This is a genomic window from Desulfotomaculum copahuensis (assembly GCF_001655685.1).
GTDB lineage: Bacteria > Bacillota > Desulfotomaculia > Desulfotomaculales > Desulfovirgulaceae > Desulfotomaculum_G > Desulfotomaculum_G copahuensis.
This window is the reverse complement of sequence record NZ_LYVF01000171.1, coordinates 1-47,852: the sequence shown is the minus strand read 5'-3', so window position 1 is coordinate 47,852 and position 47,852 is coordinate 1. Positions and strand designations below refer to the sequence as shown.

Annotated in this window: 48 protein-coding genes and 3 tRNA genes; 37 read left to right on the top strand and 14 right to left on the bottom strand. The window is 57.6% G+C overall.

Going from position 1 to position 47,852, the window contains the following annotated elements:
- From A6M21_RS19150 to dnaB, 12 genes are all read left to right on the top strand, one after another.
- Positions 1 to 249, top strand: a 249-nt coding sequence (locus A6M21_RS19150; RefSeq protein ID WP_242868840.1) for an IS200/IS605 family accessory protein TnpB-related protein, incomplete at its 5' end; no start/stop codon positions are given.
- Positions 250 to 255: 6 nt separating this feature from the next.
- Positions 256 to 558, top strand: coding sequence for a hypothetical protein (locus A6M21_RS19145; RefSeq protein ID WP_066669320.1), 303 nt, complete (start codon positions 256 to 258; stop codon positions 556 to 558).
- 339 nt (positions 559 to 897) lie between these two features.
- Positions 898 to 2,043, top strand: a complete 1,146-nt coding sequence (locus A6M21_RS12550) for a YncE family protein (RefSeq protein ID WP_161486060.1) — start codon at positions 898 to 900, stop codon at positions 2,041 to 2,043.
- A complete protein-coding gene (locus A6M21_RS12545; protein ID WP_066669318.1) occupies positions 2,040 to 3,587 on the top strand; it encodes an alkaline phosphatase family protein in 1,548 nt (515 codons plus the stop codon). Before A6M21_RS12550 ends, A6M21_RS12545 begins: the two co-directional genes overlap by 4 nt.
- A 332-nt stretch (positions 3,588 to 3,919) precedes the next feature.
- Complete coding sequence (gene rpsF, locus A6M21_RS12540; RefSeq protein ID WP_066669317.1) at positions 3,920 to 4,207, top strand: 30S ribosomal protein S6; 288 nt, start codon at positions 3,920 to 3,922, stop codon at positions 4,205 to 4,207.
- Between the two features lie 73 nt (positions 4,208 to 4,280).
- Complete coding sequence (locus A6M21_RS12535) at positions 4,281 to 4,721, top strand: single-stranded DNA-binding protein (RefSeq protein WP_066669312.1); 441 nt, start codon at positions 4,281 to 4,283, stop codon at positions 4,719 to 4,721.
- 27 nt (positions 4,722 to 4,748) lie between these two features.
- Positions 4,749 to 4,982 carry a 30S ribosomal protein S18 gene (gene rpsR, locus A6M21_RS12530; protein WP_078060625.1) on the top strand — a complete coding sequence of 78 codons (234 nt, stop codon included), beginning with the start codon at positions 4,749 to 4,751 and terminating at the stop codon, positions 4,980 to 4,982.
- Positions 4,983 to 5,132: 150 nt separating this feature from the next.
- Positions 5,133 to 5,450: a MazG-like family protein gene (locus A6M21_RS12525; RefSeq protein WP_066669311.1), complete on the top strand. Its 318-nt coding sequence runs from the start codon at positions 5,133 to 5,135 to the stop codon at positions 5,448 to 5,450.
- Between the two features lie 4 nt (positions 5,451 to 5,454).
- Positions 5,455 to 6,435, top strand: a complete 981-nt coding sequence (locus tag A6M21_RS12520; protein ID WP_066669310.1) for a YybS family protein — start codon at positions 5,455 to 5,457, stop codon at positions 6,433 to 6,435.
- A complete protein-coding gene (gene rplI / locus A6M21_RS12515; RefSeq protein WP_066669308.1) occupies positions 6,432 to 6,878 on the top strand; it encodes a 50S ribosomal protein L9 in 447 nt (148 codons plus the stop codon). Before A6M21_RS12520 ends, rplI begins: the two co-directional genes overlap by 4 nt.
- A gap of 16 nt (positions 6,879 to 6,894) precedes the next feature.
- The gene (lonC, locus tag A6M21_RS12510; protein WP_066669306.1) at positions 6,895 to 8,832 is read left to right on the top strand and encodes a Lon family ATP-dependent protease; all 1,938 of its coding nucleotides are present in this window, start codon (positions 6,895 to 6,897) and stop codon (positions 8,830 to 8,832) included.
- Positions 8,833 to 9,098: 266 nt separating this feature from the next.
- Positions 9,099 to 10,454, top strand: coding sequence for a replicative DNA helicase (gene dnaB, locus A6M21_RS12505; RefSeq protein ID WP_066669304.1), 1,356 nt, complete (start codon positions 9,099 to 9,101; stop codon positions 10,452 to 10,454).
- A 113-nt stretch (positions 10,455 to 10,567) separates the two neighbouring features.
- Here dnaB and A6M21_RS12500 read toward each other — a convergent pair whose 3' ends face one another.
- The 4 genes from A6M21_RS12500 to A6M21_RS12485 form a co-directional block, all read right to left on the bottom strand.
- Positions 10,568 to 11,860: a methyl-accepting chemotaxis protein gene (locus tag A6M21_RS12500; protein WP_066669298.1), complete on the bottom strand. Its 1,293-nt coding sequence runs from the start codon at positions 11,858 to 11,860 to the stop codon at positions 10,568 to 10,570.
- 312 nt (positions 11,861 to 12,172) lie between these two features.
- A complete protein-coding gene (locus tag A6M21_RS12495; protein ID WP_066669292.1) occupies positions 12,173 to 12,397 on the bottom strand; it encodes a hypothetical protein in 225 nt (74 codons plus the stop codon).
- A gap of 22 nt (positions 12,398 to 12,419) precedes the next feature.
- Positions 12,420 to 12,644, bottom strand: a complete 225-nt coding sequence (locus tag A6M21_RS12490) for a hypothetical protein (RefSeq protein ID WP_078060623.1) — start codon at positions 12,642 to 12,644, stop codon at positions 12,420 to 12,422.
- Between the two features lie 152 nt (positions 12,645 to 12,796).
- Entirely contained in the window at positions 12,797 to 13,903 is a 1,107-nt protein-coding gene (locus tag A6M21_RS12485) for a GerAB/ArcD/ProY family transporter (RefSeq protein WP_066669286.1), read from the bottom strand.
- A gap of 351 nt (positions 13,904 to 14,254) precedes the next feature.
- Here A6M21_RS12485 and A6M21_RS12480 point away from each other — a divergent pair, with 351 nt between their 5' ends.
- The 8 genes from A6M21_RS12480 to A6M21_RS12445 all read left to right on the top strand — a co-directional run bounded on the left by A6M21_RS12480 (position 14,255) and on the right by A6M21_RS12445 (position 20,063).
- Positions 14,255 to 15,652, top strand: a complete 1,398-nt coding sequence (locus A6M21_RS12480) for an NAD(P)/FAD-dependent oxidoreductase (protein WP_066669285.1) — start codon at positions 14,255 to 14,257, stop codon at positions 15,650 to 15,652.
- Positions 15,652 to 16,935 carry an adenylosuccinate synthase gene (locus A6M21_RS12475; protein ID WP_066669284.1) on the top strand — a complete coding sequence of 428 codons (1,284 nt, stop codon included), beginning with the start codon at positions 15,652 to 15,654 and terminating at the stop codon, positions 16,933 to 16,935. The genes A6M21_RS12480 and A6M21_RS12475 overlap by 1 nt, the downstream gene beginning before the upstream one ends.
- 219 nt (positions 16,936 to 17,154) lie before the next feature.
- Positions 17,155 to 17,230, top strand: a tRNA-Lys gene (locus A6M21_RS12470).
- A gap of 8 nt (positions 17,231 to 17,238) precedes the next feature.
- Positions 17,239 to 17,314, top strand: a tRNA-Glu gene (locus tag A6M21_RS12465).
- Between the two features lie 114 nt (positions 17,315 to 17,428).
- Entirely contained in the window at positions 17,429 to 17,824 is a 396-nt protein-coding gene (locus tag A6M21_RS12460; RefSeq protein ID WP_066669277.1) for a DUF350 domain-containing protein, read from the top strand.
- 241 nt (positions 17,825 to 18,065) lie between these two features.
- Positions 18,066 to 18,743: a PspA/IM30 family protein gene (locus A6M21_RS12455; protein WP_066669272.1), complete on the top strand. Its 678-nt coding sequence runs from the start codon at positions 18,066 to 18,068 to the stop codon at positions 18,741 to 18,743.
- Positions 18,744 to 19,122: 379 nt separating this feature from the next.
- Complete coding sequence (locus tag A6M21_RS12450; RefSeq protein WP_066669271.1) at positions 19,123 to 19,830, top strand: hypothetical protein; 708 nt, start codon at positions 19,123 to 19,125, stop codon at positions 19,828 to 19,830.
- A 47-nt stretch (positions 19,831 to 19,877) separates the two neighbouring features.
- Entirely contained in the window at positions 19,878 to 20,063 is a 186-nt protein-coding gene (locus tag A6M21_RS12445) for a hypothetical protein (RefSeq protein ID WP_066669270.1), read from the top strand.
- A 132-nt stretch (positions 20,064 to 20,195) separates the two neighbouring features.
- Here A6M21_RS12445 and A6M21_RS12440 read toward each other — a convergent pair whose 3' ends face one another.
- Genes A6M21_RS12440 through A6M21_RS12425 form a run of 4 tightly spaced genes read right to left on the bottom strand, consistent with a single transcriptional unit; the run spans position 20,196 to position 26,896 of the window.
- Positions 20,196 to 21,707 carry a glycosyltransferase family 2 protein gene (locus tag A6M21_RS12440; RefSeq protein WP_066669269.1) on the bottom strand — a complete coding sequence of 504 codons (1,512 nt, stop codon included), beginning with the start codon at positions 21,705 to 21,707 and terminating at the stop codon, positions 20,196 to 20,198.
- Positions 21,708 to 21,717: 10 nt separating this feature from the next.
- Entirely contained in the window at positions 21,718 to 23,187 is a 1,470-nt protein-coding gene (locus A6M21_RS12435) for a tetratricopeptide repeat-containing glycosyltransferase family 2 protein (RefSeq protein WP_066669268.1), read from the bottom strand.
- Positions 23,166 to 24,929: a glycosyltransferase gene (locus A6M21_RS12430; protein WP_066669266.1), complete on the bottom strand. Its 1,764-nt coding sequence runs from the start codon at positions 24,927 to 24,929 to the stop codon at positions 23,166 to 23,168. The genes A6M21_RS12435 and A6M21_RS12430 overlap by 22 nt, the downstream gene beginning before the upstream one ends.
- Complete coding sequence (locus A6M21_RS12425) at positions 24,926 to 26,896, bottom strand: tetratricopeptide repeat-containing glycosyltransferase family 2 protein (RefSeq protein ID WP_066669324.1); 1,971 nt, start codon at positions 26,894 to 26,896, stop codon at positions 24,926 to 24,928. Before A6M21_RS12425 ends, A6M21_RS12430 begins: the two co-directional genes overlap by 4 nt.
- Before the next feature lie 125 nt (positions 26,897 to 27,021).
- Here A6M21_RS12425 and A6M21_RS12420 point away from each other — a divergent pair, with 125 nt between their 5' ends.
- The 12 genes from A6M21_RS12420 to rlmH all read left to right on the top strand — a co-directional run bounded on the left by A6M21_RS12420 (position 27,022) and on the right by rlmH (position 38,542).
- On the top strand, positions 27,022 to 27,834 hold the full coding sequence (locus A6M21_RS12420; RefSeq protein ID WP_066669263.1) for a DUF6385 domain-containing protein: 813 nt from the start codon (positions 27,022 to 27,024) through the stop codon (positions 27,832 to 27,834).
- A 171-nt stretch (positions 27,835 to 28,005) separates the two neighbouring features.
- On the top strand, positions 28,006 to 28,557 hold the full coding sequence (locus tag A6M21_RS12415) for a DUF6385 domain-containing protein (protein WP_242868842.1): 552 nt from the start codon (positions 28,006 to 28,008) through the stop codon (positions 28,555 to 28,557).
- 246 nt (positions 28,558 to 28,803) lie between these two features.
- Positions 28,804 to 29,892 (top strand): GerAB/ArcD/ProY family transporter, encoded by a 1,089-nt coding sequence (locus A6M21_RS12410; RefSeq protein ID WP_161486059.1) that lies wholly within the window; start codon positions 28,804 to 28,806, stop codon positions 29,890 to 29,892.
- An 83-nt stretch (positions 29,893 to 29,975) separates the two neighbouring features.
- Positions 29,976 to 30,896: a glycosyltransferase family 2 protein gene (locus A6M21_RS12405; protein ID WP_161486058.1), complete on the top strand. Its 921-nt coding sequence runs from the start codon at positions 29,976 to 29,978 to the stop codon at positions 30,894 to 30,896.
- Positions 30,897 to 30,942: 46 nt separating this feature from the next.
- Positions 30,943 to 31,017 (top strand) — tRNA-Gly (locus A6M21_RS12400).
- A gap of 264 nt (positions 31,018 to 31,281) precedes the next feature.
- The gene (gene scfA, locus A6M21_RS12395; protein ID WP_066669258.1) at positions 31,282 to 31,434 is read left to right on the top strand and encodes a six-cysteine ranthipeptide SCIFF; all 153 of its coding nucleotides are present in this window, start codon (positions 31,282 to 31,284) and stop codon (positions 31,432 to 31,434) included.
- Between the two features lie 170 nt (positions 31,435 to 31,604).
- Positions 31,605 to 32,960 carry a thioether cross-link-forming SCIFF peptide maturase gene (gene scfB / locus A6M21_RS12390; protein ID WP_066669257.1) on the top strand — a complete coding sequence of 452 codons (1,356 nt, stop codon included), beginning with the start codon at positions 31,605 to 31,607 and terminating at the stop codon, positions 32,958 to 32,960.
- A 211-nt stretch (positions 32,961 to 33,171) separates the two neighbouring features.
- On the top strand, positions 33,172 to 34,554 hold the full coding sequence (locus A6M21_RS19300; RefSeq protein WP_066669256.1) for a M23 family metallopeptidase: 1,383 nt from the start codon (positions 33,172 to 33,174) through the stop codon (positions 34,552 to 34,554).
- Between the two features lie 162 nt (positions 34,555 to 34,716).
- Positions 34,717 to 35,325, top strand: coding sequence for a tetratricopeptide repeat protein (locus tag A6M21_RS12380; protein WP_066669255.1), 609 nt, complete (start codon positions 34,717 to 34,719; stop codon positions 35,323 to 35,325).
- A gap of 167 nt (positions 35,326 to 35,492) precedes the next feature.
- Positions 35,493 to 36,377 (top strand): peptidase MA family metallohydrolase, encoded by an 885-nt coding sequence (locus A6M21_RS12375; protein ID WP_066669254.1) that lies wholly within the window; start codon positions 35,493 to 35,495, stop codon positions 36,375 to 36,377.
- Between the two features lie 130 nt (positions 36,378 to 36,507).
- The gene (gene murA / locus A6M21_RS12370) at positions 36,508 to 37,797 is read left to right on the top strand and encodes a UDP-N-acetylglucosamine 1-carboxyvinyltransferase (protein WP_066669253.1); all 1,290 of its coding nucleotides are present in this window, start codon (positions 36,508 to 36,510) and stop codon (positions 37,795 to 37,797) included.
- A 265-nt stretch (positions 37,798 to 38,062) separates the two neighbouring features.
- Positions 38,063 to 38,542 (top strand): 23S rRNA (pseudouridine(1915)-N(3))-methyltransferase RlmH, encoded by a 480-nt coding sequence (rlmH, locus tag A6M21_RS12365; protein ID WP_066669322.1) that lies wholly within the window; start codon positions 38,063 to 38,065, stop codon positions 38,540 to 38,542.
- Positions 38,543 to 38,721: 179 nt separating this feature from the next.
- Here the strand turns inward: rlmH and A6M21_RS12360 are convergent, their stop codons facing one another.
- Positions 38,722 to 39,372, bottom strand: a complete 651-nt coding sequence (locus A6M21_RS12360) for a DVU0298 family protein (RefSeq protein ID WP_066669252.1) — start codon at positions 39,370 to 39,372, stop codon at positions 38,722 to 38,724.
- 381 nt (positions 39,373 to 39,753) lie between these two features.
- Between A6M21_RS12360 and A6M21_RS12350 the strand changes: the two genes are divergently transcribed.
- From A6M21_RS12350 to A6M21_RS12335, 4 genes are read left to right on the top strand one after another with little or no spacing between them, the layout of a single operon-like run.
- Complete coding sequence (locus A6M21_RS12350) at positions 39,754 to 39,999, top strand: FmdB family zinc ribbon protein (RefSeq protein ID WP_066669249.1); 246 nt, start codon at positions 39,754 to 39,756, stop codon at positions 39,997 to 39,999.
- A 6-nt stretch (positions 40,000 to 40,005) separates the two neighbouring features.
- Positions 40,006 to 40,230, top strand: coding sequence for a hypothetical protein (locus A6M21_RS12345; protein ID WP_066669248.1), 225 nt, complete (start codon positions 40,006 to 40,008; stop codon positions 40,228 to 40,230).
- A 21-nt stretch (positions 40,231 to 40,251) separates the two neighbouring features.
- A complete protein-coding gene (locus A6M21_RS12340; RefSeq protein ID WP_066669247.1) occupies positions 40,252 to 41,358 on the top strand; it encodes a DVU0298 family protein in 1,107 nt (368 codons plus the stop codon).
- Positions 41,355 to 42,530 (top strand): hypothetical protein, encoded by a 1,176-nt coding sequence (locus A6M21_RS12335; RefSeq protein ID WP_066669246.1) that lies wholly within the window; start codon positions 41,355 to 41,357, stop codon positions 42,528 to 42,530. The genes A6M21_RS12340 and A6M21_RS12335 overlap by 4 nt, the downstream gene beginning before the upstream one ends.
- Before the next feature lie 155 nt (positions 42,531 to 42,685).
- Here A6M21_RS12335 and A6M21_RS12330 read toward each other — a convergent pair whose 3' ends face one another.
- From A6M21_RS12330 to A6M21_RS18810, 5 genes are all read right to left on the bottom strand, one after another.
- Positions 42,686 to 43,309, bottom strand: a complete 624-nt coding sequence (locus tag A6M21_RS12330) for a tetratricopeptide repeat protein (RefSeq protein WP_066669321.1) — start codon at positions 43,307 to 43,309, stop codon at positions 42,686 to 42,688.
- Between the two features lie 98 nt (positions 43,310 to 43,407).
- Entirely contained in the window at positions 43,408 to 43,635 is a 228-nt protein-coding gene (locus tag A6M21_RS12325) for a dissimilatory sulfite reductase D family protein (RefSeq protein ID WP_066669245.1), read from the bottom strand.
- Positions 43,636 to 43,667: 32 nt separating this feature from the next.
- The gene (gene dsrB / locus A6M21_RS12320) at positions 43,668 to 44,855 is read right to left on the bottom strand and encodes a dissimilatory-type sulfite reductase subunit beta (protein ID WP_066669244.1); all 1,188 of its coding nucleotides are present in this window, start codon (positions 44,853 to 44,855) and stop codon (positions 43,668 to 43,670) included.
- 12 nt (positions 44,856 to 44,867) lie between these two features.
- Positions 44,868 to 46,286, bottom strand: a complete 1,419-nt coding sequence (gene dsrA, locus A6M21_RS12315) for a dissimilatory-type sulfite reductase subunit alpha (protein WP_066669243.1) — start codon at positions 46,284 to 46,286, stop codon at positions 44,868 to 44,870.
- Between the two features lie 148 nt (positions 46,287 to 46,434).
- The gene (locus A6M21_RS18810; protein WP_161486057.1) at positions 46,435 to 46,605 is read right to left on the bottom strand and encodes a hypothetical protein; all 171 of its coding nucleotides are present in this window, start codon (positions 46,603 to 46,605) and stop codon (positions 46,435 to 46,437) included.
- 874 nt (positions 46,606 to 47,479) lie between these two features.
- Between A6M21_RS18810 and A6M21_RS12305 the strand changes: the two genes are divergently transcribed.
- Positions 47,480 to 47,665 carry an ATP-binding protein gene (locus tag A6M21_RS12305; protein ID WP_066669241.1) on the top strand — a complete coding sequence of 62 codons (186 nt, stop codon included), beginning with the start codon at positions 47,480 to 47,482 and terminating at the stop codon, positions 47,663 to 47,665.
- Positions 47,666 to 47,852 lie beyond the last annotated feature (187 nt).

Below are 47,852 nucleotides of genomic sequence, written 5' to 3'. Positions count from 1 at the left end.
CGGCGCACCTACCTGATTGGCGTACTGGCCAGAGTGGTGGTAGACATCGCCAAAACCCTGGGTAAACCCCTGGCGGTAGAAAAACTGGACTTCGGCAAAGACCGGCTGGACACGAATAAAAGATTCAACCGCATGGCGGCCAACTTTCCGTATAAGAAAATGATCGAAACTGTTATGCGTAAAGCGTTCAAAGAAGGCGTAGGTGTGAAGCAAGTCTGGCCGGCGCACACATCCACCATCGGTTACTGAAAATACATGCGGCGGTACGGAATAATCATCCACCACGCCGCCGCACTGGTCATCGCCCGGCGGGCGATTGGATGCAAAGAACGCATCACCAAAGAATTGAAGCAAAAGATCCAAACCGTAAGAGAAAAGCTGAACCAGAAGGCAAATTCCTTACCCGGGGAAGGAAAAGGGATGACCCGAAAGGTAAAGCGTCTCTTCAAGCAACTAGATGGAAAGGTTCCCGTTTACAACGGTTTAACCCGTTTCCAACAGGAATCGTTTTATTCCGCCTGGCACGACTTGAAGAAACTCGTTTTATTGAGTAGGTGACCCCGTTTAGCCGGAGTCGGACAAACCGGTAGGCCGCATCTAACAGATCGCGGGAGGCAAAGCCAATGGCTTTCGCTTGACGGTCAACGCAGGACGGAAACCCTCGTGGTTTCCCAAAAGGCCGCGTCCTGTGCCCGACAAGCGCAGCTCGATCGTCCGGGTGGGACTCCCGGGGCCGAGGCCCCCCTGTCGCAATGTTCGTCCCCCGGGGCGGACAAATCAAATCCGAAAGGAGCGAAAGCCTGGTCATGGGGGTGGCCGGCTGCACAAAAACCAACGCTTGTTAGGTATTGTGGGCTTTTTTGAACCAGGTATAGCATGAAAGGCAGTGTCAACGGCGTGTACTGTTTGAGGCGGCGGGCCGGACGGGCACTGGCCCGCACGCTGGCGGCCGGGTTGCTGGCGGCAAATATGTTTGCCGCCCTGCCGGCCGCGGCGTCTGCGGACGGTTATGATCTGTCCGCCCCGGCTGCAGTGGGGAAGGTTTTACCCAACGACTGGCACATCAGCCCGGCGGGGTCACAGGTAACTTTGGGCAACCTGCCGACCAACGGGGTCCTCTCTCCGGACGGGCGCTACCTGGCGGTGACGAACAACGGCTGCACCACCAAAACCGAGGAAGTATCCATCGTCGATCTAAAAACAGGCGCAAAAGTGAGCAGCGCGCAGGTAAACTCAAGCTTTATCGGCCTGGCCTTCAACAAGACGGGGGACAGGCTCTACGTCAGCGGCGGCAATGACGGCAAGATCTATATTTTCTCCTTTCAAGGCGGTACGCTGACCACTGCGGGGGCAGTGCCCGTGCCAAACTATCCGGCCGGTCTGGCGCTGCTGCCGGACGGCAAATTGGCCGTGGCGGAAAACATGGGCGACAAAATCGCCCTTGTGGACCCCGGCGCGGGGAAAATAACCGCGGAAATACCTGTCGGACGCTACCCTTACCAGGTAACTGTGTCCAGGGACGGCAAAGTCATCTACGTCAGCAACTGGGGTTCCGGCAGCGTGTCGGTGGTCGACCCGGCCAAAAAAACGGAAAGCAGGCAGATTGCCACCGGCAAGCTGCCTGAGGCGCTGGTGCTGTCCGCGGACGGCGGCCGGCTTTATGTGGCCAATACGAACAGCGACAACGTGTCGGTGATTGATCCGGCCGCCGGCAAGGTGGTGCGGTCCATCGATTTGCACTTCAAAGGCCTGCCCGCCGGTGCGGCGCCGACCGGTCTGGCCCTTTCACCGGACGGCGGACGCCTGTACGTCTCCCTGGCCGGGGCCAATGCCGATGCGGTGGTGGATCCGGCCAGCGGCAAGGTGGCGGGATATATTCCCGCCGGCTGGTATCCCACCGGAGTACTATATAATGCCGTATTAAACCAGGTGATTACATTAAACGGCAAAGGGCTGGGCACCGGCCCCAATCCGGACGGCCCCAAGCCGGGTACCAACGCCCCCAACCAGAGCCAGTATGATTACAATATGATTACAATATGATTACAGGTACCGCCTCCATCCTGCCCGCACCGGACAAAAGCCGGCTGGCCGCCTTGACCGCGCAGGTGTTGCAGAACGCGCTGGACGGTCCGTCCGGGAGTGCCGGCGCCGGAACGGCGTCAGACAACCCGGTGCCTCGCTATGTGGGTGGTTCCAGTCCAATCAAGCACATCTTTTTTATCGTCCGTGAGAACCGCACTTACGATCAAATTTTGGGTGACCTGTCGCGGGCCAACGGCGATCCTTCACTGGTGCTCTTCGGCCGGGACGTCACTCCGAACGCCCACAAGCTGTCCGAACAGTTTGTGACCATGGATAACTACTATGCCGACGCCGAGGTTTCCGTACAGGGACACGCCTGGACCGCCGGCGCCTACTCCAACGACTATGTGGAAAAGAACACCCCGCTGCTCTATTCCAACCGCTACCCCCATTACGACGGCGGCGTGGTGCCGATTACCTACCCGCCCAACGGTTATATCTGGAAGACACTTTCTGAAAAGCAGGTTCCCTTCAAAGTATTCGGGGAAAACTACTACCTGCACAGCGGATTGTACTATGTGCTGGCCGGCACGCTCGGTGCGGACGACCCGCTGACCAGCAGCTACTACCAGTTCCTGCGGCAGGCCGACGGCCGTGACGGTACAGGCATCATGGGCAAGTTTTTCGACCGTTTCAAATCCTACGCCGGCAAACAAGACCCGGCGGAATTGAAAAAATTGCTGTCTGACGACAGTTCGTTCCGGAACGACCTTTCCACCATCCTCACCGGCGGCACCGCCCTGGCCGGCCGGATGATGCAGAACCGCCAGTTATTGCAGGCGGTGGCCGGTTATTTGAGCCACTATCAGTTCAATTACCGCGGCTGGGATTTACAGTATTCCGATCTGAACCGGGCCTGGGTATTCAACCGGGAACTGGAGCGAGAAATTAAAAACGGCAGCGTGCCCGCCTTCAGCTACATCTGGCTGCCCAACGACCATACGGCCGGAGTGAAAACCGGTTACCTGTCGCCGCAGCAACTGGTGGCCCAAAACGACCGCGCGCTGGGTGAAATTGTGGAAAAGATCAGCCACAGTCCAATTTGGAAAGACAGCGCCATTTTCGTTACCGAGGATGACGCCCAGAACGGCAGCGATCATGTGGACGCTCACCGCACCGTCGGACTGGTGATCAGCCCTTATGTCAAGCATGGTACGGTAAATCATACCCACTACGACCAGGTGAGCATGCTGCGCACCATGGAGTTGATTCTCGGCCTGCCGCCCATGAGCATGTATGACGCTGCGGCGCTGCCCATGTACGATGTTTTTACCGCCAAACCGGATAAAAAACCGTATCAGGCGGAACAGACGGATGTTACCCGTGCCGTGGCGGCCGCCGGTGACAATCAAAGGCTGGTTGCCCTGTCGGCCGGTCTGGATTTCAGCCATCCGGACATTGAATCACAGGACAATGTGCTGAACAAAATACTTTGGGAAAGTATCAAGGGAACACCCTATCACCGGGTGAACGGCGGGGATGATGAGGACGACCGGGGTTGAAAATAAAAAACCCCGGCACGACCGGTTAATTCATTCAAGTTGTCAGTAAAACATAGCGGCAGCCGGTTTATTAAAAAAGCGGCTGCCGCTTTTGATTGGAATCAACCGGATGAAGAGGACACCTGCGAACTACGGCCGGGGAAAGATGCCGGGGAATGACGCCGGCGTCCTTGCCATATGCCGGTAAATATGCTATAATCGTTTAGCCAAAAAAATGGCTTGATCCACCCTGCTCCACCGGGTTGCTGCTCCGGCCGGTCCGTTTTTCCGGGGGATCGGCGGGCGGCGGCCGTACTGGCGGGGCCATTAGTCCGTGGGGAGGAGGTGCAGGCATGATTAGTTACGAAACCGTCTTTATTTTGCGTCCGGAATTGGACGAGGAGAAGGCCGGCGAGGTGGTGGAAAAATTCAAGTCGCTGATTGAAAACCACGGCGGCGAGATCACCAAGCTGGAAAGATGGGGTAAGCGCCGGCTCGCTTATGATATTGATCATCAGCATGAAGGCGTGTACATGATCATCCAGTTCAAGGCGGAGTCGGCCGTGGCCCGGGAACTGGACCGCGTCTTTAAAATTACAGACGGTATTTTGCGGCATATCATCGTGCAAACCGCCGCCTGAGCGGCAGGCGTAATCAGGCGGGTGGGCCGGCCTTTCCGGTCAGCGAAAAAATAAGAGCAAGGCGGTGTAAGGGATGGTCAATAAAGTCATCTTAATCGGGCGTCTCACACAGGATCCCGAGTTGCGCTACACCCCCAACGGTGTGGCGGTGGCCCGGTTTACCCTGGCCGTCGACCGCCCGTTTGCCAATCAACAGGGGGAAAGGGAAGCGGATTTTATTGACATTGAGGTCTGGCGCAAGCTGGCGGAAACCTGCGCCCATTATCTGGGCAAGGGAAGGCTGGTCTTTGTAGAAGGATATTTGCAGATTCGCTCCTACGATGATAAACAGGGCATCCGGCGCAAGGGCGTCAGAGTGGTGGCGGACACCGTGCGTTTCCTGGATCGGGCCAAAGAAGGCCAACCGGCGGCCGGCGCTCAGACTGCCGGACAGACGGCCGCACAGACCGCCGCCACCGGTGAGGACAACTTTGCCCACGAAATCAATTATAATGAGGATGACATTCCTTTTTAGCGAGCAATTTTTTAAGGAGGAAAAAGTTTGGCCAGAAAAGAACGCGGCCGCAGGGGCAAAAAACGCGTCTGCAGCTTTTGTGTGGATAAAATGGAGGCCATTGATTACAAGGACGTACCCCGGTTAAAAAAGTATATCACCGAGCGGGGGAAAATTCTGCCGCGGCGCATTTCCGGCAACTGCGCCCGTCACCAGCGCATGATGACCCTGGCCATCAAGCGGGCGCGGAATATCGCCCTGTTACCATTTACATCCGAGTAACACAGCAAGGGGAACTGACGGTTCCCCTTCCTCTATTTTGCCGGCATGCCAGGCGGACCAACAAATAACAGCCGCTATGACGGCGATAGGGCAGGAAAAATGTGCGCCGGTGCAGAAGATCTCCCTGTTTGTCATGAAGGGGGTGGCGCTATGTTTCCGGCCAACCAGGAGCCGGGCATTACGAAAAACATCCGCGTGATCGAATGGCTCAAGGCGGATCTCTTGACTTCCCTGTCCGCTTTGTTCAAGGGAATGCTCCGGGGAAGCGAAGAGCGGCTGCTTGACGCCCTGGGCAGTATTATTATCACCAGTTATGTGCTGGGCAAGCGCCTGGGCATCAGTTACACCAGAATCGACCTCAAGGTGGAGAACAAGCTGCGTCAGGGAATTGACGAGGATCATGAAATGGAAAGGTGGTACGGCGACCTGTCGGCACTGCTGGCCCACCTGGGGGATAAAAAGAGGTGATTCCGTGCCCCCGGAATTGAAAAACCAGTCCCTGGTGGAGGGTGCTTTTTTTGCCGCCCTGACCACCCTGGTTGCCCTGCTCGGCCTTTACGTGCCGCCCCTGTACCCGGTTGCCGGTTTGGCCGGACCGTTGCCCCTGGCGGTGCTGGTATGCCGCCGTGATTTGCGTACCGGGGTGCTGGCCCTGCTGGTGGCGGCGGTATTGCTGTTCTTTCTTTTCGGCCGCCCGCTGACAGTGCTGGTGCTGGTGATTGATTTCGGACCACTGGGCCTGCTGCTGGGCCTGCTTTACAAAAGACGGACTTCCGCCGGATTGAGTGTGGCGGCCGCAGGGGTGGCCGCGGCGTTGCTGACTCTGGTTACAGCGCTGATTACATTCCGGGTTACCGGTATCAACCCCTTTGTGACCGGCCCGGAAATGCGCCGCAGTATGGAGCAGGTGCTGGCCTGGTATCAGCAGCACGGCATGCTGAATGCGGCCGCCGGACAGCAATTGAAGCAGGCCATGGACCAGGCGCTGCATTTGATGAGCACATTGCTGCCGGCCAACCTGATCGTCTGGTCGCTGGTTTCAGCCGGAATCACCTATATGCTGGGCCGGTTGGTCCTGAAAAGGCTCGGTTTTAAAGTGGTCCCGCTGCCGCCGCTGCACCGCTGGCAACTGCCCTGGTATATGATCTGGACGCTGATCCCGGGACTGAGCTTGTTGCTGGCCGGCGAAAGCCCCGGACAAAGAATTTTGATGGTTCTCGCGGAGAACTTGCTTTTTGTGGCCGGCTTTGTTTATTTGATTGCCGGCGTTTCGGTAACCGCTTTTTACATCCGCCGGTGGGCGCGGACCAGATTGTTCAAATATCTGCTCCTCTTCCTGATCGTGCTGTACTTGCCTTATGCGCTGGTTGCGCTTTGTACGCTGGGCTTGAGCGATTCCCTGTTGAACATCCGGCGTCTATCCGGTCCGGCAAAGGGGGAAGACAAGAAGTGAAAGTAATATTGCTGGAAGACGTAAAAAGTTTGGGTCAAAAAGGGGACGTGGTCAATGTCAGTGACGGCTACGCCCGCAACTTTCTATTGCCCCGCCAAAAGGCGGTGGAAGCTTCGGCCGGCAAGATGAAGGAACTGTCCCAACAGAAGGCGGTCCAGGTCAAAAAGAAACAGGCGGAGGAAACGGCCGCCCGGGAATTGGGCGCCCGCCTGGAGGGATTGACGGTGCAGATCAAAAGCCGGGTGGGCGAGGGCGGCAAGCTGTTTGGCGCGGTGAGCAGTAAGGATGTGGCCGACGCCTTGTTCCGGGAGCATAAATTGACAGTGGACAAGAAAAAAATTGTATTGAAAGAACCGATTAAACAACTGGGTGTGCATCCGCTGGTGGTCAAATTGCACCCGGCGGTGCAGGCGACCATAAATGTAAATGTAGTCGGCGGGTAGAAAGGAGCAGGCGGGAATGAAAGTCTTCCTGGAGAAATTAAAGGGAGTGAAAGGCGAACCGGGGGCCAAGTTCAAAGGGGTGGAGCAGTTGCGCCGGCAGGTCGCCGCTCTTTACGGGCTGGTGGCCAATCTTTATGGTTCCGACAAGCTGGTATTGCGGGCGGGTAAATTAAACGCCCTGCAGCTGATGCGTTCCGAAAGACTGGAAGAACGGGTGCTGGCGCTGCAAAAACTGGTTTTCGAAGATCCCACTTGCGATGTGGTGCCGGCCATGGAGGAAATTCCCGCGCTGCTGGAACAAATTGAAGAGGAAATCGCCGATATACTGGCCCGGCGCACAGTGGAGGACGAGCTGGAGAAAAAAATCAACGACAAGCTGCAGCAGCGGCATGAAGAATACGTCAAAGAAATCAAGATGCAGGTAATGAAGGAAAACGCCGGCCCGGAAAACGCCCAGACGTTGAAAAAATTGGCCATTTTAGAAAAACTGGAGCGCAAAAAGCTTTCCTCCTCGGCCATGCAGGTGCTCCGGCCGTCCAGTTTCAGTGAGGTCGTGGGCCAGGAAAGGGCCGTCAAGTCCCTGCTGGCCAAATTGGCCTCACCATTTCCGCAGCACATCATTCTTTACGGTCCGCCCGGGGTGGGCAAAACAACCGCCGCCCGGCTGGCCCTGGAGGCCGCCCGGGGGATTCCCGGTTCGCCCTTTGCCAAAGATGCCCCCTTTGTGGAGGTGAACGGCACCACGCTGCGCTGGGATCCCCGGGAGGTGACCAACCCTTTGCTCGGATCGGTGCACGACCCGATTTATCAGGGGGCGCGACGCGATCTGGCCGAAAGCGGCATACCGGAACCCAAACTGGGACTGGTTACCGAGGCGCACGGCGGTATCCTGTTTATTGACGAAATCGGCGAGATGGATCCGATCCTGCAAAACAAGCTTTTAAAAGTGCTCGAGGACAAACGGGTCTACTTTGAATCGGCCTATTATGACCCGCATGATACCGGAGTACCCCAGTATGTGCGCAAAATTTTTGAGGAAGGCGCTCCGGCGGATTTTATTCTAATCGGCGCCACCACCCGTGAACCGGAGGAAATCAGCCCGGCCATCCGCTCGCGCTGTGCCGAAGTTTATTTTGAACCGCTGACGCCGGCGGACGTGCGGGATATTGTGGACCAGGCGGCGGTCAAACTGGGGGTTGAGCTGGAACCGGGGGCCTCCGAACTGATCAGCCAGTACACGGTGGAAGGACGGAAGGCCATCAACATCCTCTCCGATGCGTACGGCCTGGCCTGTTACCGGCAGGGCGGCGCAGCCGGACCGGAGGGGATCACCCTGGTTGACATCCGGGAGGTCATCCAGGTCAGCCGGCTCAGCCCGTACATCCTGCGCAAGGCCGGCCCGCAGGGAGAAGTGGGGAAAGTCTTCGGTTTAGGCGTACTCGGCTTTTTGGGTTCCGTACTGGAAATCGAAGCGGTCACCTTTCCGGCACGTAATCAGGGGCAGGGAGCTATCCGCTTTAATGACACCGCCGGCAGCATGGCCAAGGATTCGGTGTTCAACGCCGCTTCGGTAATCCGCAAGGTTACCGGTGAAGATCTGGCCAACTATGACCTGCACATCAATGTGGTCGGCGGCGGACGCATCGACGGTCCTTCGGCCGGAGCAGCCATTTTTGTGGCCCTGCTCAGCGCCATCCAGGAGCGGGAGGTGCCTCAGGATGTGGCCATCACCGGCGAGTTGTCCATCCAGGGGCGGATCCGCGCCGTGGGCGGGGTGCCGGAAAAAATTTACGGCGCCCGTCAGGCCGGGGTGAAAAGAGTGATTATCCCGGCTGAAAATGCATCCGATGTACCGGCGGGCCTGCCCGGCATTACCGTTGTACCGGTCAAAACAGTGGAAGAACTGCTTGCGCTGGTGTTTTCCACCGGTGAGGCCGGCATGCTGGTCAGCTGATTTATTAATATGAAAAACATCATTCCGGCGTACAGTTTGCGCTGCCGGCTTTGTTTACCCCGGTTATACCGTGTTCGTTTCCGGATCTACGCAAGTCGCTCCTCAAGTGCAATCACAACCTTTCTAATTTGTGGGTTGTGGGCAAAAAACACGGTCGATGCTGTGTAAATATCTGGAGCAATTATTTGGAGCAATTGTTTCACGTGAAACTCAGAAGCCGGAGCGGCCGTTCCGGCTTTAACCAACCCGGGCGCAGGTGAGAAATAGTGGCTTTAACCAATAAGACGCCGCCGCAAAACATTGACGCCGAACAATCGGTGCTTGGCGCGCTGCTGCTTGAACCGGACGCCGTGCCGCGGGTGGCCCGCTTTTTGCGCCCCGATGATTTTTACCTTGAGGCGCACCGGCAAATCTACGAAGCCATCCTGGCTCTGGACGAGGCCGGCCAGCCGGTGGATTTGATCACCGTGACCACCTGGCTGCAGGACGCGGGCGTGCTGGAACGCACCGGCGGAGTGACTTATGTGGCTTCCCTGGCCGGTCTGGAACCCTCCGCGGCCAACGTGGAATACCATGCCCGTATTGTTGAGGAAAAGGCCCTTTTGCGCCATGTCATTCAAGTGGCCACACGCATTGCCAGCCGCGGCTACGAAGGCGGCGAGGATGCCGAAAAGCTGATGGATGAAGCCGAGCGCATGCTCTTTGAGCTGGCCGCCCGGCGCTCCGCCAGCGTATTTGTGACGATCAGGGATATCCTGCAGGAGATCTTTGCTTACATTGAAGACCGCTATCGCAATCAGGGCAAAATCAGCGGTATCACCAGCGGATTTATTGATTTGGACCGCCTGCTCTGCGGCTTTCAACCCGGTGACCTGGTTATTGTGGCCGGCCGTCCGGCCATGGGTAAAACCAGCCTGGGGCTTTCCATCGCCCATCAGGTGGCGCTGCAATACAATCAGCCGGTGGCCGTGTTCAGCCTGGAAATGTCCCGTTCCCAGCTGGTGCAGCGCGTGCTCTGCGCTGAAGCGATGGTGGACCAGCAGAAGGTGCGCAGCGGCCACCTGTCCGAGAGCGACTGGGCGCGTCTGGCCGAGGCCGCCGGACGACTGGCCCCGGCGCCACTGTATATCGACGACGCAGCCATGCTGTCGCCGCGCCAGTTACGGGCCAAGGCCAGGCGCCTGCAGGCCGAAAAGGGGCTGGGCCTGATTGTGGTGGATTACCTGCAGTTGATGCAGGGCGCCCGGCGGGTGGAAAACCGGCAGCAGGAAATTGCCGAAATTTCACGGTCGCTGAAAGGCATCGCCAAGGATTTGCATGTTCCCGTGCTGGCATTGGCCCAGCTCAGCCGGTCGGTGGAAAGCAGGCAGGATAAGAGGCCGATCATGTCCGATTTGCGGGAAAGCGGCAGCATTGAGCAGGATGCTGATGTGGTCATGTTTATTTACCGGGATGAGTATTACCGTCCGGATACGGAAAAGCGGGGGATCGCCGAGATTATTGTGGCCAAGCAGCGCAACGGTCCTACCGGCCTGGTGGAACTGGCCTTTTTGAAAGAATACACCCGTTTTATGAATCTGGCCCGTGAGGCGCCGGAAGAACCATCCGGAGAAAGCGACTAAACAGCCGGGCGCCGCATCATGAACCGGGTGGCGTCCGGCTGTTTCGCCCATGCAGGGAACAACTGCCCGTTCCCCCGCGGCCCGCATATTTTCTATCACCGCCCTGCCGCAGTTCAGTTGACTGCCGTCCGCTGCACGGAACCGTTGCCGGCCGCAATGACGGCGTCTATCAACTGCATCAACAGATCGATAATTTGCCGGGAGGCTTCCGTCAAACAGGAAATATGTCCGTAAACGTCGTCGTCCTGTCCGGCGCGGTGACTTTCCAGCGCCGCCAGGCCGCACTGGTGTACCCGGCGGTGGGGTTCGTCAATGGCGGCAAATATTTCCCTGCTCGCCTGGTCCAGCTGTTCCATTTCCCGCCGCCCTTCGTTATAGTACCAGCGGCCGAACTGGCAGGCGTGATGATCGGCCAGATCATCGCCGGAACCGGCTTTCCCGCGCAGCACGGCAAGCACGCGGGAGATCCAGCGGGCGTGATCAACCACCCGTCCGGCCAAAAAGCCGGGCAGTCCGGCGCGGCCGGTGTCCAGCCGGGCAACCAGGTAATCCCAGGACACACCCAGCACCTGGTGGGACAAACCGGTGTGATCCGTGGCCTCCTTGTCCAGCTCGCCGGCAAAATGAGCGGTTTCCGCCACGCTGGAGGCGTTGGCGGCCATTTCTTCCGTGACCGCCGCCTGTTCCTGGGAGGCTGCGGCCAGGTTGGTCAGGATCCCGGTGAGCGTTGCGGTGCCGGATTCAATGCTGTTCATCGGCGGTTCGATTTCCCTGGCCGCCTGCAAGCCGCTCATCACCGATTGCAGGCTTTGCTCCATGGTCTGTGCCGTTTCCTGCATTCCTTTTTGCAGAGTGTCCACCGCTTCTTTTATTTCCCCGGCGGACAAGCGGGTGCGCTGGGCCAGGTTGCGGATTTCCGCCGCCACCACGGCGAAGCCGCGTCCGGCTTCGCCGGCGCGGGCCGCCTCAATGGAGGCGTTTAGCGCCAGCAACTGTGTCTGTTCGGTGATCTCGCTGATCACACCGATCGCCCGGTTGATGTTTTCCACCCGCCCGGCCAGTTCATGCACGGTGCCGGCCAGGCGGGAAATAGCCTTTTCGGCGCCGGCGATTTCGGACATGGTGCGGTTTAGTGTTTGCCGGCCGTTGTCCACATGACTGGAAACCTGCTGCTGTTCATGGTTGGCGCTTTGAATGGAAGCGGCCATCTGCTGGATGGTGGCGGACATTTGCTCGGCCGCGGCGGCCAGGCTGTCGATCCGCTCGCTGATGGCATGCACCCGGTTTTCCGTGCGGTAGGTGTAAAGTTCGGCATAGGAAGTGGAGAAGTGACTGTAAGCCAGGCCGCGCAAGGAGTAAGTAAGTATTCCGTCAGCTGCGGGCGCGGTCCTTTTCCGGTTGAACATAGGTCCATCCCCCCAAACGTTGAGTAACAATTACTATTATAAGGCATAATAAAAAAAAGTGAACAGACAACTTATTAAATTTTGGTTAATTTGCCGCCAGGCGGTAAAAGCGGGATCAGCACCGGCGCCCGGGTGAACGGACCGGACTAATCCGGGGCGGTATGAACAACCCCATGAAGAAGCCTCCGGGTTTGTCCCGGAGGCTCATATGCGGCTTGCCCACAGCAACCGCCGCGTCCGGCCGGACAACCGCGTTTCCTCCCGGGGGCATGTTGTCCGGAGCATATGGCTGATCAGGTTGTCCGGCAATTGTCAAACCACCTCGGACTGCGGAATATCGACCAAATCCCGGTCGTCAATAATGCCGTTGGTTCCCGCGATACAGCTGAGATCACCATATTGCGTGCCTGTAGCACTGGTTGTTTTATGCACGGGCGACCAGGCCGGCAAAAAGTTTTGTCCGGCTACAATGGCCGCACCGGTTTGTAATGCATCGATCTTGACGGAAAACGTATTTAAATTGATTAATGGAAACAATTGTTATCCCTTCTTTCCTGGATTATAATACCCGGGCCTGGGGAATATCCAGCAGATCACTGTCATCAATAACGCTGTTGGTTCCCAATATACAGCTGCCGTCCCCGTATTGTGAGCCAGTACCGGCCGTTGTTTTATGGATAGGCATCCAGGCCGGTAAAAAATTTTGTCCCATGCCGATAACAGCACCCGTTTGCAAGACATTGATTTTTACCAGGAATAAATTAATATTCAATACTGGAAACAAAGGATTCACCTCCCTCGGGATAATATATGCAATATATATCCTCAAAATGAAAAATTTACTGGCCCGGGGAGCAGTTGTTGTGATTAAAATTTATGACAGTTGCCGCCGGATGTCATAACTGCGCCGCCCCGCCCGTATTTCCCGGAAAGAACTCATTCCGGTTGGAGCCGCCGGCCGCGCTGGAAGAAAGCAACCGGTATGAGCAAGGCGATGGGGATTACCGCCCATGTCGCGTAACTCAGATACTTGAAATATTGCGTCAAGAATATGCGCGTTTCCGGAATATTATTCCAAAAAACCAAGCCTATAATAAGAATAGCTGCACCGGCCGGCAGGATTAAACGGCGAAATTTCACCCGGTTTGTTCCAGTTGTTTCGGCAATTGCGGCAATAAAAAGCCAGTAGCCTATGGCGGCGTTGACAACCTGCCCGGCAATCCAGATGGCTACTGCCAGTGCAGTTAACCATACGTTACGGCCGAATACGCTGTCATGAATCAGCTGCAGGGAGGGGATAAACGTGGCCGCAGTGTGTGCGGCTCCATGTATGCCGATGGAGAATATGCCTATACACATTAAAAAGGCCACCAAGAGAATGCTGAGCATCGACAGCTTGATTGTATCGCCCGCCTGTTTTGTTTTGGGCAAGAGCAGGAGCAAAACATAAGCAAGCGCAAAATGTTGCAGCATTGTGGCGGTGCCTTTTAAAACCGGCAGCCATCCGTTTGCCAGGACGGGTGTGAAATTCGTCCAGTTTACCTTGCTTATTGATGTAAATCCGATAACAAGGACAAGCGCCACCCCAACCAGCACGCCATATTCACTTATTTTTGCAATAGCGTGCAGCCCCCGCCGGACAAGATAGCCGGCGATCAAGACCGATATAAGCATGGTTCCAATGACGATCCGGTTGGGCCATTGAAAAGCAGCTTGACCGATGATTCCCGCTTTAAAAACGGGTCTGCTTGTACTGAGGATAAGCATGAGCAGGTAGATTGTCCCGGTTATTTGCCCGATCTGTGCACCAAAAAGGGAAACGGAGTATTTCATCACGCTGGAATCCGGAAAATGAAGGGCGAGTTTTAACAACAAGAATGTCACCGCCAACGCTATAATGGTGGCCAAAACCAAGGAAATCCACGCGTCGCGGCCTGCCTCGCGCGCTACGGTTTGCGGCAGGAAAACGTTGAAGTTGGCAATTAAAAAGACCAGCAGCATGGCATTAAGCTGGCGAACGGTAATGTGGTTTTCAGCCGGCAATTTTCTCCCTCATTTCATTGGATGTTTGAACTTATATTACCAAATGACTTTTCAGGTTATGCGTATGCCGGTAGCGGACAGGTGCCATGTGGAAACTACAGCGTCCCTGCCGTTTATATGATTTTAACCACCGCGGTTCCATGCGCCGGCACGGCAACCGGTTCAACCGGGTCAAATTCCTTGACAGCCCGTGGTGCCTCTGTTAAAATTAAAATGTTTGCTTGTGTATAAAAATCAGCGGTACAGTCCCCCGGGAGGTGGGCGGTGAAAACTCAAATGTGCAGTTTGGGTTATTTTTATGTTTGTGATAATTAAGACTTGCTCACCGGGGGTTTGACGGGAGGGATTGCTTTGGAACGCACATTTGACGTAATTATTGTCGGAGCCGGGCCGGCCGGGATTTTTACCGCCCTTGAGCTGGTGAAAAAACGTTCCGGTTTGAAAATACTCATGCTTGAAAAAGGACGCGACCTGGCCGAGCGCAAATGTCCTTCCCAGGAAAAGAACAGCGCCTGTTTCAACTGTGATCCCTGTTCTACCATTTGCGGCTGGGGCGGGGCCGGTGCATTCAGCGACGGCAAGCTGACCCTGTCCACGGAGATCGGGGGCAGTCTGGAGCAATACATTGGTGAAGAGCATCTTGGTGACCTGATTAGATACGTGGATGATATTTACCGGGAATTCGGCGCTCCGGAACAGGTTTACGGGCTGGAGCACGTGGAGTCGATCCGGGAATTTCAACACCGGGCGGCGCAGGCCGAGCTGAAGTTGATCCCGGTGGCCATCCGGCACCTGGGCACCGGCCGCTGCCAGGAGATATTACAGCGCATGGAGAATTTCCTGCTCGCCGCCGGGGTGGAAGTACGCACCGGCTCTCCGGTGGAGTCCATCCGGGTGGAGAACAACCGGGTGCAGGGTGTGGTTACCGCCGGCGGCGAGGTGATCCCGGGACGCCTGGTGGTGCTGGCGCCGGGCCGCGAAGGAGCGGCCTGGCTGACCGGTGAGGCGCGCCGCCTGGGGCTGCGCACCGAGATCAACCCGGTGGACATCGGCGTGCGGGTGGAATTGCCGGCGGCGGTGATGGAACCCCTGACGCGGGTTTTTTACGAGGCCAAGTTCATTTATTATTCCCGCGCTTTTGACGACAAGGTGCGCACTTTTTGCATGAATCCGTACGGGGAAGTGGTGATGGAAAATAACGACGGCCTGGTGACGGTAAACGGTCATACCCATGCCTATCATAAAACCGGCAATACAAACTTTGCCGTCCTGGTCAGCAAGACGTTCACCGAACCTTTCAAAGAGCCCATCGCCTACGGCCATTACGTAGCCAGCCTGGCCAACCTGCTCGGCGGCGGCGTGATTGTACAGCGGTTGGGGGACTTGCTGGCCGGACAGCGGAGCACGCCGGACCGGTTGAAAAAGGGGTTGACCGTACCTACTTTGACCAAGGCCACCCCGGGCGATTTGAGCCTGGTTTTTCCCTACCGGCATCTGGTGGCCATTGTGGAAATGCTCAAAGCGCTGGATGAAATCGCTCCGGGGGTTTATTCCCGCTACACGTTGTTATACGGAGTGGAGGTCAAATTTTACTCTTCCCGGCTGGCGTTGACCGGCGGGCTGGAGACGCAGGTGAAAAATCTCTTTGCCGCCGGCGACGGGGCGGGCGTGACCAGGGGGCTGGCCCAGGCTTCGGCGGCGGGAGTGGTGGCGGCACGTGAGATGCTGAAAAGCGGGAGGTTTGAGTAATGTCAACAGTTGTGCTTGTCGGATCCCAGTGGGGAGACGAGGGCAAGGGAAAAGTAACCGACTTTCTGGCCGAGCAGGCGGATCTGGTGGTGCGCTACCAGGGGGGCAACAACGCCGGCCATACGGTGGTGGCGGACGGCCGGGAGTTCAAGCTGCACTTGATTCCTTCGGGCATTCTGCATCCGGAGAAGCAGTGCCTGATTGGCAACGGAGTGGTCATTGACCCGGCGGTGCTGATCGGTGAGCTGGAGGACCTGGCCGCCCGGGGGATAAATACGGACAACCTGCGCATCAGCCCGCGGGCGCATGTGATTTTGCCCTACCACCAGCGCCTGGACCGTTGTGAGGAGGAGACCAGGGGCGAGCGGAAAATCGGCACCACCTGCCGCGGCATCGGCCCGGCCTATACCGACAAGACTTCCCGGGTGGGCATCCGCATGGCCGAACTGGTGGACGAGGAAGAGTTTTCAGTCTGTCTGGCCCGCAACCTGGAGGAAAAAAACAGGCTGTTGAGCCGCGTTTACGGCAGCGAGGAATACCGGCCCGATGAAATCCTGCCCGCCTACCGGGAGTATGCACGCCGGCTGAAGCCGTATGTGGCCGACGTTTCCATCATTGTCAACGCGGCCGTGGAGCAGGGCAAACGGGTGTTGTTTGAAGGTGCCCAGGGCACTTTACTGGATCTGGATCACGGCACCTATCCTTACGTCACCTCGTCCCATCCGGTGGCGGCGGCCGCCTGTCTGGGGGCGGGCATCGGGCCTACCCGGATCAACCGGGTGGCGGGAGTGGCCAAGGCCTATGTAACCCGTGTGGGCGAAGGGCCGTTCCCGACCGAACTGAAAGACAGCCTGGGCGACCACATCCGCCGGCAGGGGGGCGAGTTCGGTACCACCACCGGGCGGCCGCGCCGCTGCGGCTGGTTTGACGCCGTGGTGGCCCGCTATGCGGCGCGCATCAACGGCCTGGACTACCTGGCCGTGACCAAGCTGGATGTGCTCACCGGGCTGGAAACACTGCGTATCTGCACCGCCTACCGGCATGATAGCGATATCATCCGGGAATTTCCGCCCACCTTGAAAGAGCTGGCCGGCTGTGAACCGGTCTATGAGGAACTGCCCGGCTGGGCGGAGGATATCGGCGGGGTGCGCCGTTACGCGGACCTGCCGGCCAACGCCAGGCGCTATCTGGAGCGTTTGACGGAACTGTCCGGGGTGCCGGTGGCCATTGTCAGCGTCGGCCCGGGCCGGGAACAGACGATCATGCTCCGGGAGGTTTTTTAACACAAGTATGCTGCCACGTTGCAGAAAACAGCGTGCGGCTTGGCGGCATAAGCCGGACGGTCCGGTGACAGGCCGTAAACAGTGCTCATGCCTGAATCACAGTCAGGGCATTATATTATAAGGCTGTAACGATACGGCTTGCGTTAGTGCCGGGCCGTAAATTTTCCGGTTGACAGGCGGTCAAATCTGTAGTAATATAACTTGCGGTGACGTCTTGTTGAGCCATTAGCTCAGTTGGTAGAGCACCTGACTTTTAATCAGGGTGTCCGGGGTTCGAGTCCCCGATGGCTCACCATATATTCCGGCCCCATGGTCAAGCGGCTTAAGACACCGCCCTTTCACGGCGGTAACCCGGGTTCGAATCCCGGTGGGGTCACCAGCAACCCGTGTTTGAAGGCACGGGTTTTTTCGTTGCCGGGATAATTTTCCTGGCCCCGGACATAGGAATAATCAATGCCGGTGTGGAAATAGACGGCGGGGGTGATCCTGAAAAGTGTGGAACCAACTGGAGTCCAGCGTAACCTGCCTGCTGGTTGCTGTGCTCATTGCCCTGCTGACCATGTATCTGTTCACCAGACTGACCAAATATGACGATTGGGCGGAAATCGGCCGGGGCAATGTGGCGGCGGCACTGGCCCTGGGCGGCAAGGTGCTGGGCGTGGCCAATGTAATCCGTTTTGCCGTTTTAACCAACGGCGGCGCCCTGGAAACCGTCATCTGGGGCCTGGTGGGCATGATCTTGTTGTTGTTGAGCTACCTGGTTTTTGAATGGCTGACGCCTCGCCTGGACGTCAACCGGGCCATCGCCGAAGGCAATGTGGCCGTCGGGGTGATGTCACTGAGCTTTTCACTGGCCCTGAGTTTTTTGATCGGGGCGGGCATTTCGTAAACCGTTATCACCGTTTTTTGCCCGCCTGAGCGCGGATAAGCAAGTCAAAGAGCGGCTGCGGGCCGGAGCGGCACTTGTCAACCGGCAGCTTCCCGGGACTGTGGCAGGTTGCCGGTGCCCCACACGGGAATTGTTTTTTGACTATATTGCCGGTATGATCAGCTAAACCGGCCGGCAAAACCATCTGCGGCCGGAAGTCCCGGCCGGGGGCGAACTGAAAATTTTAAAAGGGGAGATTGGTATGGGATTGTTCAAGCGGATTAAAGACTTGCTGGATGCAAACATCTCCGATTTAATCAGCAAGGCCGAAGACCCGGAAAAGATGCTCAATCTTTATGTGGAGCGCGCCACTCAGGAGTTGAAGGAATTCAACATCCAGGTCAACCGGGCGGTGGCCGACGAATTGATGCTGCGCCAGAAAATTGAAGCTTCGGAGAAAGAAATGGAATCCTGGACCGCCCAGGCGCGGGTGGCGGTGCAGCAGGGACGGGACGACCTGGCGCGCATCGCCCTGGAGCGCAAGCAAACTGCTCAGAACAACCTGGAAAGCTACCAGACGCAGTTGGCCGATCAGGAAAAGGCCGTGGCCGAGTTGCGGGAAAACTATCGCCTGCTGGAAGAAAAGCTGAACAAGGCCAAAGCCGAACGGGAGCAGTTGATCATTCGCCAGCGCCGGGCCAAAGCGATGAAACAGGCCAACGAGGCGGTCAAAGAGGTTTCTGAGGGAAGTGCCATGGCCGACTTCGACCGCATGCGCGACAAGGTGATGCGCACGGAAGCAGAAGCCCAGGCCAGCCGCGTGGCGGTAAGCAGTTCACTGGAAGACGAATTTGATCAACTGAAAAAATCGGCCGGACAGCAGAACGTGGATGATGAACTGGCCCGCCTGAAGGCGGAATTGGGCAAGGAGCAGCAATAAACGGATGGGACGGTGCCGGCGTCCCGTTACCGGGTGTGCTGGGACGGGGGGCGAACCTCCGTCCCGGGCGGGAGCAAAGATGTACGGCCGTTAAAATGCCGTCGCATGCCTTTTCCGGCGGTCGAAACGGCCGGGCGGCGGTACCGGCGGCGCGGCCGGCTTGCAATGACCGCCGTGGCAACCGGGGAACGGGCCGGCTGCCGGTCCCCGGGGGCGTTGCGGCAGGGGAAACCGCCTCTTCTTGAGCGAACGGCGGGAACACCGGCCGAACAACGCGTCCGGACAGGCCATTGCGGCCGGATTTGTCCCGGTGCAACGTGTGGCGCGCAGGGAACTCCCATTTGACTGGCGGCTATTGCGCGCCGGGGGGTGAATGAGATTGACACGGTATAAAGCACTAAAAGGGGCCGCTTTCCTGTTTGCCCTGCTCTTCCTGCTGGTTGTGGCGGCCGGGCCGGCCCTGGCCCGGGGCGGTTTTTCCTCCGGCGGGCGGTCCAGTTTTTCTTCTTCCGCCGGCCGGAGTTTTTCCTCCGGGCACAGTTACTCCAGCGGCGGCCGCAGCTTCGGCGGGTTTTTCGGTTCATCCAAGGCACCGCCGGCGGCAACGGCGCCCGTGGAGACATCCGGATCGCCTTCCGGTACGGGCGGCAGCGGTACCGGTACATCTTTTGGCCGCGGTTATGCCACCGGAACGGGCAGTTTTTCCACCCCCCGGCAGGTGAACCCGCCCACTTTGTACCACGGTTACAGCAGCGGCCAGGGCAGTTACAGCACCGGGCAGCCTTCTTACAATACCGGACGCGGTTCGTATAACGGCGGCGGGGTGCCCGATACAGGTACCGGACAAATGCGCTTTCCGGCCAAACCGCCGGTGGGTGTTTTCGGACCGGCCCCGCAGCCGCCGGCCTACTACCACAACTATTACTGGGGGATGCCCCTGTGGATGCACCTGTTCTTTCAGCCCAACTACTACTATACGCCCTGGGGCTACCATTTTTTCGCCCCGCGGCTGCTCACCTGGCTGGCCCTGTTCTGTCTGGGCGGGCTGGCGGTGTCTTACCTGATTGACCGGGCGCGCCGGCGTTAGCCCGCATCCGGTCACCGGCTAAAAATATGATCGGGGAGTGATCTTGCTTGGAATTTCTGGACGGCAAGCGTGTTTTCATCCGCCGGGACCGTGAGGACAACGGCTTTGACGGAGTGGTCACCCAGGTGCGGGGAAAATGGATTTATATCGCCGTGGCCGATCCGGATCCGGCCGGCTTTGACGGCATTTGGGTAAACACGGACTTACAAAGGGAAATCGCGGTGCTCAAATAACCTAACAACAGTCTGTAATCTGATGGCATCAAACCCGCCTGTCCCCGGCCTGCAAACCGGGCACAACAGGCGGGTTAATTATCCAATCAGGCCGGTAAACCGCCAATGCTTGCCGGCCCGCCGGCAACTGCTTCAATCTTCCCATGGCGCCAGGCGCGGTTTGGGATCAAGAATGGAGAGATATTGCCCGTTGTTCCCGTAACGCCCCGCCGGATCCAGCTTTTTGTAGCGGTAGTACTTGGCCAGCCGGTCGGCCGGTTTCATCCAGCCCAGATGTTTGATGCGCAGGCTGCTATTGGCTCCCTTCAGTTCCGCGATGTTTAACGGCAGGCGGCCGCAGTGCTGCGGGGTTTCGCGCCAGCGGCCGGAAAAGCCCGGGAGGTGACGGACCATAAAGGGCCGGTGAAAGTGGTGGGCGCACCAGCAGGCGTCCTCGCGGTAATGCCCCTCGTCCCACATATCATACAGGCGGAAAGAGTACACCATGACTTCCGGATCAGCCGCCAGCCGGGGCAGTTCCGCCACCGCCCGTTCCTCGAAGATTTCATCGGCGTCCAGGAACAAAAGCCATTCCGGGTTGGTGCCCGCGGCCAAATCCCAGAGCTGTTTACGCAATACAATTTCATTGGCGAAAGACGGTTCCCGGTTGGAAACAAGCAATAACGGCTTACCGGCCAGGACCCGCCGGCAGACGGCCGCGGTCTGGTCTTCGCTGGCGTCGTCCAGAATGACGGCGCTGTCGATGTACTGCGCTGCATGCCGCAGCACCTTTTCCAGGTAGCGGTCCGCCTCATTGCGCACCAGCATGGCCAGGGTGATCCGGCCACGCTTTGGCAAACCGGTTTGCGCGGACGGAAAATGCATTTTCTTAAAGTCAGCCAGTCCGGCCAGGTCCGCTTCCCGGTAAATGTGATAGACGGGGTAGTGTGTGTCGGCGTAAAGCTCCAGTCCCAAAGCGGCCGCCCGGATGCAGAAGTGCCGGTCCTCCCCGGTAAACCCCAGGTTGTATATTTCACTGAAAGAAACGCCGGCATGCAGGGCTTTTTTGCCGATCAACGTACACGCGCCCAGTCCCCCCACCCGGTAAGTCCCGGGATGGCGCAGCAGTTCCAGAAATTCCTGTACCCGGTGCGCCGTCTCTTGTTCGTTAATATTTTCATCGCGCCCGGTGGAGTAAAGCCGGTATTGATCGCCTTCCCAGACCTGGGGCAGGGGAATCAGATCCGGCTGCCACCGGGTCCAGAAAACCCCGGAAACGATGTCCTTCCCCAGGGTGCATAAATGGGAAAGCAGCCGCGGGTGCAGGACCAGATCCGAATCCACCAGGAACAAAAAATCATATCCTTCCGTCCGGGCCAATCTAATCAGGCGGTCTTTGTAGGCCGCCACTTTCCAGATCAAACTTTCCCGCCAGTGGTGGGTGTTTTCATCCCGGTGGTAAATGTCCGCACCTTCGCCGCCGGGGAAAATGCGCACCGGCCGTCCGGCGGCGAACTGCCGCAACAGATCCCTTCCCTCCCCGTCATCGATAAAGGCGTAGTCAACCTTTAGTCCGCCGGTTTCCAGATGCTCCAGCGACCAGAGAAATTCCTTCAAAATCACCGGTTTTTGTCGCACCGGACTGGCGATCAATACACCTGGCATGGATGATCCCTCACCATTTTAAATTCACCGGCGGCCAGGCAAATTCCGCCGTGATCAGTGCCAAACAGCTGGCGGCCAGGGAGGAGAGCGCCGGCAGCGGTCTTAGCCAGGCGCCGGCCAGTCCGTATGCCAAAGCTCCGGTGTAAACAAGCATTTCCCTGGCGGCCAGGTACAGGTATCGCACCGCCCGCCCTTGCCCGCCGGGCGGATGTTCCGCCACCAAGCGCACGAATTCCCGGCAGTCTGCCGCGGGGTTTTCCCCCCGGCCGCAGGTGTCTAGAATGATCAGCAATAGCAGGATCAGGGCCAGATTGTTTTCACCCTTCGCTAACAGTTGATTATACAAAAACTTTTTTTCCGTTAAGGGAGCGAATTGTGCCAGCCCGGCCCAGTCCGGCCGCAAACCGGCTTTTTGTGTAAAGTCCAGGATGCGCGTCAGCGGATAGAGCATCCGGGGGGCCAGGCGGAGCGCCTGGAAATAGTCCTTTGCCGCTTCCGCGGGGCGGTCCGAAAGGCTCAAGGCATCCCCCAACAGGCTGTGAATATGATGGGGCGCCAGGAGCGCGGACCGGTGCAAAGCGGACCGCAGTTCCGTAATGGCCGGTCCGTAACGGTTTGCACTCAAAAACGAAAGTCCCTGGAGCAGTTGCAAATCGGCGTCGGCAGGCAGCAAGGCTGTCGCCCGCTCCACGGTACGGTTCAGTTTTTCCCTTTGACCGGTTTTGAAAAGGCCCAGACAGAGCAGGAGCAACAGATCGCGCAGGTAGCCTTCGCCGCCGTCCATCAGGGCCAGCGCCCGTTCCAGACACTGAACGGCATGGCTGTGCCGGCCGCAGTTGAAATATTCTATCCCCAGGCTGTAAAAAAGAAACGGATCGGCCGGCTTTTGAGCCAGCGCTTTTTTAATCACGCGGATGTTCCGGTCATGTTTTTGCCGGGCGGCCACCCGTTCATCCAGATAACCGTAATGATGGATCACCAGCGGGGAGCTAGCCAACCCCCCGCCCCGGTTTGCCCTTTTGATCGCCCCCGCCACCTGTTCGTGAATCGCACCGGCAAAACGGTAGCCCGGGCGGTTTTTAAACAGCCGCACCACCTGGTCGTGTGCGCTCCCGGCGCCGTTCCCCAGGTGATTTTGGATGTGTACGAAATAGCCTTCGGTTTCCGTGTTGGAGAGCAGCCGGGCAAATTCCTCCGCAGTCACCGGGGCCAGCATTTCATCGGCGTCCAGCACCAGGATCCATTCCCCGCCGGCCTGGTTCAGGGAATAATTGCGGGCGGCGGCAAAGTCGTCATTCCAGGCGAAGTGAAATACCGTCGCCCCGCAGGCCGCGGCCACTTCGCAGGTGCGGTCGGTGGAACCGGTATCCACCACAATGATTTCACGCACCAGGTGCCGGGCGCTGTCCAGGCACGAAGCCAGGCAATCTTCTTCATTGCGGACGATCAGGCACATGCTTACGGACGGCCGGCCGGACATGGCCAAAACCCCCCTGCCGGGCCGAATTTAAGCATGGCCAGTTTGCCGGCGGCACCGGCCCGGTCAAGCAAATAACAGCGGAGGGCGGCGCAGCTCGCGGGCGAAAGGCCGGTCAGCCATTCAACCGCCCTTTCCGTCAACTGCCGGTAGCGGGCCGTTTCTCCGTCCGCTGTTGAGAGAGCGCGCAGGCAATATTCCACTACAGTGAGCACGGTCCGCACTACTGTCGCTTCACGGTTTTTTTCCGGCCGCAGGCCGCTGTGGCCGTTTTCGAGCAGGGAAATCAGCACCAGCTGGGCCAGCGCCTCACTGCGCCCGTCCGGCCGGCGCCACAGGGACAGGGCACGGCTTCTGGCGGCGGTAAAATCCCGGTTCAGGATTAGGGCAACCACTTCGTCTGTTACCGAAGACGGATCACCCCCTGCTATTGCCAGGCGGCCGAACAGTAAAAGCGCCTGTTCCGGACGGCCGGCATACAGGTGAAAGCGGGCCGGATGCTGCCTCAGCGGCGCGGAAAGACTGTCCCCGTGCGCCTCCAGACAGGCAGCGGCCAGACCGGGATAACCGGCTTCGAAAAACAGATCGGCCAGCAAAGCGGACTGCTTCAAACCGGACAGGTATCCGGCCCGCTGAAAGCATTCAAAAGTCCCCACGGCTCCCTTTTCCACCAATGTAAGCAAAAAAAGATTATACAAGGGGTAAATATAGTCCGGGTTGATCGCCAGCGCCCGACAGTAATAGCCCGACGCCTGCCGGTGATCACCCATTTGCTCATAGCAGTGGCCGAGATGAAAATATGAAAGAAAACTTTCCGTGCCTTCGAGGTGATAAAACAGAGCCGGCGGCCGGCCGCACTGCAATGCCTCTTGAAACCATTTGACGGCGGCGGCATATTCACCCTTTGTTTCAAGCAACAGCCCGCCGGCGAAAAGTACATCGCTATAAAAAGGATAGCGCCGGCATTCCTCCAGGCACAGGCAGATAGCCTCATCCAGACGGTTTAAATGCGTAAGGCAGGAAAGCAGGTGGTGCAGGGCCGGTAAACGGAACAATAGTTGGGCATCCGTCAGCTGGCGCAGGGCCTGTTCAAAACAGGGCAACGCCCGCTCCGGCCGGCCCAGGGCCAGCCATTCCACACCCAGATAATACTGCCGGAAGGGGGCGGGCAGTTCCCCGGCCGCCCGTTGCAAGAGCTTCAGGTTGCGGCCCCGTTTGCGGTTGCGCTCCCGGCCGCCGCCGGTGTGGTGCCGGATCAGCGGCCCTGCGGCCACGCCCGTCTTTTCCGGGTACGCGACCACCACCTGTTCGTGAATACTGCCCTGGAAACGGTAGCCGCAACCGTTGCGGAAAAAACGCAGCACGTAATGATATTGTCCCGGGGAACCATCCCCCTGTGCCCGGTTGTAAAGAGGGAGAAAATAAGCCTCGTAGCCGTCCTTGTTGCCTGTCAGCGCACGCAGATCGCCGCTGGCCGGATCCAGTTCCTCATCGGCGTCCAGGGATAATATCCAACCGCCGTTCGCTCTGGCCAGGGCGAAGTTGCGGGCGGCGGCAAAATCGCCGTCCCACGGATAATGGTAGACCCCGGGGGTGTACCGGCAAGCGGTTTCCACTGTGCGGTCCTTTGAACCCGTGTCTACAATTACGATTTCGTCCACGGCACCTTTTACGCTTTCCAGACAACGGGGAAGGGTGGCTTCTTCATCGCGTACGATCATCACCAGGGTTATGTCCGGGTTCATTTTTCCGCCGCCTCTTGTAAAATTTTATGCGCATCGTCCGGGCCGGGAAAAATTTGCTCCGCCTTTTGAATGATACTCTGACGCATTTTTTCATACAACCGGATCAGCCGCATATAATGCTGCGGTTTACCGGGATCTACAGCCAGCGCCCGCTGGTACAATTCCACCGCGGCCAGGTATTCCTGCCGCTTTTCTTTTATTTCCGCCAGCAAAGACAGGGTTTCGGCACAGTCCGGGTGCTCATGCCGGTCGATTTCCAGGTAGTGTTCCGCCGCATCCAGGTAGCCGTAGCGGTGATAGATCCGTCCGACAGCCACGGCGTTTTGCCGCCGGCAGTCCGTGGTCAGGCCTTCCAGCAACCGGGACGCCAGTTCATTTTCCCCCAGATCAAGTGTGCGGGCCAGAATGTCCAGCAAAAGGGCCATTCCTCCTTCCCCCGGAGCGGCCTCTGGTTTCCCCTTGCCCGGGGTGCCGATCAATAATGTGACCACCGTTTCCGTATCCGGGGACAGTCCCAGGGCGAAAAGCTCTTTCGCCAGGTCTTTTGCTTTGCGCTGCTTTCCCTGCCACCAGAAGCAAAGAAGTTGATTCATTCTGGCCAGCGGGTAAAGCGGCTGTGCCGGATGAAAACTGTCCAGTATCCGCAGCGCCTCCAGAAAGCGCCTTTGCTGTGCCAGGCAGACGGCCCTGTAGAGCGATATTTCCCCGTCCGGATTCCCTTCCGTCGCGCCCCGTTCCAGATATTCCAGCGCCGGCACGTAAGCCTGCTGTTGGAAGAACATCCGCCCCAGCAATAATGCGGCCCCGGGGGAGCAAAAATCACAGAGCTGTTCCAGGCATTTTTTTGCGTATGCCGGCTCCTCCCGCGGTCTTAACAGGCGGATAATGCTTTCCAGGGCGGGCAGGAAAGATGGATTGTCCCGGAGGCTTAAAACGTAATAGCGCATCGCTTCGTCTTCATTTAAAAACATTTCGGCCAGCCGTCCCAGTTGGTAACAGGCGCGGAATCCGCGTACACCGTAAAAGGAGGCGAAATAAACCGGTTGACCGGGCGTGGCCAGCGCCTGTTGGAAAAATTCAACCGCCCGGCCGTACTCCCCCCGGTCGAAACAAATCATACCACCATAGTAGTACAAATCCGCGTAGTGGGGAAAAAGCTCCAGTCCCTGCCGGATAATATCCAGCGCGGGGGCATATTCACAGGCGGCGTAACAGGACAGCACAATGTGCCGCAGCAGCTTGGGCAGATAGATGGTCTGCGGATCGATGCCCTGCGCCGCTTGAAGCAACTGCTCCGCTGCTTCTTTGTATTTTTTCGCCCGGTAAAGCTCCACGCCGTAATGATATCGCAGCAGGCGGTTGCCGGGGGTGGCGGCCAGTTCCCGTTTGAGCAGGGTCAGATTGCGGTCTATTTTACCCTTTTCCGCGATCTGCCGGTCCAGGTAGCCGTAGTGCAGGATGACTATTTCTTCAGCCGCCCGGTAGCGGGCGCGGTTGTTTTTTTCCAGGATTACATCCACAATTTGCTCATGGATGCTCCCCCGGAAACGGTAGTCCTTGTGGTTACGAAAAAGCCGGAAAACCAGATCCGCACAGGGTTCGAGATAACCTTCGCTACCCAGATAGTTGATAATCTGCACAAAATAACCGTCCACCGCATCCCCGCCGGCCAGCCGGCGCAGGGCCTCCCCGCTTCCGGCGGCCAGTTCCTCGTCCGCATCCAGGAATAAAATCCAGTCCCCGCTGGCCAAATCCAGGGAAGCGTTGCGGGCATCGCTAAAATTGTCGTTCCAGGGGAAAAAGTGCACCCGGGCACGGTATTCCCGTGCTATTTCAGCTGTGGCGTCGGTGGAGCCCGTATCCACGACGATGATTTCATCCACCGCCCCGGCTACACTTTTCAGGCAGCGGCGGATGTTTTGTTCCTCATTTTTTACAATCATGCACAGACTGATTTTGGGTTCCATAATCTTGAGCTCCTGTGACATTTTTATCTAATTTATGCAGCAACTTAATCACCTTCCACTGCTGGAATGAATATCCTGTTGGCATAGGAAAATTATCCCGGGATAAGGTAAAAGGGGGACAAAAAGTGCCAAACTTTAAAATCTTTCAGGATAACCCGGAACAGGCGAAGATAAAAATCTTCGGTAATCAGAATGTCGCCCTGAACACGGACGCCACCGGCAACCTGGCCATTACCAGCACGGGCCTGGCCGTTACCGCCCCGGCCGGCGGTTTGATGATCACCGCGCCGGCGGAAGGCCTGGCCATCACCCCGCCGGCGAGCGGCCTGACCATTACCAGTACGGGATTGGCCATCACCAGCGCCGGGCTGGCGGTGACCGCGCCGGTAAACGGTTTAATGATCACAGCGCCGGCAACCGGTCTGGCCATCACCCCGCCGGCGAGCGGCCTGACCATTACCAGTACGGGATTGGCCATCACTAGCGCCGGTCTGGCTGTGACCGCGCCGGTAAACGGCTTGATGATTACCGCACCGGCGGAAGGCTTGGCCATCACCCCGCCCACCGGCGGGCTGATGATTACCAGTACCGGTCTGGCTGTACAGGCCAGTCTGGCCACCACCGACGTATCGGCGACCAGGGCCAATATCACAGATATTGCAGGCAGTCCGGATCAAACCCATACCGTGCTCAACCTTAAAACCTGGTCACTGGGTGTGGTCAATGCTTCCACCACCATCGCCCCGGCCACCGTCAAACTCCAGATCAGCCCCGACGGCACCAGCTGGCTTGACGAGGCCGGCCCGGTCACCCTGAACACCGGGGATGTCACCGCCCTGGTATCGGCGGTCTTCCTGAAATACGCCCGGGTTTATTATGCGGCGGTCAACGCGGCCAGCGCCGTCACACTGAACATCTTCTTCCAGGGGCAGAGCTAAAAAATTACGGGAAGGCCGCGGGGCAACCCGTTCCGGCCTTCCCGTTCATGATCAAAATCACCCGGCAGACGAAGGCAGGCCGGAGAATTGATTGTTAATATAAGCTACCGGCATAAAAATTTTCGTTTGCAGTTTGAAATGGAAAATGTTTTGGAGGTGTCAGCAGTGAAAATGCGTTCGGAAGTTGTCCGGAACGGGTACGGATTACGGGAAGTGGAAGTGGTGCCTGCATTGGGGCAGCGCTCAAACGCCTGTACCGGGGCGGAAAAAACCGTGCCGGAGCGGGCGGGCGGCGCCGGGCTTCTGGTGCCGGTGGTTGTCCTGGCGTTCGGGCTGCTTGGCGCCGTGGCGCTGGGAATTTTTCTATTGTTCCGGGGCAGGAATGGTGCCCCCTGTCCGGGGCCGCACTTTACCAGCATTGAAGAAAACGAACTGATCAGCAAGAACTCTGAAAGGCACAGCAAAATCATAGATGTTTCCCGGATCAGGACATTTTCCTTTCTGGTGCGCAATGCCGGTCCCAATCCGGTGGTGGTGCAGCCGGAACTAAGTCCGGACGGAATAAACTGGAGTTCGTTCGGGGAATTGGCCTACCTGCTTAATCCGGGGGAAAAGCATTTGTTTGCGCCACAGCTCTTTTTGCGTTATTCCAGGATTAAGTACCGGAACAAAATACCGGGCCGGGATACGGTGCTCACCGTCTGGTTTCAAGGGCAGGGATAAATTTACTTTGCTCCGGGCCCGTGCAGGGACTTTACGGGCCCGCCGGCCCAGCCCGCCCGGATGCGGCCAAAACATACTGGCCCGTGTCCGTTCAGCAAATTCTCCGGCTGCTCATAAAAATCACTGTCTGGTACTGGTTTATATCAGGCGGTTGTGGCAGACAATACATTTGAGACAGTTGTTAGAAGGGTAAAGCTGTTTCACCCTTCCCGGGATAATAGAAAAGCATTGATGGGTGGCCGGTTTGTGGATAAGACCAGAATTTCCGATCGGCAAACTATATTCTTACTGGTTAACCTGGTGGGAGCCACGGCATTGATTGCACTGCCCGTGGTGGCTTCCGGGTATGCCGGCCGGGACGCCTGGATGACCGCCGTGCTGGGTACGGTGAACGGCTTTCTGGTGGCTTTTCTGGTTGGCGCGCTGGGCCGGGAATTCCCCGGGCAGACCATTGTCCAGTATGCGGTGAGCATCTTGGGGAAGATACCGGGCAAGGCGGTCGGCCTGCTTTACCTGTTCTTTTTTATTCAGCCCCCGGCCATTGTAGTCCGGGAGTTCGGCGAATTGTTGGCTGTTAGCATGCTGCCCACCACGCCCCAGATTTTATTCGCCATGCTAATCGTTTCGGTGTCCGCATATGCGTTGTATTATGGTTTGGAAGTGTTGGCCCGGGTGAATGAATTGCTTTTTCCGCTGATTATTGTTTTATTTTTATTTATCCTGTTTTCAGTAGCTGAACATATGGAACCGGCAAACCTTCTTCCTGTGATGGAGCACGGCATTAAGCCGGTTTTGCTGGCATCCCTGGGACCCGCCTCATGGCGCGGCGAAATCATCCTGCTGGCCATGTTTTTACCCATGCTGGCCAGACCGGAACGCGGCGCCAGGGATGCCGTCATTTCCACCCTGGCTATTGGGATGGTTCTGTTTGTTGCCATGCTTGTCATTACGATGGTGTTTGGAGCGAGCACGGCCCGGTTGAGCTTTTCCGTGTATGAACTGGCCAGGCTTTCGACATTCGTTGCCACCCGGCTGGATGCGATCTGGATGATCATCTGGATTGTCGGCATATTTGCCAAGATCGGGCTTTGGTACTATTGCGCCGTGCTTGGCACCGCCCAATGGCTGAACCTGAAAGACTACCGGATATTAATCGCTCCCATTGGCGTGATCATCGTCGCGGTTTCCATGAGCCAGTATAATACTTCAACCGATATGATCAACTTTATCGCCGGGCCGTGGATATCTTTTGCCTACCTTTTCGAATGGTTTATCCCGTTGATTTTGCTGATCTGCTCCCGGTTTAAAAGCAGTGTGCCGGCGGCGGGCGGTTGAACTTCTTTTTTCCGTAAAAAAACAAAGGTAATTACTCCCGCTGTAAAATGACACGTTCATCTTGCGCCGGCCGGCCGCATATCATGATGAACGGAGAATACATTCAGCGGGGGGTGGAGCCGGTGTTATTGCGATCACCCCTGGTTTCGGTTGTTATTCCCTGCCGCAATGAGGGGGACTACCTGCGGCAGACATTACAATCGATTTTCCGGGCCGGCGGGCCGGAGCGGGAAATCATTGTCGTTGATGACGGTTCGGATGACGGCTGCTGTGATTTTTTACGCCGTAACCCTTTGCCCGGAGTGCAACTGCTGGCCGGCGGCGGCCTGGGGGTGGCTAATGCCCGCAATTTCGGCGCGGCGGCGGCAAAGGGTGACTGCCTGTGCTTTTGCGACGCCCACCTGTTTGTACCCGCCGGCTGGCTGGATAAAATAACCGCCCCCATACATGACGGGCGGGCCGATGTGGTTTGTCCGGCCATTGCTGATGCCGGAAATACAACAGCTGTGGGCTACGGGGTTACCTGGGACGGTCAACTCCAGTGGCAGTGGCTGCCCCCGCCCGCCCGGGAACCGGCTTATGTGCCCCTGGCCCCCGGCGGTTGCCTGGCGGTGAGCCGGCGCGCATTTGAAGACGCCGGCGGTTTTGAAAGCGGTTTCAGGGTTTTCGGTTATGACGACCAGGAGTTTTCGTTAAAGATGTGGCTTTTCGGTTACCGGGTGCTGGTGGAGCCGGCGGTGACAGTGGTGCACCGCTTCCGGACGGCGCATCCCTACCCGGTGGGCTGGGCGCCGGTGATCCACAACCGGCTGCGCATGGCCCTGCTGCATTTTAAAGAAGAACGCATCGCCCGGGTGCTGGAAATGACCAGGCCACATGCGGAATTCAGTGCCGTAATGGCCGGCCTGTGCCTGGGGGACATCTGGCGGAAAAGGGCGGATTACTTGAAACGGCGCCGGCACAGCGACGACTGGTTTATGGAGCGGTTCGGGATCGGGTTTTAGGCCGGGTCTTGACTTTTTTTCCGTATTCGCTATAATTAAGTGTGATGCGGGTGTAGCTCAATGGTAGAGCATCAGCTTCCCAAGCTGAGGGTTGCGAGTTCGATCCTCGTCACCCGCTCCAGTAACAGCAAGGCCTCCGGGGATCGGGGGCCTTTTGCTTTGGGCGGTTTTACTGCAATTTTATGGAAACGGTCTTATTTTTTACGGTATATCCCGGCGGGGACGGACATAGAATTTTGAAAGTGATTTTGCTGGTGGCTGTGGTTTCCACGGACATCCGGCCGGGAAGCGGGTTGCCGGTAAAATGTCATGCCGGGTCTTGTCCGTCCGGAGAAGGTGCAGTATAATATGAAGAGGTTTGGGAAAAGGAGGCATATATTGTCAGATGGGCAAACATATCAAAACTGTCAACCGGCCCGTGCTGGCGGCCAGCATAAAGGGCCGCGGTTGTGGCGAGTGTCAGACATCCTGCCAGTCGGCCTGTAAAACCTCCTGCACGGTAGGGAACCAGGCCTGCCGGAAAGAGCAGGACAAGTAACCGCCGAAACCTGATCCCACGCGGGATGAGGTTTTTTTCTTGACCTGCAATGGGACGGGTTGCGCGTCCGGCGCCGGAGTGATTGCGGGAAAATGCGTATTGTTTGTTCCAGGCAGGTTATATAACAAGGACTGTTGGGGGGTTGGGCCGGTTGTTCCGGCTGTTGAGTGATGATACACAAGTTTTGTTTTGATGGGCGGAAGATGGTGCTGGATGTAAACAGCGGCGCTCTGCACGTGGTGGACGATTTAACCTGGGAGCTGTTGGACGGCTATCCGGACTTTACCCGGGAGGAACTGACGGCCCGTTGTAGCGGCCGTTATCATGCGGCGGACATAGCGGAAGCACTTGATGAAATCAGTACTTTGGTGAAGGAGGGCCTGCTCTTTTCACCCGATCCTTTGAACGGCCGGTACGACCCGCCGGAAAGCGGCGTAATCAAGGCGCTTTGCCTGCATCTGGCCCACGACTGCAACCTGTCCTGCCGCTACTGTTTTGCCGGCCAGGGGCATTTCAACGGGCCGGCCGGGCTGATGCCGTTTGCAGTGGGGCGGCAGGCGCTGGATTTCCTTTTTTCCCGTGCCGGCAACCGTCGGCATGTGGAAGTGGACTTTTTCGGCGGCGAGCCGCTGCTGAACTTCGGAGTGTTAAAAGAACTGGTGGCCTACGGCCGGGAAAAGGCGGCGGCCGCCGGCAAGCAGATCAAATTCACCGTCACCACCAACGGGGTGCTGCTTACGCCGGAAACGGGGCGCTATTTGAATGAAAACAACCTGGCGGTGGTGCTCAGTCTGGACGGACGGCCGGAAGTACACGACGCCATGCGTCCCTTTCCCGCCGGCCGGGGTTCCTACGCTTTGGTGGCGGAAAATATCCGCCGCTTTGTGGCCACCCGGCCGGAGCAGGAATATTATGTACGGGGAACCTTTACCTGTCACAACCTGGACTTTGCGCAGGATGTGCTGCACCTGGCCGGCCTGGGGTTTGAACACGTTTCCGTGGAGCCGGTGGTGGCCCCGTACGAAGCGGAATACGCCCTGCGTCCGGAGCATGTGCCGGCTGTTTGCACGGAATATGAGAAACTGGCCGGGGCCTTGCTGAAGCGCATCCGCCGCGGACAAAAAATCAACTTTTATCACTTCAATATTGATCTGGACGGCGGCCCCTGCCTGCCCAAGCGCCTGTCCGGCTGCGGCGCCGGACATGAATACCTGGCTGTGGCTCCCGACGGCAGCCTGTATCCCTGCCACCAGTTCGTGGGACGGCCCGGTTACCGTATGGGGCACGTGGCGTATGGCATTGATACTCCGGAACTGGTGCAGGTATTCCGGCAGGCACATGTTTACAACAAGGAAGACTGCCCCGGGTGCTGGGCGCGCTTTTTCTGCAGCGGCGGCTGCCATGCCAACGCGCATGCCTTTCACGGCAATCTCAGTCAGCCTTATGAACTGGCCTGCCGGCTGATCAAAAAACGGCTGGAATGTGCATTTTACCTGAAAACCGAACTGGCCGGCATAAAAATATGATGATCTTGGGCGCTTTGCCGGTGAATTCCGGCAATTCAGACAAGATACAACTGAAGTCGCAATTGCCCGGTCATTTTCCCTGTGATATAATACTGCTGGCTCTATCGACAAAAGACGCCAATTTTTGTATGCCGGGCCAGGCAACCCATAACAAGGGGCGGAGTTGCAGGTTGCAGCGTGCAGGCCGTCATACACCGGGGAGTAGTGATCCGTGTTCAGCAGTTATTCCGCGTTCAAAAAATATTTACATGCTTTATGGGGCCGGTTGACCGGTTATTTGGCCAGTGAGCCGCTCAACCCGTGTCAGGTGGGGATTCTGGTTGCCGCCACGGTGATGCTGATGACATTGCTGCCGGTTGCCGCCAGCGGTTCCGGCAGTTGGGCGGTGGAGGTAAACGGGCGTACGGTGGCAGTGGCTGATGATTTGGGTGCGGTGGACCGGGCGCTGAACATTCTGGCACTGGTTCCCGGGGCGGAATATTCCCGCCGGGTAACGGTGCGCCGGGCGGCGGCGGCGGACGGACCGGCGGTGAACGGCACCGTTCTGTTGAACCGGCTGGCCCGGGCGCTGGGCGCTGATGCGTCCGGCACAGTTGTGCTGGTTAACGGCCGGCCGGTGCTGGTGGTGGCCGATCGTCGCACCGGCGAACTGCTGCTGGATAAGGTTAAAGAGTTGTATGCGCAAAAACCCGGTCTTAAAGTCAGCATTGCCGATCAAGTATCCTTGAAAGACGGGCCGGTTCCCGCAGAGGATATTCTCGCTCTGGACGGGGCGCTGGCCATGGTGCGCCGGGGCGGCCGGGAAATACAAACCTACGTGGTCCGGCCGGGTGACACCCTGTGGGATGTTGCCGCCAAAACCGGTGTGCAGGTGGCCGCCCTGCAGTCCCTCAATCCCGGGCTGACCCCGGAAAATCTTCAGATTGGCGAAAAAATCAGGCTTTCCCGCCCGGTGCCCATGATTAACGTGGTGGCCACGCGCGAGCTGGCCGTTCGCCGGGAAATCCCCTTTGCGGTGGAAAAAAGAAAGGACGGTAATTTATACAGCGGACAGGTCAAGGTTTTACAGCCCGGTCAACCGGGACTGGCCGAGGTTGATTACCGGATTACATACCGGAACGGCATGGAAACAGGACGGCAGGAAGTGTCGCGTACAGTGCTGAGGGAACCCCGCGATCAGGTGGTGGCCGTCGGTTCATGGACGCTGCTGGCTTCCCGCTCCGGGACGGGCGGACGGCTGTCCTGGCCGGTGGCCGGAGCCATTGATTCACCTTTTGGCAGCCGCCGGGGGAGTTTCCACCCGGGCATTGACATTGCCGCCGGTTACGGCACGCCGGTGTCGGCGGCCGCTCCGGGCCGGGTGGTGCGTGCCGGCTGGTACGGCGGATACGGCAACTGCGTGGATATTGATCATGGGAACGGAGTAATCACCCGTTACGGACATCTTTCCAGCATCAGCGTGCGGGAGGGGCAGCAGGTGGCGGGCGGGCAGCTGATTGGCCACGTGGGCAGCACCGGTTATTCCACCGGACCGCACCTGCACTTTGAGGTGCGGATCAATGATCAGCCGGAAAATCCGGTGCCGTTCCTATAACCGCGGCACTTCCGTCATTCACTCCGCGACGTGTCCGGCGCCGCCGGGCATACCGGGGATTTTGCAACTGCAGCATTCCCGTCATTCCCATTGAATGGTTTGTCCGGGGAATGATATAATGTTGATGTGTTACCTGTATTTCACCACAGAGGAGCGTCGGTCATGGCGAAAGATAAAATGAAGACTACGGAGGGCCGGAGGCCGTCCTATCACGAAAGACGCAAGCGCCGGCAGAAAATCATCTTTGCTGTCATGGCGGCTGTTTTGTCCATCGGTTTGCTCGGTTCATCGGTGGTCTGGGTGCTGGGGAACACCGCACCCGCCCGGGAAAACGGGCAGCCCGTTTCGCCCGGGCAGTCGCTGGCGGACTGGCAAAAGCAGGCCGCCGCGCATCCCAATGATGCGGCCATTGCGGCCGGCCTGGCCAGAGCATACGATGAAGCGGGAAAAAGGGAGCAGGCCGTTGCCTCCTATGAAAAAGCGCTGCGCCTGGATCCCCAAAACGGTGTCCTGCGCACAAACCTGGCCCTGAATTATTTCCTGCTCGGACAGTACGATCAGGCTGCAACGCAGCTTCAGGAAGAAATACGCCTCCATCCCGACGATACGCAGGCTTATTACTACTACGGCCAGGTGCTCGGTTACGGCAAGCATGACTATCAAGCCGCCGTACGCCAGCTGGAAAAGTATGTCCAGCTGGTCAAAACCGGCAGTCAAGTGGACAGCGCCCGTCAAATGATCACCCAGTGGCAAAAACTTTCAACCAGATAGCAAAGCCGGTCGCACCGGGAGCAGGAGCAAAAACCTGTTCCCGGTGTTAGCATTTACCTGTAGGATTGGTTGGCGGTTTTAAGGTATAATAATACAAACAACTTGTTGACTGGACATGAATGCTTTTACTTTAGTTAATCAACATGCTATTGAAAGAAGGGGATCATATGCCTACCGGAACAGTGACATTGCCGGCTGTAAAACGCCCCCCCTGGCTCTGGCTGAAGCTGCTGGCGCTGGCGTTGGCCCTGATCGGTCTGGTTATGTTGCGTGTCCCCGGTGCGGTGAGGGAATACGTATATGTCCTGTTCCGCGAAATAGTACGCGGCCAGGTCATTTTAAGCACCCGGAACATGGATACCATTTCCGATCAACATTTCCTGATTCGCTACGAACCATCCGATGCCGCCGATGCCCGGATGATCCTGCACACGGCGGACAAGTTTTACGCTCCTGTTACCAGGGATTTCGGTCTCCGGATTGGGCAGCGCATACCGATTATCGTTTATCCCACCCGGGCCAGCCTGAATGCCAGCTTCGGCTGGCCGGCCAGTGAAAGCGCTATGGGTGTGTACTGGGCCGGGGTAATCAGGGTGCTCTCGCCCCGGGCCTGGGTGGCGTCGGACGATCCCGGGGAGATAAAGGAGGCTTTTGAGTCCTCCGGTCCGGTGGCCCATGAGATGACCCATCTGGTGGTGGATTACATCACCCGGGGCAACGTGCCCCGCTGGCTAACTGAAGGTCTGGCCCAGGCCGAGGAAAAGAAGCTGACCGGTTTCCGCTTCGATTCGCCGCAGGGCTCACTGGCGCAGCCGCTTTATCACCTGGCGGAGATGGACCGCGGTTTTGATCAGCTGCCCAATCAGGCGCTGGCTTACCGGGAGTCCCTCTCGGCCGTGGACTATATGAAAAAGGTCTACGGCGATCAGGCCGTGCATAATATCTTACGGGTGTTGGGTACGGGCCGGGATATCAACCGGGCCATGCAATCGGCGCTGGGCGTCGACCTGAAGCAGTTTGAGCAGCGCTGGCGGCAGTCAATCGGACATTGATCCGGAATTAAAAAGCCAACTTGAAGAAAAATAGCCTTTTGGCAGGAATTATGGCCGGTGACAGAGAATAATGGTGCCTTGAGATAAATACTGCGCGGCCCGCATGGGGAGCGAGGAGGATAAAGCAATTATGGATAAACTGGTGATTGCCGGGGGTGCCGCCCTTCGTGGTCAGGTCAGGATCAGCGGGGCCAAGAACGCTTCCCTGGCAATTTTATGTGCGTCGGCGATGGCCTCCGACCGGGTATTGCTGGAAAATGTACCGCGAATTAACGATGTGCACGTAATGACGGAAATTCTCCGCGGTCTGGGAGCAAAGGTGAGCTGGCAGGGGGTTGACTCCCTGCAGATTATCCCTGCCGGCCACCTGGCGGACATGCCTCCGTACGAACTGGCGAAGAAACTGCGCGCCTCCAATCTGTTGCTCGGACCGCTGGTCGCCCGCTTCGGGCAGGCGGAGGTTTCCCTGCCCGGCGGCTGCAATATTGGCGTGCGTCCGATGGATCTGCATTTCAAGGGGCTGATCGGGCTGGGTGCGGAGCTCTCCCTGGAACGGGGGGCGGTAAAGGCCTGCGCACGCGGGCTGCGCGGCACCCGTGTGTACCTGGACTTTCCCAGTGTGGGCGCCACTGAAAACATTATGATGGCGGCCTGCCTGGCCGAAGGTCAGACGGTGATCGAAAATGTGGCCAAGGAGCCGGAGGTCGTGGACCTGGCCAACTTCCTCAATTGCCTGGGGGCGAAGGTGCGCGGCGCCGGTACCGATGTGATCAAGGTGGAGGGGGTATCCACTTTGGGCGGTTGCCTGCGCTATGCCGTCATACCGGACCGGATTGAAGCCGGTACGTTCATGGTTGCCGCCGCGGCCACCCGCGGACGGGTGACACTGGAGAACATCATTCCCCAGCACCTGGAGCCGTTGATTGCCAAACTGCGGGAAGCCGGGGTGGATATCCAGGAGGAAGAGGACGGGGTACAGATTTGTGCGGAAGGCGCGCTCAAACCAATTGATATCAAGACCATGCCTTATCCCGGTTTCCCCACGGACATGCAGTCGCAGCTGATGGCACTGCTGTCCACCGTGCCGGGAACCAGTCTGATTGTCGAAAACATCTTTGAGAACCGTTTCCGGGTGGCCGACGAATTGAAGCGCATGGGCGCCCGGATCAAAGTGGAAGGCCGCGTGGCGGTGATTGAAGGGGTGGAAAAACTGCACGGCACCCAGGTCAGGGCCACCGATTTACGCGCCGGGGCCGCCCTGGTGGTGGCCGGTCTGATGGCGGAAGGGGAAACGGAAATCTGCAACACTTCCTACATTGACCGCGGTTATCACCATCTGGAGCATAAATTGCGCGGTTTGGGCGCCAATATCTGGCGTGCCGGCGATCCGGAGACGGCGGCCGCAGCCGGCGGGCATTAAGCCGGCCGGCTGCGGGCAGACTGAAAAAGACCGGATCCAGCCGGTTGCCCGGGTGGCGGCCGGGCGTAAAAATCCTATCCGGTGCAGTGTTGCTCGATCGGACTTTCGTCGGCTTCCGGGTGGCATGGCCGTCCAACTTCCGGCATGGCCGGCCGGTTTTTGTCCGGAAAGACAAACCGGGAGCCGGTTGGCCACGCCGGGCGGTTTTTTATTGCCGTCCGCCGGTTTTTCGCCGGCCCGGAACAAGACTGGGATGATGAGTGAAATGCACATTACCCTACTGTGCGTGGGCCGTTTAAAGGAACGCTATTGGGAACGGGCACAGGCCGAGTACATAAAGCGGCTGCGCGCCCATACCCGCCTGGATGTGGTAGAAGTGGCCGAGGAGCCGTTTCCTCCGGACATCACCGCCGCGGCGGCCGCCGCAGTCATGGAACGGGAGGGGGAACGGCTGCTGCGCCGCCTGCACGGGCGGGACTGTGTGCTGGCCCTGGACCGGGAAGGAACCATGCTGTCCTCCCCTGAATTGGCGGATATGCTGGCCGGGCTGGCCCTGGACGGAAAGAGCAGCCTGGCCTTTATTACCGGCGGCAGCCTGGGCCTGGCACCCCGGGTTACGGAAGCCGCCCACCTCCGGCTGTCCTTTTCCCGGCTCACCTTTCCCCACCAGTTGATGCGCATTATATTACTGGAACAAATCTACCGCGCCTTTAAAATCAACCGCCATGAACCCTATCACCGCTGATGCATGCGGCCGGAAGCTATGTGATGGTGTCCAGTCGTGAAGTGATACCGGTTGGTCCGGCTGCGGCAAATTGCATGTGAACGGACGAATGCAGTATCCGGGGCCGGACTGGAAGTACCGGAGCGGCGGGGTCATGCCGCCAGCCTTTCAGCGGTGGTTTTGTTTATAAATCATGGCCGTCAGGAGCGGCTTTCCCGGGCGGCCACCCGGGCGGCCAGAGCGGCCACGGTGGTCTTTTCCAGGATGCCGTTTGCATATACCGGGACGGCGCTCTGGTCGTCCAGCAGGGGGCGCAGGCGGTCCATCCCCGGGGTCGTTCCGGTAATATCAAGCAGCCGGAGGGTGTAGCCGCGTACCACCGGGTCCGGGTCGTCCAGAAAGACCGTCAAGCCGGGCAGCGCTTTTTGCACCAGTGCGGGCCGGGCCCGGGCGATGCGCCCCGCCGCCCAGACCACTCCCCGGCGCAGTATCTCTTCGTCTGCATAGGAGAGAATGATCGAGGCGAATTCCGGGAACATATCCGGCCGGCGGTAAATGATTTCCCCGATGCATTCCGGGGCGCTCCAGCCGATACCGCCGGACTCGTCGTTGATCGACCAGAGCAGTTTGCGTAAAATGATGCGCACCGCTTCCGGGTCTTCAGCGGCCAGTCGGTCGGCCGCCGCCCCCACCCCTTCGATCGCCCGCCAGCGGAGGAGGCTTTCCGTATCATAGAGCAGCCGGTAAAGGTATTTCATATTGGCCTTCTTTTCTGTCACCAGCGCGGCCAGCCGGTCAAAATCCCGTTTCTCGAGTAAGGTGATGATTTCTTCTTTTGTCGTCCGGACCATGGTAATCACCTCTTTGTTCTTTTCTCCAAGAATTTTATACCGGCGGGGTGAAAAGGTCAAAGCCATTCTTTTTTTCCGGTCGGGGACGGGGCCGTTCTTTCCGGCCCGGTGCGCATGTCCGCTTTTTCGACGGGCGGGCCGCAACGGTAAAAGATGCGCCGGCGCCCTTTTTTCCCGGTGGTTGTTTGCAGCGCCCCCCGGTTGGTGATAAAATAATGATCTGGAACCGGCCGGTCAAAACAGGTTCCGGGCCGGTGCGCGGGCTTTCCCGGCAGCTGTGTACGTGTTACACTTCAAAAGGAGTGCCCGTTTTCGCCCGCTACGCAAAGACGGCGGGGTTATATCCGGTACCATCCGGTCAGGGTTTGAGGAGGAAAAATCATGCCTATTTTTGAATTTCGCTGTGTCCAGTGCGGCAAGTTGTTTGAAAAGCTGTTTAAAAGTGCGGACGAAAAAGTGGAGCTGGAATGTCCGGATTGCCGCTCCCGGGAACTGGAAAGGGTGATCAGCCGGACCAATTATGTGATCGGCACCGGTAAAGGCACGCCGAAGCCGAAATTGACCACCAAATCCTGCGGCTCCGGCAGCAATTGCATGACCCTGGACATTCCCGGTCCGGGCAAGTGAGCGAAAATGCAAGATGAGTTGAAAGCCGGACGGCACGAGCTGACCGAAGAGGACAAGGATTACATCCGGGAAGTCTTCGCCCGGGAGGTGGCGCCCAAGCTGCGCCGCTGGTACGCGCGGACGGGCAATTTGAACTGTGCCTTTGCCGGGGATAAATATAAACACTGGGTGGTCCGCTTCAAGTCATTCCGCGCTGAATTTGACATCATAGATTTTGAGTACGATGCTTAAGGGAGATGGTTCCCCTTCACCATGAATGAACAGAAGAGGGAGTTGACCCAAAAGCCGGCCTGTCCCTTCTGCGGCCTGCTCCTGGAGCGGCCGCGGGAAATGGCCGCCCGCCGGCCGGGGGACATGCCGGTCGGTTCCTGTGCCTGCGGCGCCGTCTACGCCTATGACGCCACCGGGCATAACCTGGGCGCCGCTTTTGAGGAGGCGCTGGTCTTTGCCTGCAATATGGACTGGGATCTGGCCTGGGGCCTGCTGCCGGAAGAAGATTACCGGGAATCGTTGATTGAAAAGTATGACCTGGAGACGAATCAAATCATTCCGGGCGGATTTTATGAAGGCCGGCGGATAGCCGGCGCTCTTTACCTGATCAGGCTGCACGACGACATCCGGGAAGTGACCGCCCGGGGAGTAAAGGAAAAACTAAAAAAAGCCGGCGAAGCCCGTTTTGTGCCGGCCGGCTCCGCCAACGCGGAAAACGGCGCGTCTTCGCCCGCCCCCTTGAGCAAACAGGCGGTTCAGGTGCTGGTGGCAGAATACCGGACGGCGGAACTGCTTGCCCGGGCCGGGCGGGATAAAAAACTGCTCCGGCATCTGCAGCGCCTGCTCTATGCCGGCGATGAACTGCTCCGCCTGCGCGCGGCGGAGATAATGGGCCTGGTTTGCGCGGTTGTGGCGCGAAAGGAACCGCAAACCGTGACCAGGCTTTTGCAGGGCTTGAGCGAATCCGTGGCGGACAGCGCCGCCTCCAGTTGGGGGGCGGTGGACGCCCTGGGGGAAATTATCAGCCGTGCGGCGCAGCTGTATGCCGGTTATATCCCCGTCCTGTACCAGTACCTGGCGGATGAGGCACTGCGGCCGCGGGCGCTGGCGGCGATCGGTAAAATTGCCGCCGTCAACCCGCGGTTGATACAAAAGCCGGTCTATGGCTTCATCGCCTGTCTGGACGATCCCAATCCGGAAAACAGGGCCTGTGCGGCCTGGATTCTGGGCAGCCTGAAGTCCGCCGCGGCCGGGGAGAAATTAAAACAACTTTGCGCTGACGAACAGGAAATAAACTTTTATCAGCACGGCCGGATGGAAAAGAAAACAGTGGGCCGGCTGGCCCGGGAGGCGCTGGAGAAAATATGAAACAAAAACCCGGGGTCAGGTATGTCATTGTCGCTGCCGGGGGCGAGTTGGCCGGGGTGGATTTGAATCAGCCGTTTTTGGATGCATCCGGACAAAATCACGCCAGCCTTTCCTGGGGCGACTATTTTCATGGCGTGGAGCATTTTTTGCGCCGGCATGCCTGCACACTGGCCGCCCTGACCGGTCAAAAAGCCGGCCGCGGTCTCCCGCCGGCGGAAATAGAGCAAATGATCATCCGCAGTGAAAAACACGGCGCCTTTTACCACATTTCTTGCGTGGAAGTACTATCCGGGGGTACGGAAGCAAAATTTACCGTCAGCACGGCCGTTTCCCCGCGAGGCCGGGCATGGATGAAGCATGAGTTCAATGTTTTGGGAAATTTGAATAAAATGTTTAATCTCCCATATTTACCGCCGGTCTATGTGCTGGATGAAGTCAACCTCCGTCTGGATAACGGCGGCGTGCCGGCGACCATGTTTTTGAGCGGCTGGTTTGATGGTTATCACGAGTGGCACCTGACCCGTCAGGGTGGTGAGCAAAACATTGAGATCTGGGATGTAAAAAACGGCTACCGCCCGGCCTCCGCCGCGGAAAGTTACGCCATTTACCAAAAGGCGTCCCAAATACTTACCCTTTACTATAACCCGGCGGATTACAGTGAGATCTACCCCTGGCACCATGCCGCCGGCGACTTTGTTGTGCGGACCGGCGGAGAAGTTGACGTCAAGCTGATCACGGCCCGTAAATACGGACCGGTGCTGACCTTTCCCAAAGCCCAAAAAAGCAATTCATTTATCGCTCTGGTTTATTTTTTCATCAATCTAACCGTACAGATGCGCCTGGACAAGTACAACGGAGTTGGGGACGCGGCCTGGGCGCAGGCCGCGTGCCTGCCGGCCGTGGTGGAGGGGTTTTTTGCCGCCTGGCGGGAAAAAGAGAAAACGGGTGGCTGCAGCCCGGGTCGGGTGGAAGAAATATGGTCATTGCTCAAATCCTTCGGCCGGGATGAATTAAAAAACATCCTGTATTCCCTGCCGGCATATTACCGGCGGGAGGATCCGGCCGACCTGGCCCTGATCGAAAGCAACCTGGACAAGCATGCCGGCCAGTTGCACGACGTCCTGCAGGATTTTGATCCCCGGCCGGATGTCCGCGACGGCCGGGCGGGGTGAATGCGGGCTTCCTTTCCCGGGGTGGTGGCGCCGGTCCGGAGCGTTGCAGCGGCGGGGCACGTCCACCACCCCGGGAAAGGACTTAATCAAGACCGCCGGGCAGGGATGTGTGCCGGCGCACCAAAATGTTGTCCGGTGGTGTTCATAGATCGTTTTTAGCTCCGGTGGGGTTCCAGCGCTTGCAGAAATTCGGGGTGCACCGCAAATCCCAGTGCAGCGGCCCGGTCGATGTGCTCCACCGCCCGGCTGAAATCTTCTTTCAGAAAATAGGCGTAGGCCAGGTTGTTGTGGCCGAGGGCGAAATCAGGAGCCAGGGCGAGCAGTTTATGCCCCGTTTCAATTGCCTTGTCCAGTTGGCCGTTTTGGATATAGGCGTTGACCAGGTTGCTCCAGGCCTGGGCTATTTGCGGGTTCAGCGCGATTGCCTTTTCCAGGGCGGCGATCGCTTCGTCCGTCCTGGCCATCTGCAGGTAGGCAAAACCCAGGTTGGCGTATCCCCGGGCATAACGCGGTTCAATTTCAACCGCCCTTTGATTGCATGCGGCCACCTTTTCCAGGTCGCCCAGCTTGAAATAAATATAGCCCAGATTGACGCAGGCCTCAAACATCCGGCCGCTGTCGGCAATGGCGCTTTCAAAAGCCGCGATTGCTTCGTTGTAACGCCCCTGCTTCATTAATGAAACACCCCGGTTGTATTGTACGCTGGCGCATTCGCCGGGGGTTTCCGCGGCGTTTTTGTGTTCCGCGATGAAATCTTCGGCATCCTGAGGATTCTTCATGTGCACCGCCCTTTCCCCGCCTTTTGAATTGCGGCCAAAAGAGGCTGCCATCGGGGGACGGCAACCTCTTTTCATGCTATTTGTTTTACAGCGGCACGCTAGTCTTCGGTGATTCCCTTGCCCTTCAGACCGTACATGGTGGAACTGCCGGTGGAGTAATAGATCAGTGTTCCTGCATTGACCAGATCGGTGGCCGCCTTCTTGATCTCCCGCGCCTTGGCGTCGGGGATCTTCTTCTGCACGGCTTTTTCCATGTCCTTGAAGTAGAACTTGCTCTTCTTGCTTTCCTCCGCAAATTCCAAAATTGCCTGTTTGATTTCGTCCATCCAGGAGCCCTCCTTATTTTAACACAGCAGGCCTAGTCAATCCCTCCCACCGATTTGGAAACCGCCCAGGCAGCCTCGGTGTACTTGAACTGGGTGCTGGTCCGGAAGGTGTCATAAGCCAGACGGTAATCGTCAATCAGATGTTCGGTGAAAGGCAGGCCGCATTTTTCAAAGAATTTTTCCCAACCGATTCTCTCCGCCCAGTCTCCGATTCTCTCATATTTATTGGCATTGGCGGCATAAGCCTCAATAATTTTCTTCACGTGTTCAACCACTTCCGGGAACCGCGGGAAGTTGTTCGGCAGCCAGGGAACAACCACCTTGGAAAACTTGGGTTCGCTGATCCGGTTGGACAGTTTGCCGCCGGCCAGGATGGTCACACCGTCGCCGAGCTTGTCGGAAAGGGGCACCGCCTGGCACATGGTGTAACAGTTGCCGCAGAACATGCAGCGTTCTTCTTTAATCTTGACCGTTTTCTTGCCGCTTTCGGTTTTGGCGGGTGAAATGGCGCCCACCGGGCAGGCGGCGATGACCAGCGGCAGTTCGCACAGCGCGTCGATGTATTCATGGTCGATTACCGGCGGTTTCCGGTGATAGCCCAGCAGGGCGATATCCGAGCAGTGCACCGCGCCGCACATGTTCAGGCAGCAGGCCATGGACACGCGCACCTGGGCGGGCAGGGTCATACCGGTGAAGTAATCGAACAGGCTGTCCATGACCGATTTGACCATGGAGGAGGCGTCCGTGGCCGGGGTGTGGCAGTGAATATAGCCCTGGGTGTGCACGATGTTGGTCACGCCGGCGCCGGTGCCGCCGATCGGGAACTTGTAGCTGCCGGAGACATGTTTGCGGCTTAACAGGTCGTTCTTCAGTGCTTCCAGTTTTTCCGGGCTGTCCACTATGAACTCGATGTTATTGCGGGTGGTGAAACGGACAAAACCGTTGCAGTACTTGTCGGCGATGTCACAGATCTCCCGCACGTTTTCCACCGTCATGAAACGGCAGCCGCCGCAGCGCACGGTGAACACCTTGTCCCCGGTTTCCGATACGTGTACCAGGATGCCCGGCTCGAGAATTTCATGATGATCCCATTTGCCGTAGTTTTTCTGGATCGCGGGCGGGAAATACTGCCAGAAATGCCGCGGTCCGATATCGGTTATTCTGTCTTCAGTCGGTTTGTCCGGATTATATTGCCCGTTTTTGCCCAAGCTTAATCCCATTTCGGTTACCCCCTATCTTTTGTGAATCTTGCGGTAGTCTTCGATCTTGCGGTCCCAGCCGCCCGGTACGTCTTCTTCCTTCCAGAAGATGTATGGGTTGGAGCGCGGGGCGCGGACCATTTGCGGAGCTGGCGGCACACCAATTGCCTCCAGGAACTTGGGCAGGCCGAAGCGCTGGATCAGTTCGCCCAGGCGTTCACGGTTCTTGCCTTCCTCCATCCAGAATTCCCAGACCTTCTCAATCAGTTCCTTCAGGTTGTCATAAGGTGGTTCCACTTTCATGAAGGGGATGGTCAGGGTGGCCATCTGGGCGCCTTCCAGGATGGGCGCCTTGGCGCCGAACAGGATGCTCACGCCGGTATCCAGACCCGGTTTTAACGCCCGCGGCATTACGTTGATGCAGTGCATGCAGCGGGTGCAGTTTTCGTTGTCAATCTTGAGTGTGCCGTCTTCCAGGCTCATGCATTTGGTCGGGCACAGGTTGATGACTTCCTTCCGGATGTCGAATTTGCCCCAGTCACGGCCCTTGTGGGCGCCGCCATTGGGTACGATATCACCGGCCATATAAGCCTTGACTGCTTCCTGGTCAATTCTGATTTCGTCTTTCCATGTGCCGATGAAAGACATGTCCGAGCGGGCGATGGAAGCCACGCAGCCGTTCGGGCAGCCGTCGAATTTGAATTTGAATTTATAAGGGAAGGCCGGACGGTGCAGTTCGTCCTGGTAATACTGGGTCAGTTCATAGCACATGGCCTGTGTATCGTAGCAGGACCATTCGCAGCGCGCCTTGCCGATGCAGCAGGAAGGCGTGCGCAGGTTGGAGCCGGAGCCGCCCAGATCGGTATCCATTACATGGGTGAGATCCTTGAAGATTGGTTCCAGCTGTTCGGTGGTGGTGCCGAGCAGGATGATGTCGCCGGTGGAGCCGTGCAGGTTCATCAAGCCGCTGCCGCGGTACTCCCACAGGTCGCAGAGGGATCTCAGATAATCGGTGTTGTAAAATTTGCTGGCCGGTTGGTTGACCCGGATGGTGTGGAAATGGGCCACGGCGGGAAATTTTTCCGGTACGTCGGAGTAACGGCCGATGATGCCGCCGCCGTATCCGAAAACGCCGACGATGCCGCCGTGTTTCCAGTGGGTTTCGCCGTGATCGAAGGACAGTTGCAGCTGACCGAGCAGGTCGTCCACCGCGTCCTTGTCCGTCATCATGCGGTCGGCGTCCAGTTTTTTCCGGTGCAGCGCCTCCCGTTTGGCGTCGGCGACGAAACTGGGCCACGGGCCCTTCTCCAGTTCATCCAAAGCGGGAGTTTCATGTTTGATTTTAAAATTTTTCAGCTCTTCTTCCGAATAGTTCTTCAGCTCTTCGTCGGTGTAAATGCGCAGCTCTTCATATTTCAAAGCTTTCTCTTCGCGCTTCGGTTCAAAAGCCATTTATCCTTGCCTCCTTGAACTAGACTAAAAATGAAGCCTCCTGTACCTCCACAAACAACGACACCCGCCGACTGGCTTTTTGCGTTTGACCGGCCCGCCAACCACCCCATTTCTGCCCTGATGAGCACATAAGTATCATGCGGCTTTTTTAATCTGCCGGCATTTCAAAAATCAAAGTGCTGGAGACCCTTTTGGCCGGTGGAGGGGTAACTTTCGCCGCAATTTGTAAAGTATTTAAACAACCGACAGGTTGTCCATCAATTTCATCCGGGCTTCCCGGCACCGGCGGCATGCTCTCGCTATGCAGGGTGGCGGCCAATAACACCCGTCCGGTAAGGGCAAATAAGGACATACTTGCATATGCCCAAATCCAGCCGTTTCCCCAACCGCCCGTTTTTACATATTACCGGAATTTTCATTTTCCCGCAAACCGGCCATGCCCCATATTTGCAGGCACAACTAGTGCCGCCGGTCTTGATCGCTTATTTTCCGCCGCATGAACTTATTTTCACTACTTGATACATTAAGCCGCTCTGAACGGGAGGCCCGGTTAAAAGCAATATCAAAGCACATTTCGCTTTGTTTATGCCAGAATCGCGCCATTAAAAGTCCCGCCCATATCTCTACCATATGGTAACATAGTTGCATGAGAATAATCAACCGGAAAATAACAGAAACCGGCCGGATTTCTGATCCTGGACGCTCAATCACAACCGGAAGCCCTTATAGTTGTCTTTGACAGCGTCTGGCAGGATTCCGTTAAAAATGTCGCAAAGCGGACAATATGCGCCGGGGAGCTGGGAAAGAGACCCTATGGACATAACCGGTGACACTATGTTATTATAACATAAATTGTGCATAAAAACCGCTTCATTTTTTGCTTATGAAACAAAGAACGGCAAAAAACAACTTGCATTCACATATTGCAATAATACGATAATGTGCCTGCTTTTACAAAAAATTTTCTTTATAGCAGGAATCGCCGAATTTATCCCGAAATTAAGCTATTAAATTCGGGTATACCAATTATTATGGAGGCGCAGGGTTTTATCATGCCGTGGAAGGATGGTTCAAGCAGTGCCGGGGGTCATTGTCCATGGCAGCAAAGTATTATGGCAAAAGGGGGCATGGTCGCTTTCTAAGACGGACAGCAGCGGAACAACCGGATTGATTAAACAAGGGAGGGTAATACAATGTATATCGTTACTGTTGACGCCGATAAATGTGAGGGTTGCGGTGAATGCGCCGATTCCTGTCCGGGCGGCGTGTTGGAAATGGTAGACGGCAAATCGACGGTGGCCAATCCTGACGAGTGCCTGGGCTGCGAAACGTGCGTCAGTGTTTGCCCGACCGGTGCCGTTACTTTGCAGGAACAGTAATACGGGTTGACTGGTTATTCAGGGAGAGGATAAATTAATATTTTTATTTTCCCGGACCGGGGATGCTCCGTCATCCCGGGCCGGGAAAGTGAAGACTTATGCAGTGCTGCCACGCGCCTGCGTCCGGAAAGCCCGGGTCGTCCCCCGGCGCCGGGTTGCGGGACGGCCGTGTTTGGTGACGGATGCC

What these genes read in the sequence shown, in the direction of transcription:
- A6M21_RS19145 (WP_066669320.1), top strand. Translation starts at nt 256, where the DNA reads ATGCGGCGGTACGGAATAATCATCCACCACGCCGCCGCACTGGTCATC.
- A6M21_RS12545 (WP_066669318.1), top strand. Translation starts at nt 2,040, where the DNA reads ATGATTACAGGTACCGCCTCCATCCTGCCCGCACCGGACAAAAGCCGG.
- rpsF (WP_066669317.1), top strand. Translation starts at nt 3,920, where the DNA reads ATGATTAGTTACGAAACCGTCTTTATTTTGCGTCCGGAATTGGACGAG.
- A6M21_RS12535 (WP_066669312.1), top strand. Translation starts at nt 4,281, where the DNA reads ATGGTCAATAAAGTCATCTTAATCGGGCGTCTCACACAGGATCCCGAG.
- A6M21_RS12525 (WP_066669311.1), top strand. Translation starts at nt 5,133, where the DNA reads ATGTTTCCGGCCAACCAGGAGCCGGGCATTACGAAAAACATCCGCGTG.
- lonC (WP_066669306.1), top strand. Translation starts at nt 6,895, where the DNA reads ATGAAAGTCTTCCTGGAGAAATTAAAGGGAGTGAAAGGCGAACCGGGG.
- A6M21_RS12500 (WP_066669298.1), bottom strand. Translation starts at nt 11,860, where the DNA reads ATGTTCAACCGGAAAAGGACCGCGCCCGCAGCTGACGGAATACTTACT.
- A6M21_RS12475 (WP_066669284.1), top strand. Translation starts at nt 15,652, where the DNA reads ATGTCAACAGTTGTGCTTGTCGGATCCCAGTGGGGAGACGAGGGCAAG.
- A6M21_RS12455 (WP_066669272.1), top strand. Translation starts at nt 18,066, where the DNA reads ATGGGATTGTTCAAGCGGATTAAAGACTTGCTGGATGCAAACATCTCC.
- A6M21_RS12440 (WP_066669269.1), bottom strand. Translation starts at nt 21,707, where the DNA reads ATGCCAGGTGTATTGATCGCCAGTCCGGTGCGACAAAAACCGGTGATT.
- A6M21_RS12435 (WP_066669268.1), bottom strand. Translation starts at nt 23,187, where the DNA reads ATGTCCGGCCGGCCGTCCGTAAGCATGTGCCTGATCGTCCGCAATGAA.
- A6M21_RS12430 (WP_066669266.1), bottom strand. Translation starts at nt 24,929, where the DNA reads ATGAACCCGGACATAACCCTGGTGATGATCGTACGCGATGAAGAAGCC.
- A6M21_RS12425 (WP_066669324.1), bottom strand. Translation starts at nt 26,896, where the DNA reads ATGGAACCCAAAATCAGTCTGTGCATGATTGTAAAAAATGAGGAACAA.
- A6M21_RS12415 (WP_242868842.1), top strand. Translation starts at nt 28,006, where the DNA reads ATGCGTTCGGAAGTTGTCCGGAACGGGTACGGATTACGGGAAGTGGAA.
- A6M21_RS12405 (WP_161486058.1), top strand. Translation starts at nt 29,976, where the DNA reads ATGATGAACGGAGAATACATTCAGCGGGGGGTGGAGCCGGTGTTATTG.
- scfA (WP_066669258.1), top strand. Translation starts at nt 31,282, where the DNA reads ATGGGCAAACATATCAAAACTGTCAACCGGCCCGTGCTGGCGGCCAGC.
- scfB (WP_066669257.1), top strand. Translation starts at nt 31,605, where the DNA reads ATGATACACAAGTTTTGTTTTGATGGGCGGAAGATGGTGCTGGATGTA.
- A6M21_RS12380 (WP_066669255.1), top strand. Translation starts at nt 34,717, where the DNA reads ATGGCGAAAGATAAAATGAAGACTACGGAGGGCCGGAGGCCGTCCTAT.
- A6M21_RS12375 (WP_066669254.1), top strand. Translation starts at nt 35,493, where the DNA reads ATGCCTACCGGAACAGTGACATTGCCGGCTGTAAAACGCCCCCCCTGG.
- murA (WP_066669253.1), top strand. Translation starts at nt 36,508, where the DNA reads ATGGATAAACTGGTGATTGCCGGGGGTGCCGCCCTTCGTGGTCAGGTC.
- rlmH (WP_066669322.1), top strand. Translation starts at nt 38,063, where the DNA reads ATGCACATTACCCTACTGTGCGTGGGCCGTTTAAAGGAACGCTATTGG.
- A6M21_RS12360 (WP_066669252.1), bottom strand. Translation starts at nt 39,372, where the DNA reads ATGGTCCGGACGACAAAAGAAGAAATCATCACCTTACTCGAGAAACGG.
- A6M21_RS12350 (WP_066669249.1), top strand. Translation starts at nt 39,754, where the DNA reads ATGCCTATTTTTGAATTTCGCTGTGTCCAGTGCGGCAAGTTGTTTGAA.
- A6M21_RS12345 (WP_066669248.1), top strand. Translation starts at nt 40,006, where the DNA reads ATGCAAGATGAGTTGAAAGCCGGACGGCACGAGCTGACCGAAGAGGAC.
- A6M21_RS12340 (WP_066669247.1), top strand. Translation starts at nt 40,252, where the DNA reads ATGAATGAACAGAAGAGGGAGTTGACCCAAAAGCCGGCCTGTCCCTTC.
- A6M21_RS12335 (WP_066669246.1), top strand. Translation starts at nt 41,355, where the DNA reads ATGAAACAAAAACCCGGGGTCAGGTATGTCATTGTCGCTGCCGGGGGC.
- A6M21_RS12330 (WP_066669321.1), bottom strand. Translation starts at nt 43,309, where the DNA reads ATGAAGAATCCTCAGGATGCCGAAGATTTCATCGCGGAACACAAAAAC.
- A6M21_RS12325 (WP_066669245.1), bottom strand. Translation starts at nt 43,635, where the DNA reads ATGGACGAAATCAAACAGGCAATTTTGGAATTTGCGGAGGAAAGCAAG.
- dsrB (WP_066669244.1), bottom strand. Translation starts at nt 44,855, where the DNA reads ATGGGATTAAGCTTGGGCAAAAACGGGCAATATAATCCGGACAAACCG.
- dsrA (WP_066669243.1), bottom strand. Translation starts at nt 46,286, where the DNA reads ATGGCTTTTGAACCGAAGCGCGAAGAGAAAGCTTTGAAATATGAAGAG.
- A6M21_RS12305 (WP_066669241.1), top strand. Translation starts at nt 47,480, where the DNA reads ATGTATATCGTTACTGTTGACGCCGATAAATGTGAGGGTTGCGGTGAA.